Source organism: Kitasatospora aureofaciens (assembly GCF_001188955.3).
Classification (GTDB): domain Bacteria; phylum Actinomycetota; class Actinomycetes; order Streptomycetales; family Streptomycetaceae; genus Kitasatospora; species Kitasatospora aureofaciens.
The window spans coordinates 114,644-156,934 of record NZ_JPRF03000022.1 but is presented as its reverse complement, the minus strand read 5'-3'; the positions used below and the strand labels follow the sequence as shown (position 1 = coordinate 156,934).

Annotated in this window: 28 protein-coding genes and 1 pseudogene (1 of these 29 running past the window's edge); 1 reads left to right on the top strand and 28 read right to left on the bottom strand. The window is 71.9% G+C overall.

Going from position 1 to position 42,291, the window contains the following annotated elements; genetic code table 11:
- Positions 1-360 precede the first annotated feature (360 nt).
- The 27 genes and pseudogenes from HS99_RS44935 to HS99_RS15940 form a co-directional block, all read right to left on the bottom strand.
- Positions 361-522 (bottom strand): hypothetical protein, encoded by a 162-nt coding sequence (locus HS99_RS44935; RefSeq protein ID WP_167344945.1) that lies wholly within the window; start codon positions 520-522, stop codon positions 361-363.
- Between the two features lie 288 nt (positions 523-810).
- Complete coding sequence (gene serA / locus HS99_RS16060) at positions 811-2,391, bottom strand: phosphoglycerate dehydrogenase (protein ID WP_030286965.1); 1,581 nt, start codon at positions 2,389-2,391, stop codon at positions 811-813.
- Positions 2,392-2,633: 242 nt separating this feature from the next.
- Positions 2,634-3,632, bottom strand: a complete 999-nt coding sequence (gene ilvC, locus HS99_RS16055; RefSeq protein WP_030286967.1) for a ketol-acid reductoisomerase — start codon at positions 3,630-3,632, stop codon at positions 2,634-2,636.
- Positions 3,633-3,703: 71 nt separating this feature from the next.
- The gene (ilvN, locus tag HS99_RS16050) at positions 3,704-4,228 is read right to left on the bottom strand and encodes an acetolactate synthase small subunit (RefSeq protein WP_030286969.1); all 525 of its coding nucleotides are present in this window, start codon (positions 4,226-4,228) and stop codon (positions 3,704-3,706) included.
- Between the two features lie 34 nt (positions 4,229-4,262).
- Positions 4,263-6,116, bottom strand: a complete 1,854-nt coding sequence (locus HS99_RS16045; protein WP_030286971.1) for an acetolactate synthase large subunit — start codon at positions 6,114-6,116, stop codon at positions 4,263-4,265.
- 329 nt (positions 6,117-6,445) lie between these two features.
- On the bottom strand, positions 6,446-9,382 hold the full coding sequence (locus tag HS99_RS16040) for a putative bifunctional diguanylate cyclase/phosphodiesterase (protein WP_030553720.1): 2,937 nt from the start codon (positions 9,380-9,382) through the stop codon (positions 6,446-6,448).
- A 477-nt stretch (positions 9,383-9,859) separates the two neighbouring features.
- Entirely contained in the window at positions 9,860-12,907 is a 3,048-nt protein-coding gene (locus tag HS99_RS16035) for a helix-turn-helix transcriptional regulator (protein WP_223885968.1), read from the bottom strand.
- A gap of 134 nt (positions 12,908-13,041) precedes the next feature.
- Complete coding sequence (locus HS99_RS44930; protein ID WP_157846589.1) at positions 13,042-13,200, bottom strand: hypothetical protein; 159 nt, start codon at positions 13,198-13,200, stop codon at positions 13,042-13,044.
- Positions 13,201-13,489: 289 nt separating this feature from the next.
- On the bottom strand, positions 13,490-15,001 hold the full coding sequence (gene gatB, locus HS99_RS16030; RefSeq protein ID WP_030286977.1) for an Asp-tRNA(Asn)/Glu-tRNA(Gln) amidotransferase subunit GatB: 1,512 nt from the start codon (positions 14,999-15,001) through the stop codon (positions 13,490-13,492).
- An 86-nt stretch (positions 15,002-15,087) separates the two neighbouring features.
- Positions 15,088-15,348, bottom strand: coding sequence for a hypothetical protein (locus tag HS99_RS16025; RefSeq protein WP_078656666.1), 261 nt, complete (start codon positions 15,346-15,348; stop codon positions 15,088-15,090).
- Positions 15,345-16,838: an Asp-tRNA(Asn)/Glu-tRNA(Gln) amidotransferase subunit GatA gene (gene gatA / locus HS99_RS16020; RefSeq protein ID WP_030286981.1), complete on the bottom strand. Its 1,494-nt coding sequence runs from the start codon at positions 16,836-16,838 to the stop codon at positions 15,345-15,347. The genes HS99_RS16025 and gatA overlap by 4 nt, the downstream gene beginning before the upstream one ends.
- A 5-nt stretch (positions 16,839-16,843) precedes the next feature.
- On the bottom strand, positions 16,844-17,140 hold the full coding sequence (gene gatC, locus HS99_RS16015) for an Asp-tRNA(Asn)/Glu-tRNA(Gln) amidotransferase subunit GatC (protein WP_030057414.1): 297 nt from the start codon (positions 17,138-17,140) through the stop codon (positions 16,844-16,846).
- 409 nt (positions 17,141-17,549) lie between these two features.
- Positions 17,550-19,055 (bottom strand): annotated as a pseudogene (locus tag HS99_RS16010) (putative bifunctional diguanylate cyclase/phosphodiesterase); the annotation flags it as partial.
- Between the two features lie 385 nt (positions 19,056-19,440).
- The gene (ligA, locus tag HS99_RS16005; RefSeq protein WP_030286985.1) at positions 19,441-21,729 is read right to left on the bottom strand and encodes an NAD-dependent DNA ligase LigA; all 2,289 of its coding nucleotides are present in this window, start codon (positions 21,727-21,729) and stop codon (positions 19,441-19,443) included.
- Between the two features lie 19 nt (positions 21,730-21,748).
- Complete coding sequence (locus HS99_RS16000; RefSeq protein WP_046386616.1) at positions 21,749-22,768, bottom strand: methionine synthase; 1,020 nt, start codon at positions 22,766-22,768, stop codon at positions 21,749-21,751.
- 185 nt (positions 22,769-22,953) lie between these two features.
- On the bottom strand, positions 22,954-24,291 hold the full coding sequence (locus tag HS99_RS15995) for an MFS transporter (RefSeq protein WP_078867470.1): 1,338 nt from the start codon (positions 24,289-24,291) through the stop codon (positions 22,954-22,956).
- A 58-nt stretch (positions 24,292-24,349) separates the two neighbouring features.
- A complete protein-coding gene (locus tag HS99_RS15990) occupies positions 24,350-29,398 on the bottom strand; it encodes a non-ribosomal peptide synthetase (protein WP_050366566.1) in 5,049 nt (1,682 codons plus the stop codon).
- Positions 29,395-29,640, bottom strand: a complete 246-nt coding sequence (locus HS99_RS15985) for an MbtH family protein (RefSeq protein ID WP_046386617.1) — start codon at positions 29,638-29,640, stop codon at positions 29,395-29,397. Before HS99_RS15985 ends, HS99_RS15990 begins: the two co-directional genes overlap by 4 nt.
- The gene (locus HS99_RS15980) at positions 29,637-30,872 is read right to left on the bottom strand and encodes an aminotransferase class V-fold PLP-dependent enzyme (protein ID WP_030286995.1); all 1,236 of its coding nucleotides are present in this window, start codon (positions 30,870-30,872) and stop codon (positions 29,637-29,639) included. Before HS99_RS15980 ends, HS99_RS15985 begins: the two co-directional genes overlap by 4 nt.
- Positions 30,869-32,155 carry a phenylacetate--CoA ligase family protein gene (locus HS99_RS15975; RefSeq protein WP_050366567.1) on the bottom strand — a complete coding sequence of 429 codons (1,287 nt, stop codon included), beginning with the start codon at positions 32,153-32,155 and terminating at the stop codon, positions 30,869-30,871. The genes HS99_RS15980 and HS99_RS15975 overlap by 4 nt, the downstream gene beginning before the upstream one ends.
- Positions 32,152-33,162, bottom strand: coding sequence for a TauD/TfdA family dioxygenase (locus tag HS99_RS15970; RefSeq protein WP_078867471.1), 1,011 nt, complete (start codon positions 33,160-33,162; stop codon positions 32,152-32,154). The genes HS99_RS15975 and HS99_RS15970 overlap by 4 nt, the downstream gene beginning before the upstream one ends.
- Positions 33,162-36,269, bottom strand: coding sequence for a non-ribosomal peptide synthetase (locus HS99_RS15965; protein WP_198429376.1), 3,108 nt, complete (start codon positions 36,267-36,269; stop codon positions 33,162-33,164). The genes HS99_RS15970 and HS99_RS15965 overlap by 1 nt, the downstream gene beginning before the upstream one ends.
- Complete coding sequence (locus HS99_RS15960; RefSeq protein WP_030287003.1) at positions 36,269-36,868, bottom strand: DUF6817 domain-containing protein; 600 nt, start codon at positions 36,866-36,868, stop codon at positions 36,269-36,271. Before HS99_RS15960 ends, HS99_RS15965 begins: the two co-directional genes overlap by 1 nt.
- A 249-nt stretch (positions 36,869-37,117) precedes the next feature.
- A complete protein-coding gene (locus HS99_RS15955) occupies positions 37,118-37,924 on the bottom strand; it encodes a phytanoyl-CoA dioxygenase family protein (RefSeq protein WP_037830416.1) in 807 nt (268 codons plus the stop codon).
- A gap of 39 nt (positions 37,925-37,963) precedes the next feature.
- Positions 37,964-39,352 carry a condensation domain-containing protein gene (locus tag HS99_RS15950; RefSeq protein ID WP_030553727.1) on the bottom strand — a complete coding sequence of 463 codons (1,389 nt, stop codon included), beginning with the start codon at positions 39,350-39,352 and terminating at the stop codon, positions 37,964-37,966.
- A gap of 591 nt (positions 39,353-39,943) precedes the next feature.
- Positions 39,944-40,642, bottom strand: a complete 699-nt coding sequence (locus HS99_RS15945) for an SDR family oxidoreductase (RefSeq protein ID WP_030287010.1) — start codon at positions 40,640-40,642, stop codon at positions 39,944-39,946.
- A gap of 13 nt (positions 40,643-40,655) precedes the next feature.
- Positions 40,656-41,180 (bottom strand): LOG family protein, encoded by a 525-nt coding sequence (locus tag HS99_RS15940; RefSeq protein WP_030287012.1) that lies wholly within the window; start codon positions 41,178-41,180, stop codon positions 40,656-40,658.
- Positions 41,181-41,265: 85 nt separating this feature from the next.
- Here HS99_RS15940 and HS99_RS46705 point away from each other — a divergent pair, with 85 nt between their 5' ends.
- Positions 41,266-42,060: a class I SAM-dependent methyltransferase gene (locus HS99_RS46705; RefSeq protein WP_046387365.1), complete on the top strand. Its 795-nt coding sequence runs from the start codon at positions 41,266-41,268 to the stop codon at positions 42,058-42,060.
- An 87-nt stretch (positions 42,061-42,147) separates the two neighbouring features.
- Here the strand turns inward: HS99_RS46705 and HS99_RS15925 are convergent, their stop codons facing one another.
- Positions 42,148-42,291, bottom strand: the end of a protein-coding gene (locus tag HS99_RS15925; protein ID WP_030553729.1) for an alpha/beta hydrolase family protein. The gene runs 1,038 nt beyond the window's last position; only the last 144 of its 1,182 coding nucleotides appear in the window; its start codon lies beyond the right edge, outside the window; its stop codon occupies positions 42,148-42,150.

The following is a 42,291-nucleotide window of genomic DNA, read 5'->3' as shown; positions in this document are numbered from 1 at the left end:
GTGCTCTTCCGATCTCCGCGGCCGGGGTGGCGGCGAGCGCCGCACCCCCGGCCAGCAGCGTCAGGGTGAGGCCGATCCGGGCGAGCGGTCGGCGGACGGGTGGCAGGCGCACGAGGGACCCTCTCCCCCGGCAGGGGGGAATGATCCGCACACCGAGGAGGTCGCTGGCGCCCGCCCACACGGACGTCGATCACCCTTCCGGGGGCCCCAAATTAGGATGATCGCGCCACCCTGGGCGAGCAACTTCCCTCGGTCGGGCCTCAGTTGCACTCTACGGGGTGACTCGGCGCCAACCCGATCGGCCCAGTTGCCCGATGAACGCCACCCGGCGGCACCACTCGGCCGCGGCCGTGGCCGCGCTCAGTGGTGGCCGGTGGCGCCGCCGTTGTCCCGGCGGTCCAGCGAACGCTGCAGCGCGGCGGCGGCGAAGGGGTTCCGCTCGGCGGCCCGGCGGCGGCGCGGGGCGCGGACGGGGGTGGCGGCGGGGGCGGGGGTGGCGTGGCGGTCGGCGGTGGTGGGCATACCGGGCTCCTTGGAAGCGGCGCTGCGCGACAGCAGCGCGATGAGGGGAGATGGGTACGCGCGGGGCAGGGATCGCCTGCCCGTTGGGGCGCACGCACAGACGGGCCGCATGCCCTGGCTACAGGGGCGGCACACCGTATGGCCCTTCCACGGTACGACCCCGCTCCGGCCGTGTCTGCACGAATACTTGGATTTCCTAGTATCTGAGACGGGTGCCACCCGGGGGAACGCAGCAGGGTCCGGACCACCGTTCCCACGGCGGTCCGGACCCTGTGGGGCGCGCGGGACTCAGCCCAGGTCGACCGAGCGCGCGAAGCGGGCGCCGATCTCGGCGGCGATCACCGTCAGCACGTCCTGCGGGATCTCGCTGTCCACCGTGATGGAGGCCAGCGCGCTGCCGCCGTCCCGGGCGACCTGCATGCCCGCGATGTTGATGCCCGCGTCGCCGAGGTGGCGGCCGAGCACGCCGACCACGCCGGGGCGGTCCTCGTACTTGAAGAAGGCCATGTGGTCGGTGAGCGCCACGTCGACATCGAAGGTGTCCACGCCGACGATCTTCTGGGTCTGCTTCGGGCCGGCCAGCGTGCCGGAAATGGCGATCTCCTCGCCGTTCGCCAGCGTGCCGCGCACGGTGATCACGTTGCGGTGCTCGGGGCTCTCGCTGGAGGTGGTCAGGCGGACCTCGACGCCGCGCTCCTGGGCGAACAGCGGGGCGTTGACGTAGGACACCGTCTCGGCCACCACGTCCTCGAAAACGCCCTTCAGCGCGGACAGTTCGAGCACCTTCACGTCGTGCTGGGTGATCTCGCCGCGGACCTCGACGTCCAGGCGGACGGCCACCTCGCCGGCCAGCGCGGTGAAGATCCGGCCGAGCTTCTCGGCCAGCGGCAGGCCCGGGCGCACGTCCTCGGCGATCACGCCGCCCTGGACGTTCACGGCGTCCGGCACCAGCTCGCCGGCCAGCGCCAGGCGCACCGACCTGGCGACCGCGATGCCGGCCTTCTCCTGCGCCTCGTCGGTGGAGGCGCCCAGGTGCGGGGTGGCGACCACGTTGTCGAAGGCGAACAGCGGGGAGTCGGTGCACGGCTCCTTGGCGTACACGTCCAGGCCCGCGCCGGCCACCCGGCCCTCGCGCAGGGCGGCGGCGAGCGCCTCCTCGTCCACGATGCCGCCGCGGGCGGCGTTGACGATGCGCACGCTCGGCTTGACCTTGTGCAGCGCCTCCTCGCCGATCAGGCCGATCGTCTCGGGGGTCTTGGGGAGGTGGACGGTGATGAAGTCCGAGACCTCCAGCAGCTCCTCCAGCGAGACCAGCTTGACGCCCATCTGCGCGGCGCGGGCGGCCTGGATGTAGGGGTCGTACGCGACGATCTTCATCCCGAACGCGGACATCCGCTGGGCGACCAGGACGCCGATCCGGCCGAGGCCGACCACGCCGAGGGTCTTCTCGCTCAGCTCGACGCCGGTGTACTTGTTGCGCTTCCACTCGCCCTGCTTGAGCGCCGCGTTGGCCGGGGCGATGTTGCGGGCGACGGAGATCAGCAGGCCGCAGGCGAGTTCGGCGGCGGTGACGATGTTGGAGGTCGGCGCGTTGACGACCATGACGCCGGCCTTGGTGGCGGCGGCGACGTCCACGTTGTCCAGGCCGACGCCGGCCCGGGCGACCACCTTGAGCTTGCGGGCGGCGGCCAGCGCCTCGGCGTCGACCTTGGTGGCGGAGCGGATCAGGATCGCGTCGACGTCGGCGATCGCGGTGAGCAGCTCGGTGCGGTCGGCGCCGTTGCAGTGGCGGATCTCGAAGTCGGGGCCGAGGGCGTCGACGGTGGCGGGCGAAAGCTCTTCGGCGATCAGTACTACGCCAGTTTTCACAGTTGTGGCAGCGCTCACGACAGTGGGTCCTTAACTGTCCGGTTCCCCCGGGCACGTAGGTGGCGTGACGGGCGGGGGAAGGTGGCATGGCCGCGTAGGTAGACGCACGACGCTGTGGGCCTGACGCGCACTCGGGAGTGTATCGGCGGGCAGGGTACGGGGCTGCTCCCGTCCGGCGAAATCACCCGGACGGGAGCAGCCTACTTGTACAAGGGAATTGCGGAATTCCGGGGCGGGAAGGCTCAGGCCTTCTCGTTGACCCAGCTCATCAGCGAGCGCAGCTTCTTGCCGGTGGTCTCCAGCAGGTGGTCCTCGTCGGCCTTCTTGTACTCGTTGTACTTGGGCAGGCCGGCCTTGTACTCGGCGATCCAGGTCTTGGCGAAGGTGCCGTCCTGGATCTCGGCGAGGACCTTCTTCATCTCGGCCTTGGTGGCGTCGGTGATGATGCGCGGGCCGGTGACGTAGTCGCCCCACTCGGCGGTCTCGGAGACCGACCAGCGCATCTTCTCCAGGCCGCCCTCGTACATCAGGTCGACGATCAGCTTCAGCTCGTGCAGGCACTCGAAGTAGGCGATCTCCGGCTGGTAGCCGGCCTCGACCAGGGTCTCGAAACCGGCCTTCACCAGGGCGGCGGTGCCACCGCAGAGGACGGCCTGCTCGCCGAACAGGTCGGTCTCGGTCTCCTCGGTGAAGGTGGTCTTGATGACGCCGGCCTTGGTGGCGCCCAGGCCCTTGGCGTACGACAGGGCCAGCTCGAAGGCCTTGCCCGAGGCGTTCTGCTCGACCGCGACGATCGCCGGGACGCCGCGGCCCTCCTCGTACTGGCGGCGGACCAGGTGGCCCGGGCCCTTCGGGGCGACCATGCAGACGTCGACGTCCGCCGGGGGCTTGATGAAGCCGTAGCGGATGTTCAGGCCGTGGCCGAAGAACAGGGCGTCGCCGGCCTTCAGGTGCGGGGCGATGTCGGCCTCGTAGACATCGGCCTGGATCGGGTCCGGCACCAGGATCATGATGACGTCGGCCTCGGCCGCGGCCTCGGCCGGGGTGACCACGCGCAGTCCGGCCTCCTCGGCCTTGGCACGGGACTTGGACTCCGGCTTCAGGCCGACCCGGACGTCGGCGCCGGAGTCGCGCAGGGACAGCGCGTGGGCGTGGCCCTGGCTGCCGTAGCCGATGACCGCGACCTTGCGGCCCTGGATGATGGACAGGTCGGCGTCGTCTTCGTAGAACAGCTCGGCCACGGGGGCACATCTCCTTGCGTGATGGGTGCCGGGGGTCGCCCCCGGCGGGTTGGGTCTTTGCTACGGCGAAGTCAGGCGCTGCGGTCGAGGGCGCGCAGCGAGCGGTCCGTGATGGAACGCGCGCCGCGGCCGATGGCGACCAGGCCGGACTGGACCAACTCCTTGATGCCGTACGGCTCCAGCATCCGGAGCATGGCCTCCAGCTTGTCCGAACTTCCGGTGGCCTCGATGGTCACCGCTTCGGGTGACACGTCGACGGTCTTGGCACGGAACAGCTGGACGATCTCGACGATCTGCGACCGGGTCTCGTTGTCGGCGCGGACCTTCACCAGGACCAGTTCCCGCTGGATCGCAGCGGACTGGTCGAGTTCGACGATCTTTATCACGTTCACGAGCTTGTTGAGCTGCTTGGTGACCTGTTCCAGCGGGAGGTCCTCGACGTTGACCACGATCGTCATCCGGGACACGTCCGGGTGCTCGGTCGGGCCGACGGCGAGGGAGTCGATGTTGAAGCCCCGACGGGAGAACAGCGCGGCGATGCGGGCGAGCACGCCGGGCTTGTTCTCGACCAGGACGGAGAGGGTGTGCTTGGACATGTGGTTCCTCAGTCGTTCTGGGTTGGCAGGGCCGTCAGTCGAGATCGTCGCCGAAGTCGGGGCGGACGCCCTTGGCGAACTGGATCTCGTCGTTGCTGGTGCCGGCCGCGACCATCGGCCACACCATCGCGTCCTGGTGGACGATGAAGTCGATGACCACCGGGCGGTCGTTGATCTCCATCGCCTGCTTGATGACCGCGTCCAGGTCCTCGGGGCGCTCACAGCGCAGGCCGACGCAGCCCATCGCCTCGGACAGCAGGACGAAGTCGGGGATGCGGGTGCCCTGGGCCGGCGGCTCGATGCCGTCGTGGCCGGGGCCGGAGTGCAGCACGGTGTTGGAGTAGCGCTGGTTGTAGAAGAGCGTCTGCCACTGCCGGACCATGCCCAGCGACCCGTTGTTGATGACCGCGACCTTGATCGGGATGTCGTTCAGGGCGCAGGTGACCAGCTCCTGGTTGGTCATCTGGAAGCAGCCGTCGCCGTCGATGGCCCAGACCGCCGCCTCCGGGCGGCCCGCCTTGGCGCCCATCGCCGCCGGGACGGCGTAGCCCATGGTGCCGGCGCCACCGGAGTTGAGCCAGGTGCCGGGCTTCTCGAAGCGGATGTACTGCGAGCTCCACATCTGGTGCTGGCCGACGCCGGCAGCGTAGATCGCGTCCGGCCCGACCAGCCGGCCGATCCGCTCGATGACCTGCTGCGGGGAGAGCTGGCCGTTCGGGGCCGGCTCGAAGCCCAGCGGGTAGGTCCGCTTCCACTCGTCGAGCTTCTCCCACCATTCCGCGTAGTCGCCCTTGTGTCCGGCGTCGAACTCGGCCTGGACGGCGACGATCAGGTCGGCCAGCACCTCGCGGGCGTCGCCGACGATCGGGACGTCCGCCGGGCGGTTCTTGCCGATCTCGGCCGGGTCGATGTCGGCGTGCACGATCTTGGCGTACGGGGCGAAGCCGTCCAGCTTGCCGGTGACCCGGTCGTCGAAGCGGGCGCCGAGGGTGAACAGCAGGTCCGACTTCTGCAGCGCGGTGACGGCCGGGACGGAGCCGTGCATGCCGGGCATGCCCAGGTGCTGCGGGTGGCTGTCCGGGAAGGCGCCGAGCGCCATCAGGGTGGTGACGACCGGGGCGCCGGTCAGCTCGGCGAGGATCCGCAGCTCGGCGGTGGCCTGGGCCTTGATCACGCCGCCGCCGACGTAGAGGACCGGGCGCTTGCTGCTGACCAGCATCTTCGCGGCCTCGCGGATCTGCTTGGCGTGCGGCTTGGTGACCGGCCGGTAGCCCGGCAGCGCGGTCTCGACCGGCCACCGGAAGGTGGTGGTGGCCTGCAGCGCGTCCTTGGCGATGTCGACCAGGACCGGGCCGGGTCGGCCGGTGGCGGCGATGTGGAAGGCCTCGGCGATCACCCGGGGGATCTCGGCCGGGTCGGTCACCAGGTAGTTGTGCTTGGTGATCGGCATCGTGATGCCGCAGATGTCCGCCTCCTGGAAGGCGTCGGTGCCGATCGCCTTGGAGGAGACCTGGCCGGTGATCGCGACCACCGGCACGGAGTCCATGTAGGCGTCGGCGATCGGGGTGACCAGGTTGGTCGCGCCGGGGCCGGAGGTGGCCATGCAGACCCCGACCTTGCCGGTGGCCTGGGCGTAGCCGGTGGCGGCGTGGCCGGCGCCCTGCTCGTGGCGGACCAGGATGTGGCGCACCTTGACCGAGTCCATCAGCGGGTCGTACGCGGGAAGGATGGCCCCGCCCGGGATGCCGAAGACGGTGTCCGCGCCCACGGCTTCGAGCGAGCGGATGAGCGACTGGGCTCCGGTCATGGTCTCGGCGACGTGCTGGGGAGCGGGAGCGTGGGCGGCCGGGTTGTCCCCGCGGCGGGGGGATGCGGCGTGCTCGGTCATCTGCCTGTCTCTTCTCGGGTTTTGCCGGTCCGGTGCTGCGGGCCCCGGTGGTGCGAGGGTGGGGTCCCGGGCCGGGCCGATCGCCGGCTCTGCCTCAATCGTCCCGCTCGATCCGACGAGTCGGACCCTCCGGGGCGGTCGGGGCCAGGGGTCTTGCGGTGGGAACAGCGTCAGTGCAACAAAAAACCCCTCGTGCCCAAGGGCATGCGAGGGGTGGCGCGTCGGTCTGTCACGAGCGGGGCGTGCGAGCCCACTCAGCCGACGCGCCCGCCAAGTACGAGAATTCGGGTGCGCATGGCAACGACCTTCCTCCCGTCCGGGGTGGCGTGTCAAGCAGGTGGGATGACCGTCTCGCCATGCGGACCGGCTGCCGGACCGGCGGCGGCCGGGCGTTCGGGCAGGTCGGAGGCCCCGCGGTGATGTACGACACGCCCTCCCGCGGGGTCCGCACGGCCACTCGTACGGGGGTCTGCGGCCAGCTGGGCGCGGCGGGCGGACAGCGAGCCGAGCGGCTTGGGCAGCGGGTAGCCGCGGCGGGCCAGCGCCCGGCGCAGCCGGGTCTCGTCCAGCGGCGGCGCGAAGGCCGAGCCCTGGGCCAGCCGGCAGCCCAGCTCCTGCAGCGCGGCGACCTGCCGCGGGAGGTCCACCCCCTCGGCGGCGGTGGCCATCCCGAGGTCCCGGCCGAGTCGCAGGGCGTGCCCGGCCAGGGTGTGGCTGAGCGCGGACTCGCCGAGACCCTGGACCAGCGTGCGGTCCAGCTTGAGCCCGTCCAGCGGCAGCCGCGCGAGCGCCCCCAGGGAGCCGCTGCCGGCGCCGTATCCGGCCAGCCAGGTGGAGACGCCGAGTCCGCGCAGCGCGGTCAGCCGACGGCCGAGCTCGTCGGCGAGCTGGTCCGGACCCGTCCGGGCCACCTCGATCACCAGGTCGCCGGCCGGCAGCCCGGTGTCGCGCAGCGCCGCGGCCACCGTCTCGTACAGGCCGGGTGAGCAGAGCCGCTCGGCGGAGAGCCGGACGGCCACCGGGACGGGCACCGGCACGCCGCCGCGGGCCCGGCCGGACTGCGCGCGCCGGTCGGCGGCGGCCGTGACCGCCTCCTGCACCAGCCAGCGGGAGAACCGGGTCGCCGCGTCGCCGTGTTCGGCGGAGCGCAGGAACTCGGCCGGGGTGAGCAGCAGGCCGCCCGCCGAGCGCCAGCGGGCCTGGGCCTCGATGCCGGTCACCGCGCCGCTCCCGAGGTCCACCACGGGCTGGTGGAGCAGGGTGAAGCCGCCCTCCCGGACGGCCACCCGCAGCCGTTCCTCCAGCTCGGTGCGGCGCTCCAGGTCGGCCCGCATCGCGGGGGCGTAGAGCACCACCCGGCCCTTGCCCTCGGACTTGGCCCGGTACATCGCGAGGTCGGCGTTGCGCATCAGCTCGTCGGCGGCGGCTCTCGGGTCGGCGGCCGGGCCGCGTTCGGGGGTGCCGAAGGCGATGCCGATGCTGGCGGCGACGCCGAGTTCGACGCCGCCGATCCAGTACGGCTCGGAGAGCGCGATCCGCAGCCGCTCGGCCAGCTCCTGGACCTGCAGCCTGCCGAGCGGGCCGCAGACCAGCGCGGCGAACTCGTCGCCGCCGAACCGGGCGACGGTGTCTCCGCAGCGGACGGCGCCCTGCAGCCGGCGGGCGGCCTGCACCAGCAGTTCGTCGCCGACCTGGTGGCCGGCGGTGTCGTTGACCGCCTTGAAGCCGTCCAGGTCGAGGAAGAGCACGGCGATGCCGGCGCCCGTCCCGCCCTGCTGGCCGCGGGTGCCGAGGGCGGCGCGCAGCCGCTGGGCGAACAGCGCGCGGTTGGGCAGGTCGGTGAGCGGGTCGTGGAAGGCGTTGTGCTGCAACTGGGCCTGGAGCATGACCCGTTCGGTGACGTCCCGGCTGTTGAGCAGCAGGCCGTCGCGGTGCCGGCTGACCGTCGACTCGACGTGCAGCCACTCGCCGATGCCGGAGCTGATCCGGCACTCCACCCGGGCCGAGGCCTCCACGGTGCCCGGGGTGCGGTGGGCGGCCAGCCTGACCCGCGCCAGGTAGCGGCGGACCTCGGAGAGCACCCGGCCGACGTCCTCGGGGTGGACCAGGTCCAGCAGGTTGCCACCGACCAGTTCCTCCGGGTCCCGCCCGTAGACGCCGAGCGCCGCCGGGGAGACGTACGAGAGCACGCCGTTGGCCCCGGCGATCATGATGACGTCACTGGAGCCCTGCACCAGGGAGCGGAAGTGCGCCTCCTTGTGGGCGAGTTCCTGGGCCAGTGAGAGATTGTCGAGCAGCATGACGCCTTGCCTGAGGATCAGCGCCAGCCCGACGGTGCATGCAGCCGCGGCCACCACGCGGTCCAACTGGCGCCCGCCGAGGGCGTTGTAGAGGATTCCGGCGGTGCAGACCGCGGCGGCCGCGTACGGGGTGAGCGCGCTGAAGGTGGTGGCCACCCGGCGGCGCGGCAGCCCGCCGGCCGAGGGGTGCTCGCGCAGCGGGCGACGCCAGCGCTGGGACCACGGCGCCCAGGCGAGCAGCAGACTGCCGGTGAACCAGCCCGCGTCCAGCAGGTCGCCGGAGTGGTAGCTGCTGTGCAGCTGCGGGGAGGTGAACAGGGCGTCGCAGATCACCGTGACGGCGAGCGCGAGCATCGCGGTGTGCACCGCCGCCCGGTTGCCGTCCCGGCCGCTGAAGCGCAGCCCCACCACCAGGCTGACCAGCAGGATGTCCAGCACCGGGTAGGCGAGGTTGAGGGCCAGCCGCAGCGGGGAGCAGCCCTCGCCGGCCGCGATCCGGCCGAGCGCCAGGCTCCAGCTGAGGGTGAACAGCGAGCCGGCGATCAGCCAGCCGTCGAGCAGCAGGCACAGCCAGCCGGCCGCCGAGCGGGGGTGCTGGGCGAGCACCAGGACACCGGTGATGGCGAGCGGGGCGAACAGCAGGAAGGCGCAGTCGGCGAGCGAGTCCCGCGGCGGCTGGGTGCGCACGATCAGTTCGTACCAGCCCCAGGTGCCGTTGCCGAGGGAGACCACGAACGAGGAGAGGCCGAACAGTAGCCAGGCCGGGCGGGCGTGGCCGCCGACCGTGCAGCCGTACACCAGGCAGGACAGCGCGGCCGCGAGGGCGGCCGCGGCCAGCCCGAAATCACCCATGAAGATGGCCAGTTGGTGCGATCCCCAGCCGGTGGCGGCGCCCAGCGCGTAGGCCGCGCAGAGCCCGCCGAGGGCGAGGCCGGGCAGCGCGCGGCTCTCCCGGAGCCGACGCAGCGGGCCGCGCCCGGCGGGTGCCGGCGGCTCGGCGGCGGACGTGTCGGTGGGCGGTGCGCCCGGTCGTCCGGGCCCGGGCAGCACCGTATCGGTGGAGCTCACTCGGCCTCTCCCCCTCCGGCCCGGGGCCTGGCGCCCCGGCCACGGGCCACCGGCCGCGCGCCTCTCGGCCGTACGCAGTGGCCTGGCGCCCCGTCAGGACGGCGGCCCAGGGGGCGGGCGGCCTTCCGGTCGCCGCACCGCACCGATGCTCCCGATCGGGACCCTACACCAATTCCGTCACTCAATGACACGCACACTCAACTTAGAGTAATGGCGACAGAGCGGGGAACTGCACTCGATTCCGACCAATCGGCCCGGTTGGCGGCGGCGCGCGGGCAGGGGCTCACGCGGCGCGCACGGGAGCACGCAACGGCGCTCGCCCCTCGCGGCCGCCCTGGCCGCCGACCGTACGGGTACGGTCGGCGGCCTGCGGATTCACCGGCCCGCGGGGGCCAGGTCGTCGGGGAACAGCCGCAACCGGTGGGCCAGCGCGGCCGCCTCGCCCCGGCCGCCGACCTCGAGCTTGCCGAGGATGTTGGACACGTGCACGCTCGCGGTCTTCGGAGAGATGTACAGCTCCTCGGCGATCTGCCGGTTGGTCCACCCCCGCGCGAGCAACCGGAGCACGTCCCGCTCACGGGGGGTGAGCCCGAAGGAGTCGCCGACGGCCTGTACCGGGGCGGCCGCGGCGGCCGGTCGCGCGGCCGGGGTCAGGGTGAGTCCGGCCCGCTCGGCCAGGGCGGCGATCTGCGCCCCGAGCGGCCGATCGCCCCGCGCGGCCGCCAGTTCGGCCGCCTCCCGCAGCAGTTCGGCCGCGGACTCCCGCCGACCGGCCCGGACCTCCGCCTCGGCGGCCCGCAGCAGCGCGAGGGCCAGCGGGTACGGCAGGCCGGTCGGCCGCAGTTCGGTGACCGCCCGCGCCCACTGCTCCGGCGTGTCCGCGGCCCTGGCGCGGGCCAGTTCGGCCTCCAGCAGCCGGGCCCAGCCGTGGTGCAGCGGCGACTGGGGTCGCAGGTCGGCGCCCGCCGCGGCGATCGCGGCCAGCACCTCGGCCCGGCCCGCCTCGGCCTCCGGCAGGCCCAGGCTGTCCGCCTCCACCCCGGCGGCCTCCACCAGCAGCGGGTAGACGTCGGCCTCGTAGCCGAGCCGCCCCTCCTCGGCGAGCGCGGCGAGCAGTTCGGCCCGGGCCTCCAGCGGCCGCCCGCCGTACGCGGCGAGCCGCACGGCCAGCCGGCTGATCGGCACGCTGTGCTGCGCCTGGCCGACCCGGTTCGCCGCCCGGGCCTGCGCCAGCAGGGTCGCCGCGGTGGCGAAGTCCCCCCGCAGGACGGCGAGGTCGCCGCCCATCCGGTCCAGGAACTCGGCGTGGGAGCCGGGCAGGCCGACCAGCTCGCTGGCGGCGAGCAGTTCCTGGGCCTCCCGGACCTGCCCGAGGTCGGCCAGCGCCTCGACCAGGTTGCCGGTCAGGATGTTGCCGATGTTGCGCTGCAGCCCGTTGCCGTCCGCGTACTCCAGGCCCTCCCGGGCCAGCCGCACGGCCTCCTCGGCCCGGCCCAGTCCGCGCTGCATGCTGGCCAGGTTGTTGATGCCGCGCAGCAGGAGGTCCGGCACGCCCAGCTGCCGGGCCCGCTCGACCGCCGCGGTCAGCTCGGCCAGTCCGCCCTCGGCGTCGCCCAGGAGGTCGTAGCGCAGGCTGCCGAGGGTCATCCGGGCGTGCACCTCGACCGAGTGAGCGCCGACCTGTTCGGCGATCCGGATCGCCCGCTGGGCCAGTTCCAGGTGTTCGAGGCGGGGCGATCTGACCACGGCCACCCCGGCCGCCAGGGCGAACACCTCGGCCTGCACGGCGGACGGCGGCAGGCCGTCCACCAGCCGGTACGCGCGGGCGATCTCCTCGTCGTCCCCCGAGCGGCGCAGATTGCCCAGCATCCGGGCCCGGTTGATCCGGAACCACGCCGAGCGCACCGGGTGCTCCGCCTCGTCGACGAGCCGGAGACCGCGCTTGGCCAGGCTCAGGCCGCGCTCGCGGTCGCCGCAGCGCCTGGCCGCGACCACCGCCTCAGCCAGCACGTCGACCAGCTGGATCCGGTCGCAGTCGGCGTCGGCCGGGCTGTGGTCGCAGGAGCCGGGCGGGTAGGTCTCGGCCCAGTCGTACGGGCGCAGGGTGTGCGTCAGCACCTCCTCGGAGACCTGGTCCCACAGCTCCAGGGCGCGTTCCAGCATGCCGAGTTGCTCGGCGAAGGCGTTGCGGCGCCGGGCCGCGCGGGCGGCGTCCAGGGCCGTCGGCAGGGCGCGCGCCGGATCGTGCGCGTGGTACCAGTAGTTGGCCAGCCGGGCGGGCAGCGCGTCGCAGGGGACGAGCTGCGGCTGGGCCTCCACGGCGAGCGCGAACTTGCGGTTGATCCGGTGCCGTTCGCCGGGCAGCAGGTCGTCCGAGACCGCCTCCCGGACCAGCGCGTGCCGGAAGCGGTAGCCCTCGCCCTCGCTGTCCGGGCGCAGGATGTTGGCGCCGACGGCCGCCCGCAGCGCCTCGATCAGCGCCTCCTCGTCGTCGTCCAGGACGGCGGCCAGCAGGGCGTGTTCGACGTGCGAGCCGCCCTCGGCGGCGATCCGCACCACCCGCTGGGCCTCCTCGTCCAGCCCCTCGACCCGGACCAGCAGGATGTCCCGCAGCGAGTCGGTCAGCCCGGCGCCGCAGCCGTCCTCGAAGGCGGTGGCCAGTTCCTCGACGAAGAACGGGTTGCCCTCCGAGCGGCGGAGGATGCGGTCCACCAGCTGGTGGTCGGGGGCGCCGGTGCCGAGGATGCCGGCCAGCTGGGCCGCGACCTCGCGGCGGCCGAACCGCGCCAGCTCCAGCCGCTGGACGGTGCGCAGCCGTTCGAGCTCGGCGAGGAAGGGGCGCAGCGGGTGGCGGCGGTGCAGGTCGTCGGTGCGGTAGGTGGCGACCAGCAACACCCGCGAGCGGTGCAGGGTGCGCACCAGGAAGGCGAGCAGTTCCCGGGTGGAGCGGTCGGACCAGTGCAGGTCCTCGACGGCGAGCACGAGGGTACGTTCCGCGCCGAACCGTTCGAACAGCCTCGCGGTGTGCTCGAACAGCCGGGCCCGGCCGTACTCGTCGTTGGGTTCGCCGTCCGCCTCGCCGAACTCGGAGAGCAGCCGGGCCAGGTGGCCCTCGCTGCCGGCGGCCGCGGCCTCGAACTCGGCGCCCAGCGAGCGGTGCAGCCGGCGCAGCGCGGTGGCCAGCGGCGCGTACGGCAGGCCCTCGGCGCCGACCTCCAGACAGCTGCCGAGCGTGGTGACCGCTCCCCCGTCGCAGGCCCGCTGCAGGAACTCCTCCAGCAGCCGGGTCTTGCCGATGCCGGCCTCGCCGCCGATCAGCACGGCCTGCGGGCTGCCGGTGCCCGCGCGGCGCAGCGCGTCGGTCAGTTCGGTGATCTCGCTGCCGCGGCCGACGAAGACGGGACTGACCGATATCTGCTGCATGGAGGCGAGCATGCCATAGCCGGAGCCGCCGGTGAGAGGGGTTATCTCGCCCGGCGAACGCCCGGAGGGGGAGGCGCTCTCCCGTGGCGCCTCCCCCTCCAGAACTCCTCCGGCACCGCCATGGTGCCGCACCGTCAGCACTCCGGCTGACGCACGGGGCGCCGCTGGAAGCGGGCGGCCACCGGACGGCGGCGGAGGCGGCCGGTCCGCCTGGCCTCGCGGACCAGACGCTCGTGCTCGGCACGGAGTTCGAGCTCGTGGGCCTGCTGCTGGATGAGCTGGTACTCGATCACTTCGGTTCCCCTTCGGGTTTCACCTTCGTTTCCCTGACGAGTAAGAGCTTCCTCCCCCAGTGGGGGGTGCCACATCGGGAGCGTGCCCCATCTTCCGAAGGCCGGATGCCTTAGATGGGGCGCCGAAAAAGGCTTAAGGCCCTGTCTCACCTAGATACATAGGTGAGACAGGGCCTTAGGCCTTACTTAGAGGGCCTTAGACGCCTTAGACGCCTTAGGAAGGTGGCCTCAACGGCTCAGGCGACCATGGATGACTCAGGCGGAGACGCCCGGCTTCTCCAGAGCGTGCCTACTGTCCTTCCGCGCCGAGCCGCTCCAGGATCAGATCCTTGACGCGCGCCGCGTCCGCCTGGCCGCGGGTGGCCTTCATGACCGCACCGACCAGCGCGCCCACGGCCGCGACCTTGCCGTCGCGGATCTTGGCGGCGACGGCCTCGTTCTCGGCGATGGCCTGGTCGACGGCCGCACCCAGGGCGGAGTCGTCCGAGACCACGGCCAGGCCGCGCTTCTCGACGACCTCGTCCGGCTCGCCCTCGCCGGCCAGCACGGCCTCGATGACCTGACGGGCCAGCTTGTCGTTCAGCTTGCCCTCGGCGACCAGCGCGGTGACCCGGGCGACCTGCGCCGGGGTGATCGGCTGCTCGGCCAGCTCGGTGCCGGTCTCGTTGGCGCGGCGGGCCAGCTCGCCCATCCACCACTTGCGGGCCTGGTCGGCCGGGGCGCCGGCCGCGATGGTCTCCTGGATCGGCTCGACCGCACCGGCGTTGAGCACGGACTGCATGTCCTTGTCGGACAGGCCCCACTCGGCCTGCAGCCGGGCGCGACGCACCCGCGGCAGCTCCGGCAGCGCGGCGCGCAGCTCCTCGACCCACTCGCGGGAGGGGGCCACCGGCACCAGGTCCGGCTCCGGGAAGTAGCGGTAGTCCTCGGCGTTGTCCTTGATCCGGCCCGAGGTGGTGGTGCCGTCGTCCTCGTGGAAGTGGCGGGTCTCCTGGACGATGGTGCCGCCGTCGGTCAGCACGGTGGCGTGGCGCTGGATCTCGAACCGGGCGGCCCGCTCCACGCTGCGCAGCGAGTTGACGTTCTTGGTCTCGGAACGGGTGCCGAAGGTCTCGGTGCCGTGCGGGCGCAGCGACAGGTTGACGTCGCAGCGCATCTGGCCCTTGTCCATCCGGGCCTCGGAGACGCCCAGGGACTTGATCAGCTCGCGCAGCTCGGCGACGTACGCCTTGGCGACCTCGGGGGCGCGCTCGCCCGCGCCGACGATCGGCTTGGTGACGATCTCGATCAGCGGGATGCCGGCCCGGTTGTAGTCGAGCAGCGAGTGGGTGGCCCCGTGGATGCGGCCGGTGGCGCCGCCGACGTGGCTGGACTTGCCGGTGTCCTCCTCCATGTGGGCGCGCTCGATCTCCACGCGGAAGGTCGAGCCGTCCTCCAGCTGCACGTCGAGGTAGCCGTTGAAGGCGATCGGCTCGTCGTACTGCGAGGTCTGGAAGTTCTTGGGCATGTCCGGGTAGAAGTAGTTCTTCCGCGCGAACCGGCACCACTCGGCGATCTCGCAGTTCAGCGCCAGGCCGATCTTGACCGCCGACTCCACGCCCACCGCGTTGACCACCGGCAGCGAGCCCGGCAGGCCCAGGCAGGTCGGGCAGGTCTGGCTGTTCGGCTCGGCGCCCAGCTCGGTCGAGCAACCGCAGAACATCTTGGTCTTGGTACCGAGCTCGACGTGGACCTCAAGGCCCATCACCGGGTCGTACGACGCGAGAGCGTCCTCGTAGGAGACCAGGTTCATGACGCTCACAGCGTCCCTTCTCAATTCTGAAGACTCGGGAGGTACGGGCCCGGCCGCCGCGTGGCGCGGGGCCGGGCCGGGGCACTCGGCTCGGCTCAGCCCAGCAGCACGTCGTCGGAGCCCAGCTGACGGAGCTCCCGCACCAGCAGGGCGGTGCCGGTGATCAGCGCGGCGGCGCCGACCAGGGCGTTGACCAGCTTGAGGGTGTCGTTCTCCTCGCGGGCCTTGCGGGCGTCCTTGACGATGGAGATCGCGCCGAAGGCGCTGGTGCCGATGGACAGCCAGAGACCGGGCTTGCTGTGCTTGAAGCCCTTGAGCGAAGCGGACTGGGCCTTGGCCTTCTCGATCTTGCTCACAGTGCCGGTACCTCCTCCAGCAGGGTGTGCCCCCACTTGTCGTTGAGTGCGGCCTCGACGGCGCCGCCCACTCGGTACAGGCGGTCGTCCGCCATCGCGGGAGCGATGATCTGCAGGCCGACCGGGAGATTGTCCTCCGGAGCCAGGCCGACCGGCAGCGACATGGCCGCGTTGCCCGCCAGGTTCGACGGAATCGTGCACAGGTCGGCCAGGTACATCGCCATCGGGTCGTCGGCGCGCTCGCCGATCGGGAAGGCGGTGGTCGGCGTGGTCGGCGAGACCAGGACGTCCACGCCGGCGAAGGCGGAGTCGAAGTCGCGCGAGATCAGCGTGCGCACCTTCTGGGCCGAGCCGTAGTAGGCGTCGTAGTAGCCCGAGGAGAGGGCGTAGGTGCCCAGGATGATGCGGCGCTTGACCTCGTCGCCGAAGCCGGCCTCGCGGGTCAGCGCGGTGACCTCCTCGGCCGAGCGCGAGCCGTCGTCGCCGACCCGCAGGCCGTACCGCATGGCGTCGAAGCGGGCCAGGTTGGAGGAGCACTCCGACGGGGCGATCAGGTAGTACGCCGGCAGCGCCAGGGTGAAGGACGGGCAGGACACCTCGACGACCTCGGCGCCCAGCTCGCGCAGCAGTTCCACCGACTCGTCGAAGCGCTGCATCACGCCGGTCTGGTAGCCCTCGCCGGCGAACTCCTTGACGACGCCGATCCGCATGCCGCGGACGTCGCGCATCTTCGCCGCCTCGACCACGGCCGGGACGGGCGCGTCGATCGAGGTGGAGTCCAGCGGGTCGTGCCCGGCGATGGCCTCGTGCAGCAGCGCCGCGTCCAGCACCGTGCGGGCGCACGGGCCGCCCTGGTCCAGGCTGCTGGAGAAGGCGACCAGGCCGTAGCGGGACACCGAGCCGTAGGTCGGCTTGACGCCGACGGTGCCGGTGACGGCGCCGGGCTGGCGGATCGAGCCGCCGGTGTCGGTGCCGATCGCCAGGGGGGCCTCGAAGGCGGCCAGCGCGGCGGCCGAACCGCCGCCGGAGCCGCCGGGGATGCGGGTGAGGTCCCACGGGTTGCCGGTCGGGCCGTAGGCGGAGTTCTCGGTGGAGGAGCCCATCGCGAACTCGTCCATGTTGGTCTTGCCGAGGATGACCACACCGGCGTCCTTGAGACGGGTGGTCAGGGTGGCGTCGTAGGGCGGGATCCAGCCCTCCAGCATCTTCGACCCGCAGGTGGTCGGGATGCCCTTGGTGGTGAAGACGTCCTTGAGCGCGAGCGGGACGCCGGCCAGCGGGCCCAGCTCCTCGCCCTTGGCGCGCTTCTCGTCGACGGCCCGGGCGGCGGCCAGCGCGCCCTCGGTGTCGACGTGCAGGAAGGCGTTGACCTTCTTGTCGACGGCCTCGATGCGGTCCAGGTGCGCCTGGGCGACCTCGACGGCGGACACCTCGCCCTTGGCGATGGCGCCGGCGGTCTCAGCAGCGGTGAAGCGGATCAGCTCGGTCATCTCGGTCAGTCCTCCCCGAGGATCTGCGGCACACGGAAACGCTGCTCCTCGGCGGCGGGGGCGCCGGACAGCGCCTGCTCCGGGGTGAGCGACGGCCGCACCTCGTCCGCGCGCATGACGTTGGTCAGCGGCAGCGGGTGGGAGGTCGGCGGTACGTCCTGTCCGGCGACCTCGGAAACGCGGGCGACCGCGCCGATGATCACGTCGAGCTGCTCGGCGAAGTGGTCCAGCTCTTCGGGCTTCAGCTCAAGACGCGACAGCCGGGCGAGGTGGGCGACCTCCTCGCGCGTGATGCCAGGCATGCAGCGATCCTCAGGGTGAGTTCTGGTGAGACCCGGCGACGCCTTCGGCGGTACCGGGCCCGGGCAGGAGCAGCCGGGTTCGGCGCTCCGTCCTCGTGGTCTTTGGACCCCATCCTATGGGGCCCGGCCCGGCCACCGGCCAACGAGTAACCGCGCAGCCGCGTCACTGGGGCCTGGTACGGGCCCAACCCTGGGTGCCGGGCGCCGTGATGCCCAGCTGCGCGGCCGGGAGCGCCTGGCTGCGCTGCACGGCCTGGACGGCCGGCGGCAGCACCGGTGGGAGGGTCGGCGGCAGCACCGGGGGCCGCGCGGCGGGCTGGACCGCCGGCTTGATCGCGGAGGGCGGGCCGACCGGCTTGATGATCGACGGGAGCTGCGGCGGCACGGCGAGCCGCTCCACGGTCGGGGCGCCCGCGGTGCGGTGCACCCGCAGCCAGGCGGTGGCCTGTTCGGCGGGCAGCGCGGCCGACACCAGCCAGCCCTGGACGGCGTCCACGCCCATGCAGTGCAGCCGCTCCCAGGTCTCGTCGTCCTCGACGCCCTCGGCGACCACGGTCAGGCCGAGCGAGTGTGCCAGCTCCACCGAGCAGCGGACCACCGCCGCGTCGTGGTCGTCGGCGACCATCCGGGAGACGAAGGAGCGGTCGATCTTCAGCTCGCCGACCGGCAGGCTGCGCAGCCGCACCAGCGAGGAGTGGCCGGTGCCGAAGTCGTCCAGGGACATCCCGACGCCGTAGCCGCGCAGCTCGGCCAGGGTGTCGGCGGCGCGCCGGGAGTCGTCCAGCAGCAGCCGCTCGGTGATCTCCAGCTGGAGCGCGTGGGCCGGCACCTGGTGGCGGACCAGGTGCCCGGCGACGCGCTGGGCGAAGCCGGGGTTCAGCACGTCGCGCGGGGAGACGTTGACCGCGACCTGCACCTGGAGGCCCTGGTCGCGCCAGTAGGCCAGCTGGCCCACCGCCGCCTCCAGCACGTAGTCGGTGAGCCGGGGCATCAGCCCGCTGGACTCGGCGAGCCCGACGAACTCGTCCGGCGAGACCTTCCCCTGCCCGGGCCGCTCCCAGCGCAGCAGGGCCTCCAGGCCGACCACCCGGCCGTCGAAGGCCACCTTCGGCTGGTAGTGCAGCTGCACCTCGCCGGTCTCCAGGGCCCGGCGCAGGTCCCCGAGCAGGCCGATCCGGTAGGGGGTGTCGGCGTCCTGGGTCTCGTCGTACTGGGCCACCCCGCTGCACTCGCGCTGGGCGTGGCCCATCGCCACGTCGGCGCGGCGCAGCAGTGACTCGGCGTCCTGGGCGCCCTGCGGGTAGACGCAGACGCCGGCGCTGGCCTCCAGCACCAGCAGCAGGCCGTCCAGCCGGATCGGTGCGGCGAGCTCGGCGATCAGCGCCTTGGCCACTCGTTCCAGGCTGTCGGGGCAGTTGATGCCGGGCATCAGGACGGCGAACTCGTCGCCGCCCATCCGGGCCACCATCGGGCGGCCGCGACGGTAGTGCCGGGGCAGGCCGGCGAAGACGTCGTCGATGGACTCCCGGGTTTCGCTGCCGGCCGGGCCGCCGGAGCGCAGCGCCCGATGGAGTCGGCGGGCGATGTGAACCAGCAGCCGGTCACCTGCCGTATGTCCAAGTGTGTCATTGAGTGATCGGAATCGATCGAGGTCGAGCAGGATGAGACCTACGCTGTAGCCCTCCTCGCGCTCGACTATCGCCTCCTGGGCGGCCAGGAGTAAGGCCTGACGGTTGGGCAGGTCCGTCAGCGGGTCGGTCAGCTGGTCGCGGGCGCGGTCCCGGGCGATCCGCCAGGCCGCCACCAGGACGGCCAGCGGCACCGCGAACAGCGGCAGCAGTTCGGGTTCGTACCGGTAGACCAGGACGGCCAGCGGGATGAGCGGCGCAGCTCCGGCCAGCAGCACGCCGAGCAGCAGGACCGCACCTGCCACCCCCTGCGGCGGGCGTGTGGGCGCGCCGCCGGTCGTACGATCCATAAGCCCTGTCCTCCGTCGGGCCCGCCCCGTCAGGCCGCCTTACGGTGAGGCACCGCGCTGGTACCGACAGCTGCCGGGCATGGAGCGACCCCGAGGAGCACCGGCTCAGCCGGTGCCCCCACCCCTGCTGACACTCTGTTGCGCTCCAGGGTATGCCGGGGTCCACCCGGTGGGCAGACTTTCGGACAACCGGAAACGCACCACCGCGCCCGAGTGTCACACAGTGACACAATGCCCGCTTTCACTGCACGGCACCCGGTGACGTTGCATCAGGACGATAACAACACGGATCCGGCCACCGGCGGATCGGGTCCGCTCCGGATCAGCCCTCGGCGGGGGTCCCGGCGGGCCCGGCGGCCTCCTCGGGCTCCGGAAGTCCCAGGTGGGCACGGGCGGCCGACGGTCCGTCGGACAGCAGCACGGCGAAGCCCGCGTCATCCAGGACCGGCAGTCCGAGCTGAACGGCCTTGTCGTACTTGGATCCTGGGTTGTCGCCAGCGACCACAAAATCGGTCTTTTTCGAAACCGAACCGGTCACCTTCGCTCCGCGCGAGGTCAGCGCCTCCTTGGCGCCGTCCCGGGTGTGGCCGGACAGCGTGCCCGTCACGACCACCGTCAGCCCCTCCAGCGGGCGCTCCGCCGCCTCCTCGTCCACGAACTCCTCGGTGAAGCGGACGCCCGCGGCGCGCCACTTCTCCAGGATGTCCCGGTGCCACTCCTCCTCGAACCACTCCTTGATCGAGCGGGCGATGGTCGGCCCGACCCCCTCGACCGCGGCCAGCTCCTCCTCGGTGGCCGAGAAGATCCGGTCCAGGTCACGGAACTCCCGCGCCAGCTCCTGGGCCGCGACCGGGCCGACGTGCCGGATCGACAGGCCGTTGAGGAAGCGCCAGAGCGGGCGCTCCTTCGCCCCCTCCAGGTTGTCCAGCAGCGCCCGGAGCGACTTCTTCGGCTCGCCCTTGGTGGTCGCGAAGAAGAACACCTCCTTCTCCTTGCCGGTCCGGTCGTCCAGCTTGGGCATGCCGGTCTTCTGGTCGCGCACCAGCACCTTGATGGGCAGCAGCTGCTCCTCGGTCAGGCCGAAGACGTCGCCCTCGTTGCGCACCGGCGCCTCGGCCGGCTCCAGCGGCTGGGTCAGCGCGGTGGCCGCGACGTACCCGAGGCCCTCGACGTCCAGGCAGGACCGCCCGCCGAGGAAGGCGATCCGCTCCCGGATCTGCGCCGGGCAGTGCTGGGCGTTGGGGCAGCGCAGGTCGATGTCCCCCTCGGACATGGGGCGCAGCTCCGTGCCGCACTCCGGGCAATGCGAGGGCATCACGAAAGCCTGCTCGGTGCCGTCCCGCAGGTCGTAGACCGGGCCGAGGATCTCCGGGATGACGTCACCGGCCTTGCGCAGCACCACGGTGTCGCCCAGCAGCACGTCCTTGGCCTTGACGATCTCCTGGTTGTGCAGCGTCGCGTACTGCACCATCGAGCCGGCCACCTTCACCGGCTCGGCCAGCACCGCGTACGGGGTGGCCCGGCCGGTGCGGCCGATGCCGACCTTGATCTCGGCGAGCTTGCCGGTGACCTCCTCCGGCGGGTACTTCCAGGCGATCGCCCAGCGCGGGGACTTGGAGGTGGCGCCGAGCCGGCCCTGCAGAGCGATCTCGTCCACCTTGACCACGACGCCGTCGATCTCGTGCTCGACCGAGTGCCGTTGCTCGCCGAAGTGCTTGATGAAGGCCCGGACTTCGGCCAGCGTGCCGACGACCTTGTTGTGCCGGGCGGTGGGCAGGCCCCAGTCGTGCAGCAGCTGGTAGGCGTGCGACTGGTTGTCGATGTCGAAGCCGACCCGGGCACCGATGCCGTGCACCACCATGTGCAGCGGCCGGGAGGCGGTGACGTGCGGGTCCTTCTGGCGCAGCGAACCGGCGGCCGCGTTGCGGGGGTTCATGAACAGCCGGATCATCGCCCGGGGCCGCTTGCCCTCCTTGGCGCGCTCCTCGTTCTCCTGCCGGCGGCGCTCGTTCTCCTCCGAGAAGGAGGCGTTGAGCGCGAGGAACTCCTCGGTCGGGAAGTAGACCTCGCCGCGGATCTCCACCAGCTCCGGGACGTTGTCGCCCCTGAGCCGGTGCGGGATCTCCTTGATGGTGCGGATGTTGGCGGTGATGTCCTCGCCGACCCGGCCGTCGCCACGGGTCGCCGCCTGCACCAACTGGCCGTTCTCGTAGGTGAGGTTGACGGCCAGGCCGTCCACCTTGAGCTCGCACAGGTAGTGGTAGTCGATGCCGTGCAGCTCGGTGGCGACCCGGTCCGCCCAGGCGCCCAACTCCTCGTCGTCCATCGCGTTGTCGAGACTGAGCAGGCGCTCGCGGTGCTCGACCGCCGCGAACAGCGCGGTGGGGGCGCCGCCGACCCGCTGGGTCGGCGACTCCGGCGTCACCAGGGCCGGGTGCTCGGCCTCCATCGCCTCCAGCTCGCGCATCAGCGCGTCGAACTCGGCGTCGCTGACGACCGGTGCGTCCTGCTCGTAGTACCGGGCACGGTGGTCGGTGATCTCCTGCGCCAGCTCGGCGTGCCGTCGGCGCACCTCCGCCGGAACGTCCTCCCAGCCCTCGACAGCCGTCACCGCAAGCCCTCCTACGTTCTCATTCCGGGTTGTCCACCAGGCTCTGCGCCGCCCGCGCCGCGAGCGACAGCGCCCTGCGCGCGTACGCCGGGGAGGCCCCGGCCAGCCCACAGGTCGGCGTCACCAGCACGCGGCGGCCCAACAGCTCCGGAGCGAACCCGAGCCTGCGCCACAAGGTCCTGACTCCCTGGACACTACCGGCCGGGTCGGACACCGCCTGGTCAGTGGCCGGGACGACACCAGCGAGGATCACCGTGCCGCCCTCCACCGCCTCGCCCAGGTCGTCGTCCTGGCGCTCGGTGAGGAGCGAGAAGTCCAGCGAGATCCCGGCCACCCCGGCCCGGCGCAGCAGCGGCACCGGGACGTCCGGGGCGCAGGAGTGCACGACGACGGGCGCGTCCAGCCCTCGGATCAGCTCCCGCAGCACCTCCTCGGCGACCTGCCGGTCCACGGCGCGCAGCCGCTGGAAGCCGCTGGCGGTCTTCACCGCACCCGCGAGGACGGCGGGCAGCGAGGGCTCGTCCAGCTGGAGCAGCACCTCCGCGCCCGGCACCCGCTTGCGGACCTCCGCGAGGTGGCGGCGCAGGCCCTCGGTGAGCGAGCCGGCGATGTCCCGGCAGGCGCCCGGGTCGGCGAGCGCCTTCTCGCCGTGCTTGAGCTCGATGTTCGCCGCCAGCGTCCACGGCCCGACGGCCTGGACCTTCAGCGCGCCCTGGTGGCCCTGGGTGAACTCCTCCAGGGCGTCCAGGTCCTCGCCGAGCCAGGAGTGGGCGCGGCGGGTGTCCCGGCCGGGGCGGTCGGTGAACCGCCAGCCGCTGGGCTCGGTCTGTGCGAACAGCTCGACCAGCAGGCCGGCGCTGCGGCCGATCATGTCGGCGCCCGGGCCGCGCGCGGGCAGCTCGGGCAGGAACGGCAGGTGCTCCAGCGCGCCGGTGGCGGTCCTGGCGGCCTCCCGGGCGTCGGTGCCGGGCAGCGAGCCGACGCCGGTGGCGGCGCCGCGCAGGTCGGGGAAGGATGTGGGGACGGTGGGCGGCTTCATCAATGGTCCACAGTGTGATGTCGGGCGTTTCGGGATGTCGGTGGTCGCTGTTGCGGTCCCCATGATTCCTGATCCGGTGGGACGGCGCGTTCGATGCGAGGCGCACCGGGCACACCGCACGGGTGCACCCGGCGGGACCGTCCTCCGCCGAGTGCACCCGTCGTGGTTCGCGGCCGGTACCGTGCCTACGGCTGCTTGAGCAGGTTGTCGAGGTCCGCCTCCACCGCGGCGGTGAAGACGCGGGCCAGCGGGAGGAAGGCGAGCAGGCAGGCGATCGCGAAGGCGGCCATGGCGGTGGGGGCGGAGAACCACTCCGCCAGGGCGCCCGCGACGCCGGCGCCGACCGGCCCCGAGCCGAAGGCGAAGAGCCGGAAGACGGCACCGAAGCGGCCCATCATGGTCGAGGGGACGAGCGTCTGCATGACCGTGCGGACGTTGACGGTCCAGAGGGTTCCGCCCATGCCGCCGAGGAGGGCGGCGCAGCCGACCGCCCACCGGTCGGTGGACAACGCGGGGGCGGCCATCATCGCGCCGGTCAGGAAGATGTTGATCATCATGGCCCAGCGGCGCCCGAACAGCCGGTTGAACCAGCCGACGACGAGCGAGCCGGCGACGCCGCCGATGCCGAGGGCGCCGACGAGCAGGCCGTAGTCGGCCGACGTCAGCCCCATGGCGCCGGTCGCGTACAGCGGCATCAGGGCGAACCAGGCTCCCCAGCAGGAGCCCAGCACCGTCACCACGGCGGCCAGCATGCGCAGCAGCCGGTGCCGGAAGAGGAAGCCCAGGCCCTCACCGATCTGCGCGCGGACGGACGGGGCCGCCGCCGCCCCACCGCTCGCCGTCGCGGGCCGGTACCGGTAGACCAGCAGCACCAGCACGGCGGCGGTCAGCACGTAGCCGACCAGGGTCGCACCGAGCGCGAAGGACACTCCCACGCCGACGAGCAGGCCGCCGACGAAGGGGCCGACGAACTCCAGGCACACCGTTTCGGCGCCCGCCACCAGGGCGTTCGCCCGTTCCCGGCCGGAGACCGCCACGACGTCCGGGACGAGCGCCGCGGCGGACGTCCCGGCGATCACCTCGGCGATGCCGAGAGCCGCCCCGCAGGCGTAGATGACCGGCAGGTTCAGCAGGTCCGTGACGGCCAGCGCGAGCAGCGCGCCGCCCACGAGGACCTGGATCCCGTTGGCCAGCCACACCAGTTTGCGCCGGTCGACGCGGTCCACCAGGACCCCGATGTGCAGCGCGCTGAGCAGCCAGGGCAGCGACAGCGACATCGCCACGCCCGAGATGAGCGCCGGAGACTCGGTGAGTGAGGTGGCCACCAGCGGGAGGGCGATCTTCATGACGCCGTCCGCGAGGTTGGTGACGGTGGTGAACGCGACCAGCACCGCGGTGTTCCGCCGACTCGCACCGGTCGTGTCCACCGCGTCCACCGTGTCCACCTCGTCCACAGGCCCGGCCGCGACGTGGTGATCGGACGACGGCGTCGGCCGCTCCGTCGCCTTCGCGCCTTCAGTCATCAGAACTCCGTTCACTGGGGCCGGGATTCGAGGAACTGGCGGTGTGCTCCGCGCTGCGTCACATCGTGGCACCCGTGCGACGGCGCAGAACAGGTCGGGCCGGCCCGGTGGACACCGGCCGGGCTCCGATCGCGGCTACGGTCGGTGATTCGAACAGGTCGCGCACCGTCAGATCGAGGCCGGTGGCCGCCTGGATGCGGTTCACCAGCCTGGCGGCGAGCAGCGAGTGCCCACCGAGGTCGAAGAAGCTGTCGTGGATGCCCACGACGGGGACCTTGAGCACCTCCGCGAAGACCTCGCAGAGCGCGCGCTCGCGGGCGTCCCGAGGCGGAGTCCGGGTGCCCTCGGTGCCGACTTCCGGAAGCTCCAGCTTCCGGCGGTCGAGCTTCCCGTTCGCGGTCAGCGGCAGCGCGTCCAGCACCACGAAGGCCGCGGGCACCATGTACACCGGCAGCTTCGACGCGGCGAATCCGCGCAGCGAGGCGGGAGTCGGCCGCTCGTCCCCGGTCGGTGACGGCGTCACGAACGCCACCAGCCGCTGCTCGCCCGAAGGCATCCGGTCCGCCAGGACGGCCGCCTGCCCGACGCCGGGACAGCCGAGCAGCACGTTGACGATCTCGTCGAGCTCGATCCGCACGCCGCGGATCTTCACCTGGTCGTCGACCCGGCCGAGGAACTCGATGGCGCCGTCGGCCCGGAATCGCGCCCGGTCGCCCGAGCGGTACATGCGGGTGCCGGGTGGACCGAAGGGGTCGGCCACGAAGCGGCCGGCGGTCAGGTCGGGCCGGTTGAGATAGCCCCGTCCCACGTTCTCGCCGGCCAGGTACAACTCCCCGACGACTCCGGGCGGGACCGGTCGCAGGGTGTCGTCGAGGATGTGCACCCGGCAGTTCCCGATCGGTCGGCCGATCGGGGCCGTGGCCGGCCACTCGTCCACGTCCTCGGGCAGTGTGGCCGCGGTGATGACATGGGTCTCCGACGGTCCGTACTCGTTGTGCAGCGTGACGTGCGGCCGTTCCCGGAAGAACCGGACCACCTGCTCCGTCAGCCGCAGCGCCTCGCCCGCCTGCCGGATGTGCCGCAGGTCCGCCAGCTTCAGCCCCAGGTCGTTGGCCGCCTCACAGACCGCGTTCACCACCAGGTCGGGCGCGAAGAGCTCGGTGGCGCCCTCCCGGTCCAGCCAGCGGGCCAGCGCCACCGGGTCGAGCCGGGTCTCCTCCGTGGGAACGAGCAGCGCCTTGCCGTGCAGGAAGGCGGCGAGGAACTCGTGGATCGACGCGTCGAAACTGAGCGAACTGAAGTGCGCAACCCGGCAGTTCTCGCCGCCCGGGTACACGGTGCGCCCCCAGGCCAGCAGGTTTACCATCACCCGGGACTGGACGACGACGCCCTTGGGCTTGCCCGTCGACCCCGAGGTGTAGATGACGAAGGAGGCGTTCTCGGGTCCGGCGACGCCGAGGACCTCGTCCGGAGCCAGGTTCGTCCCGTCGTACGCCGCGACGATCCCGGCCCAGCCCGCCTCGTCCAGGCGCACCGAGGGGACGCCGGGCAGCAGGTCGTCGTCCAGCGTCAGCGCCAGTGCGGGCCGCGCGTCACCGGCAATGTAGGCGCGGCGGTCGGCCGGATACTGCGGATCGACGGGCACGTAGACCGCGCCCGCCTTGAGGATCGCCACGTACGCGAGCACCAGGTCGATGGAGCGCGGCAACGACACCGCGACCCGGACCTCCGGGCCGACGCCCCGGCTGACCAGGAGTCTGGCCAGGCGGTTGGCGCGCTCGTTCATCTGGGCATAGGTGAGCCGCGTACGGTCGTCGGCGAGGGCCAGGCTGTCGGGGGCCTCGGCCACGCGCTGTTCGATCTGCGCGGCGAGGGAGGTCCCCGGCAGCGGCATCGCGGTCGCGTTCCACTCCCGGAGCAGCCCGCGCTCCCGGGGGCTGATCAGGTCGATCGTCTCGATCCGCCGGTCCGGGCTCGACACCACCGCCCGCAGCAGCCGTTCGAGGCGTTCGACCATGGCCTCCACGGTGGAGCGGTCGAACAGGCTGGTGGCGAACTCGACGCTGCCCGCCACCCCGCCGTGCCCGCCCTGGTCGTCGAAGTGCTCGGCCAGGTTGAACAGCAGGTCGAACTTGGCCGTGTCGGTGCCCAGCGTCTCGACGCGGTCGGCGAGGGCGGGGGCCTCGAAGCGGTCACCGTTGACGTCCTCGAAGACGAGCATGGTCTGGAACAGCGGGTGCCGGGCGGGGGAACGCACCGGGTTGACCGCCTCGACCACCGCCTCGAACGGCACGTCCTGGTGGGCGAGCGCGGCCAGGGTCCGGGTGCGCACGCGGTCCAGCAGGTCGCGGAAGGTCGGCCGGTCGCTGAGGTCCGTGCGCAGCACGACGGTGTTCACGAAGAATCCGACCAGGTCGTCCAGGGCCTCGTCGGTGCGCCCGGCGATCGCGGAACCCAACGGGATGTCGTCGCCGCCGCCCAGCCGGTGGACCAGGGCGGCCAGCGCGGCCTGCACGGCCATGAACACCGTGCAGCCGTTCGCCCGCGCGACCGCGGCGAGCTCGCGGTGCAGGCCGGCGTCCAGACGGATGGCGATCCGGCCGCCCCGGTGGTCGGCGACGGCCGGGCGGGACCGGTCGTAGGGCAGCGCCAGCTCCTCCGGCAGGCCGCTCAGCGTGTCCCGCCAGTACCGGACCTGCCGGGTGAACCGGCTTTCCGGATCGGCCGGATCGCCGAGCAGCAGCCGCTGCCAGAGGGTGTAGTCGGCGTACTGGACCGGCAACGGGGCGAAGTCGGGCGCGCGGCCCTGCGAGCGGGCTAGGTACGCGGCGTCCAGGTCGCGGCCGAGCGGCACGTCGGACCAGCCGTCGGTGGCGATGTGATGCACGGTCAGCAGCAGCAGGCGCCGGCCGTCGGTGACGTCGAGGACCTTCGCGCGCAGCGGAGGCTGCGAGGTCAGGTCGAACGGCTGGGCCGTCTCGGCTCCGACGGCCGCGTCGAGCCCGTCGGCCGAAACCGTCGCCCGCGACAGCGCCGGGACCGCCGCGGGCCCCTCCAGGACGTGCTGGTAGGGCTCGCCGTCGGACTCCGGGAAGACGGTGCGCAGGCTCTCGTGCCGTCGCATCACGTCGGCGAGCGAGTCCCGCAGGACGTCCAGCTCGACGTCATCGCGCAGGGCCAGGCCGACCGTGGTGTTGTACGTGGCCGAGGGGCCTTCGAGCCGGTCGAGGAACCACACCCGTTGCTGCGCGTACGACAGCGGGACGCGTTCCGGGCGGGCACGGGACGCCAGCGTCGGTGGCGCGGGCTCCGAGCCCGCCAGCCGCTCGGCCAGCAGGGTGGCGGTCGGCGCCTCGAACACCGCCTGCACGTCGACCGCCGCGTCCAGGGCCGACCGGATGCGGCTGGCCAGCCGGGCCGCGGCCAGCGAGTGCCCGCCGAACGCGAAGAAGTCGTCGTCCGGGCCGATCCCCGGCAGCCCGAGCACCTGGGCGAACAGGTCGCACAACAGCCGCAGTCGCGGGTCCCGGACGTCGGGGTGGGCGGCCGGCGTCGCGAACCGCGGCTCGGGCAACGCGGCCCGGTCGACCTTTCCGCTCGCGCCGGTGGGCAACGCGTCGAGCTCCGTGATCACCTCCGGCACCAGGTACTCCGGCAGTTGCTCCCGCATCCGGGCGAGGACGCGTTCGGCGGAGAAGTCGCCGCCGGCGGCCGGCACCGCGTAGGCCACCAGGTGCTTCTCGCCCGCGCCGTCCGGGCGGACGACCGCGACGGCCTGCGCCACGCCCGAGACCCGGCGTAGGACGGCCTCCACCTCGCCGAGTTCGATGCGGTGTCCGCGGATCTTGACCTGGTCGTCCGTCCGGCCCAGGAAGAGCAGTGTGCCCTCCGGTGTCAGGTTCACCCGGTCGCCGGTGCGGTACATGCGTGCGCCCGGCTCGTCGGTGAACGGGCACGCGACGAACCGCGACGCGGTGAGGCCGGGCCTGCGGAGGTAGCCGTCGGCCAGGGCCTCCCCCGCGATGTAGAGTTCGCCCACTCCGCCCTCCGGCACGGGCCGCAGCCGGCCGTCGAGCACGAAGTACCGGAAGCCGGGGTTGGCCCGGCCGATCGTGACGGGCGCGCCGGACACCACCTCGACGCCCGACGTGTCGACCGTGCACTCCGTGGGACCGTACGTGTTGTGCGCGACCACCCCGGGGGCCCCGGCGAGCCGCTCCCACAGCGGCTCCGGCAGCGCCTCTCCGCCGAGGACGCACAGCAGCGGACGCCGGGCGGCCCGCGCCAGCAGTCCGTCCTCGACGAGCGCCTCGAAGTAGGTGGGCGTGCCGTCGAGGTAGTCGATCCCTGCCTCGTCCACGTACCGGACCACCTCGGCCGGATCCCGGCGCGTGCGCTCGTCCAGGAAGTGCAGCTCGTGTCCGGCGAACATCAGCAGCAGGGCCTGCAAGGACGCGTCGAAGGACATGGACGTCGTGTGCGCGATCTTGAACACGGTCCCGGCGGGCCGACCGGTCGCCCCGGCGAATCCGACGACCTTCCGCCGGTACTCGGCGGCCAGCCCGGCCACGCCGGTGTGCGGGACCACGACGCCCTTGGGCGTGCCGGTCGACCCCGAGGTGTAGATGACCCACGCGGGGTGGCCCAGGTGCAGCGGTCGCAGCCGGTGGGCGTCGGTCGGGTTGCCCGCATCCGTCTCCGCCCACCCGGACGGCAGCTCCGCGCCGAGCACCAGGACCGCCGCGTGCTCACCGTACCGCCCGGCCCCTTCGGTCGAGTCGGTGACGATCAGACCGGGCCGGGCGTCGGCCACCATCAGGGCCAGCCGGGCCGCCGGGTACGCCGGGTCGAGCGGGAGGGAGGCCGCGCCGGCCTTCGCCACGGCGATGGTCGCCACGACGGTGCGCAGGTCGCGCGGGAGGGCGAGGCCGACCAGGTCGCCCGGACCGAGGCCCCGCCGGATCAGCTCGTGCGCCAGCCCGTTGGCGAGCCGGTTGAGGCGGTCGAAGGTGAGGGTGGTCGCACCGGCCGTCAGCGCGGGTGCGCCGGGCGAGGCTGCCACCCGCTCCTCGAAGAGGGCGGCCAGGGTGCGCGGTACCGGACTCATCGGTTCGCCGCCCCCTCGGCCGTCACGGTGCCGGAACGCTCCGGCGAGCCCACGCTCCTGGGCCGGATGTCGGTCCAGGAGGTCTCGACGTACTCCAGGGCGGAACCCCGGGAGCCGGGGCCGAAGACGGACTGCCAACCGGCGGGCACCGCGGCGAAGGCCGGCCACAGGGAGTGCTGCCCCTCCTCGTTGACCAGCACGTGGAACTCACCCGCGTCGTTGTCGAAAGGGTTCGCGGTCATGCCAGTTTCCCCTCCATCGCGGCCGTCGGCGCGATCCAGCTCACCAACTCGTCCAGCGCCTGGTAGAAGCCCTCGATCTCCGAGACGTCGTTGTAGAGGTACGCCGCCACGCGGAGGACCTCGCCCCCGGCCATCCCGCTGACCAGCGGCTGCGCGCACATGTGCCCGCTGCGCACCATGTAGCCGTACGAGTCGCTCAGCAGGCGGGCGACCTCGCCGGTCGGGATGCTGTCGTCGAGCCGCAGGCTCACCAGCGCGATCCGGTCGGTGGAGTCGGGAGGACCGATCAGGCGGACCCCGGGACGGGCGACGGCCCCGCCGATCAGGGCAGCACCGAGCTCCTGCGCGTGCCGGTGCCGCTCCGGCGTGTCCTGCGCCTCCAAGTAGCGGATCGCCGCCGCGCTGCCGATGATCGAGGCGATCGCCGGTGTGCCCGCCTCGAACCGGTAGGGGATGCGCCGGTCGACGCTGCCGTCGAGGTCGACCCAGTCGACCATGCCCCCGCCGACGGACGCGGGGCGCAACCGCGCCAGCCGCTCGCTGCGGCCGAACAGCACGCCGACGCCGGTGGGGCCCAGCATCTTGTGCATCGAGAACGCCATGAAGTCGACGTCCAGCTCCTGCACGTCGATGCGCTGGTGCGGCAGTGACTGCGCGGCGTCGAGGACGATGACCGCGTCGCAGGCGGCACGGATCTCGGCGACGAGTTCCGCGACCGGGTGGACGACACCCGTGACGTTGGAGCAGTGGGTGAGCGCCACCACATGGGGACGGCCGCGCAGCAGCGTCCGGAAGTGGTCGCGGTCGAGTCGGCCGTGCTCGTCCAGCCTGGTCAGTTCGAGCTGCCCCACCCGGCGCCACGGCAGCAGCTGGGAGTGGTGAGCGTCCAGGCAGCCGACCACGCGCGCGTCCGGGGGCAGGTCCAGGCCGCCGGCGACCAGGTTGAGCGCCTCGGTGGTGTTGCGCAGCAGCACGACCTCGTTCGCGGCCGCGCCGAGGTGCCGGGCGATCACCACCCGCGCGCCCTCGTACGCGTCGGAGGCCTCCTCGGAGAGCCGGTGCTTCCCGCGGTGGATGTTGGCCCCGTTGGTCTCGTAGTACTCGGTGATGGCCCGGATGACCGGGCGGGGCTTGAGGGTCGTCGCCGCGTTGTCGAGGTAGGAGATCGACTGACCGTCGAACTCCCTCCGCAGTACCGGGAAGTCGTCCCGGACGGCGTTGCGTGCGGTCATCGGGCACCTTCCGCGGAGAGGTGGGAAACACACGACTGGAACTTCCCGCTGCGTTCGCAGGAGACGTAGCCCACGGACTCCAGGCGGACCCGGTTCGGCGCCAGCGTCTCGGCGAGACGGGCTTCGAGCGCGGCCTCGTCACCGGGCCGCGCCGTGTCGTTGGGGAGGTAGCGGAACGTGCAGTCGCCGTCCTCGCCCTGCTCCAGCTTGTAGAGGTCGAGCCAGGGCGCGTCGCCGACCACGGCGTCCACGGCACCGGGGGTGACGACCCGCCCGTCACGCAGCCGCACCATGTGGGTGCCGCGGCCCTCGATCCGCACCACCGGCAGATCGGAGCCGCACGGGCAGGCCTCACCCGTCGGCGTGAACCAGTCGCCGGTGGCGTAGCGGATGCGCGGGATCAGCCCGTCGTCGATCGTGGTGACGTACAGCTCGCCCATCTCGCCGTTCTCGACGGGCCGGTCGTCACGGACGAACTCCGGGTAGAACTCACGGTCGTTGATGTGACGCTGCCCGAGGTGGCACTGGAATCCCAGGTAGCCGAGCTCGGACATCCCGATCATGTCGCCGATCGGCACCTCCGGCCCCATGAACTCCTCGATCTGGCGCCGCGCGACGCGGGTCATGAGGGTGTACCCGCACACCATGTGCAGTTTGCGCGGCGAGGTGATCTTCCGCCCGAGCCGGCGCGCCCAGCGGGTCAGGAAGGCGAAGTGCGTCGGGTCCACCACCAGCAGGTCGGGCTGGTACTGCTCGATCTCGTCGAGCGCCTTGACGATCTGCCATTCCGGCGTCGCCAGCAGGTCGTGGGCGACCGTCAGGACCAGGGTGCCGTCCGCGAGGATGCGGTCCTCCATGGTGGAGAACCCGGTGGCGCACTCGACGTCCGAACAGTTCGGCGGGGCGAACCGGCAGAGCCGGGGCCGGCTTCCGGGCTGCCACAGACCGTCGAACCCCCGGTGGACGCCGAACCCGGTGGCCTGCCGACGCGCCAGGTCATAGGACATGATGGCGCTGTTCAGGCGCTCACCGGAGGTGCCGGAGCTCTGGAAGCGCATGACGTTCGGCGAGGTGAGGGTGTACCCCTTGGCGAGCACGCCGGCCGGGAAGCCGCGGCGGTAGTGCCCCTTGGAGGTGGGCGGGATCCGCCGGAAGTCCGCCAGGCTCCGGATGTCCTCCGGCCGCAGGCCGTTGGCCTCCATGTGCTTGCGGAAGAACGCAGTGTTCTCGAAGGCGTACGCGATCTCCTCGCGGACCGCGTCGAAGAGGAGGGAGTCGGTCATGCCATCGCCACCAGCGTCGACCGGGTGCCGGAGTAGGGCCTGCGCCCGTGCGCGAACTGCTCGTTGTCGATGATCACGATGTCACCGCTCTGCCAGGGGAACGCGATCTCCTCGGCCGCGTACGCCGCGCGGATCCCGGCCAGGTCGGCCGGGTCGAGCGGACTGCCGTCCCCGTACAGGGCGTTGCGCGGCAACTCGTCCTCGGCGAAGCTCTCGCGCAGCACCTTCTCGACACCGCCGGGAAGCGAGCTGACGTGGAACAGGTGGGCCTGGTTGAACCAGACCTTCCGCCCGGTCGTCCGGGACACCGTGGTCGCCTGGACCACGTGCCGGGTGCGGAGCCGATCGCCGCCCAGCCACTCGGTCTGCATGCCGTGCTCGCGGCAGTAGGCGTCGACCTCGTCGCGGTCCTCGGACTGGAACGCCTCCTGCCAGCTCAGGTCCACGCCGTGGCCGAAGTTGCGCACGTACATGACCCCGTGCCGCTCGAAGCGCTCCCTGATCCCGGCCGGCACCCGGTCGTACACCCGGGCGCTGTCGGCGAACGGCGTCTCGCCGCCCTCCTCGGCCGGGACCACGCAGGCGAAGAACAGCGTGTCCGGCCACGCGTCCGTGTACGACATCTCGTTGTGCAGCGGGATGGTCTGGTCGGCCGGGTACTCGGTCGAGGTGAACACGTTGCCGCTGACCCGAGTCCGCGGGGTGGAACGGTTGTTGTAGTCGAGCAGGCCCCCCGACATCGCCGTGGCGAGCTCTCCGAGCCCGTCCGCGTCCAGCGGGCTGAATCCCCGGAGCAGGACGGCGCCGTGCTCATCGCGCAGCCGCCGGAGCATGGTGCCCGAACCGGCCAGCCATTCCCGCGCGTCGAGCAGGGCGACCGTCGGGGTACAGGAGACCATCCGGGTTCCTTCGAACAGTGGCTCCACCGCGACCAGGGCCTCGGCACGGGCCGAGACGGGCTTGCGGGTGCGGCGCGTGCCGGCGAGCGGCGACGTCTTCTGGCTCATCATTCCCCCGCCTTCTGCTCGAGGAGCTGGTCGATGAACTCGGCCAGCTCCGACACGACGGGCCGCTCGAAGAGGGCCCGCAGCTTCAGGTTCACCTTGAACTCGTCGCGCAGCCTGAAGATCAGCTGGGTGGCCAGCAGCGAGTGGCCGCCGATCTCGAAGAAATCCTGGTCGGCACCGACGTCGTTGAGCAGCAGCAGCTGGGCGATGACGTCGGCGACCTTCTTCTCGGTCGGAGTCCGCGGCGCGACGCCCGAGGCCGATGCCGCGTTGTAGCTGGAGGGCGCGGGAAGCATCGAGGAGTCGATCTTCCCGGTGCCGGTCATCGGGAAGGCGTCGAGGGCCACGAAGTGCGTGGGGATCATGAACTCCGGCAGGCTCTCGGCCAGGAACGGGCGCAGCCACTCCGCCTGGCCCCGGCTGCCCTCGGCGTCGGTCAGGTACGCGACCAGGTGCATGGCCGTGCTCTCACCGGTCACCACCACCAGGCTGCCCGTGACGCGCGGGTGCCGACGCATGACCGCCTCGATCTCGCCCAGCTCCACCCGGAACCCGCGGACCTTGATCTGGCGGTCGACCCGGCCGAGGAACTCGAGGCTGTGGTCCGGGAGCAGGCGCACCTTGTCGCCGGAGCGGTACATCCGGGCCCCGGGCAGCTCGGCGAACGGGTCTTCGACGAATCGTTCCTGCTGCTCGGCGGTCCCGGCGAGATAGCCCTGCGACACCGACGAACCACCGATCCAGAGCTCTCCCGGAACGCCGACGGGCACCGGCCTGCGCTGCGGGTCCAGGACGTAGGTGCGCGCGTGGCGCATCGGCGTGCCCAGCGGCACGGTCGAGGTCAGCCCGGCGAACTCGTTCGAGGTGACCTGGCCGCACAGCACGCCGACGGTCGTCTCGCTCGGCCCGTAGTGGTTGTAGAGCCGGCAGTCGCCGAGGAATCCCTTGAGCATGTTGTACGTGCCCCAGCCCAGCGGCTCCCCGCCCAGGACCAGAGCCTCGCGGGGCAGCAGCTTCGCCGGGTCCTCGGCTACCGTGATGACGGCTTCCAGGTGCGTGGGCGTGATCTTGACGAGGTCGTAGCTCTCCGCGGCCAGCAGCTCCGCGAGCGCCTGGGCGTCCGAGGAGACGTCCGCGGCGACGATCCGGAGCCGGCCGCCGGTCATGAGCGGCGGGAACAGCGCCGTGTTGCCCAGGTCCGTGCCCAGGGTGCTCAGGGCCACCGAATCGATCGCGCCGGTGAGCCCCAGGCGGTCCATCGCGCCGTCGAGGTAGGCCGCGAGCTGCCCGTGGCCCACCAGCACGCCCTTGGGGGTGCCGGTGGAGCCCGAAGTGAACAGCACGTACGCCGGGGAGTCGTCGCGCGTCTCCACGTCCGGACGCTCGCTGTCGCGACCGGCGCAGACCCACAGGTCCGGGTCGACCACGACGACCTCGCAGTCCACCGGCATGTCCGGCACCTTCTCGGTGGTCGCCACGACGTGCCGCAAGCCCACGGCGGTCGCGATGGCGGAACGGCGCCGCGCGGGCAGCTGCGGGTCGACCGGCACGTAGCCGGCCCCGGCCTTGGCGATGGCCAGCATGGTCACGACGGCCAGGTCGGAGCGCTCCAGACACAGTCCGACCAGGCTCCCGGCGCGCACGCCGCGGGCGGTGAGCTCATGGGCCAGGCGGTTGGCGGCCCGGTCCAGTTCCCGGTAGCTCCAGTCGCGGACGTCCGTGCTGAGCGCCACGGCGTCCGGGGTGCGCTCGGCGGTCCCCTCGACCTGCCGGTGCCAGTGCATCGGCGCGGCGCTCGACGCACGCGCGGGCTGCGTGGCCGAGACGAGTGCCCGGGCCTCGTCCTCGTCGAGCAGGGCGAGCTCCGGTACGGCGGCCGAGCGGTCGCCGCCCAGCGCCGTCAGGGTGGCCCGCAGACAGGCCAGGACCGCTTCTGCGCCGCCCTCGGCCATGCCATTGGCCTGGTGGCGCAGCGTCACCCGGATCTCCTCGCCCGCGCCGCGCACCTGGAGGCCGATCTTGCGGCCGTCGTCCGACGGCTCGATCCACAGGCCGGAGAAGGCGGGGGCACCGACCGCCGTGAAGTCCGCGACGTCGCTGAAGCCGAACCCCGGCAGGGCGGCACCGTGGTGCCTGGGCGGCAGCACGGAGCCCTCGTCGGCCCGCTCCAGGGCCGAGAGCTGCTGGTCCACGGCGCGCAGCAGGTCCGCCAGCGTCGTCCCGTCGGAGATGTCCGCGAAGACCGGCATCGGCAGCTCGAAGAGCCCGATCGCGGATTCCAGTTCGCCCATGGCGCGCCGGGAGAGCGTCGCGTCGACGGCGAGGCTCGCCGGTCGGCCGGTGGCGTGCCAGAGCGCGGCGAGCCAGCCGGTCAGCATGACGCCCCGAAGGCCGCTGTCGTACGCGCCGCCGAGGGCACGCAACTCACGTGCCAGGGACGCCGGAACCGTCCAGTCCAGGGCCTCGTGAGCGGTCTCCGCGGAGCGGACTTCGAGCGGGAGGTGCCGGGGCGGCAGGTCCGCCAGGCGCGTCTGGCGGTCGGCGGCGGCCTCCTTGTCCTCCCGCGTTGGCATCGCCTCCTCGAACTGCCACTGCGCGTAGTCGGCGTACTGGACCTCGATGTCGCGGTCCCACCGCGCACCGTCCTGCCGTGCGGCGTAGGCCTGTTGCAGGTCACGGAGGAAGACCTCGACGGAGCGGCCGTCCATGCTCAGCCGCGGCGCGGACAGGAGGAGCGACCGGCTCCCGTCGGCGTGGCCGAACAGCGCGAGCCGTACGACGCGGTCCTCGGGGTCCGCGTCGCGGAGCTCGTCGGCGACGGCCGCCAGGGTCGCGCCGTCCCCCGTGTGCTCCGTCACCCGGATCCGCGGCTCGTCCTCGATCACCATCAGCACGGTGCTGTTCTCGCCGAGGACCTTGCGGTAGGCGGTGCGCAGGCTCTCGTGCACGGACGCCACGTCGTGGGCGGCCCGCTCGAGCACCTCCCGGTCGACCGGCCCGGACAGCCGCACGCCGGAGACCGTACGACTCGCCGGCCCGCCGGCGACGCGGCCGAGCAGGTGCTCCTGCTGCCGCGACAAACGGAAACCTTCCCAGGACTCGTTCATCAGATCTCCTCCGGGTCGATCCACAGTTGCCCTCCGGTGATGCTCGTGGTCTTGTTCCAGGTGCTGATCGCGTCGGGGCCCAGCCATTCGGCGGCGGTCTTCCAGAAACCCGCGTACTCCGTCGGCACGTCGAGGACGGTGTGGCCGACCTGCTGGGGAAGGTGCGCCAGGACATCGCCCAGCTTCATGCGCAGGAGGTCCAGGAACTGCTCCCGCTCCAGCGGGATGTCCTCGCCGGTGCGCCGGTCCTTGAGCTCCGGGACGCCCTTCGGGCGCATCACGTTGCGGAAGCTCTTCCCCAGCGACGCGTAGCTCATGACGGAGAAATTGAAGATCATCTGCTCGATCTCGGGGCCGATGACCCTCCGGACCTCGGCGCGCCTGTGGTCCGGAATGGACTCGACGTCGTCGTTGTGCAGTCCCTCCGTGCCGTAGACGCCATGGAACAGCCCGGCGACGCAGACCTGCTCCTTCGCCTTCATGTCCTGCAGGATGGAGCAGACTCGGAACATGTGATCGATCAGGCTCTCGTCCTGGTGCGCGATCTTGTGCAGGCCCAACCGGACCAGATCGTCGCGGTACACCTCGGCGTCAAGCATGTGACTTTCACTCCTTCCTCTGGCTTGGTTCGCCGCAGGGCGCGCGGATTCCGACCCGGCTCCGGGCACGGCGGAAGCAGCACCGTGAGGCTGCTCACCGATGTCGGGAATCCGGGCCGATCGGAATCGGTACGCGGGAACGCGCGGCGTTGACGGTGTGTCGGAACGCGGGAAGTGCGCGGGGGACGGGCGCGCCGCCGGAAGGGAGCACGCGCGACGGCGGTCGGACGCTGCCGCGCCCATCGCCGGTCAGAGGGTGTTCGCCGCCACCGGGGTCAGTGGGGTGGTGTCCCTGCTCACGAGGAACTCGGGCCGGCTCAGCCGCTCGGGGGCGTTGCTGACGGCGTTGTACGTCACCAGGAGCAGGGCCCGGCGGTCGTCCGAGAGGTTGTCGGTGGACGAGTGGACCAGCGTCGGATGGAAGGCGTAGATCGCCCCCTTCGGGCCGGTGGCGTGCATGAGGCCGTACTCGCCCACGAGGTCGTCGGCGACCTGGTCGGGAACCGTGTACTCCAGGTCCGCCGAGACGTGGTTGCGCCAGTCGCCCCCGCCCCCGCTCGGCTCCTTGTCGAGCAGGCCCAGGTGATGGGTGCGCGGCACGATCTGCAGCGGACCGTTCTTCGCGTGCACCTCGTCGAGGTGGATCGCGATGTTGACCGCCTTGTCGGCGACCATTCCGTCCTCGTGGTGCCAGAAGGAGTAGTCCTGGTGCCAGGGCCAGGCGACGCCCTCCCTCGGCTGCTTCATGTTGACCTTGAACTGGTACACGTACACCGGCTCACCGAGCAGTTCCTCGGCGAGTCCGAGCAGCGCGGGCAGCCGCACGAGCCGCCGGCAGAGGTCGTCGAACAGATGACAGCCGTGGATGGCCCGTAAGGTGCGGGTGCCCTTCTCGTACACCGCCTCGGGCCGCTCCTGCGCGCTCAGTTCCTCGATGCGGGCGGTGATGCCCGCGACGAGTTCCGCGTCCAGGGTGTGCGGCGCCAGTAGCCAGCCCTCCCGCTCGTAGACGCTCTTGGCGGTCTCTGGCGTCGCGGCTTCCGGAACCCTTGTCACGTCGATCACGATGGTTTTCCCCCGGGGATCGGTGGTGGACTACGTTGTCGGCTGGAGTTTGACCGGTTTCCTCTGAACGGCTCTGAGCTTTCGCGGGGAGTTCATCGACGTCAGCCGGAGCTCCGGCTCGGCCGCGGCGGCCCGCAACAGCGCGAGGAACTTCTCCACGAGGTTCTGCATGGTGGCGCGATCGAAGAGGTCGGTGCTGTACAGCAGTTCTCCGACGACTCCTCGGCACTCCCCGTCCGGACCCTTCAGCTCGGTCAGACCGAGCCACATGTCGAAGCGCACGACGGGGAATTCGACGGGTTGGTCCAGGCATTCCACACCCGGCAGGCGGAGGGTGGAGTCACCCTTCTCGGTCACGTCGAGCACGACCTGGAAGAAGGCCTGCCGGGACAGTGAGCGACGCGGGTTCAGCTCCTCGACCAGCCGGTCGAACGGCACGTCCTGATGGCTGAAGGCCCCCAGGGCGGCGTCCCGGACCCGGGTCAGCAACTCCTCGAAGGTCGGGTCGCCGGAGGTGTCCGCTCTCACCACGAGCGTGTTGATGAAGAATCCGACCAGGTCGTCCAGGGCCTCGTCGACGCGGCCGGCGGTGGGGACCGCGATGGGAATGTCGTGTCCGGCGCCGAGGCGGGTCAGCGTCGCCGCCAGGGCGGCGTGGAACACCATGAAGGGGCTGGCACCGGCCCGCTTGGCCATCGCGGCCAACGACTCGTGCAGCTCCGCGTCCAGGTGCAGAGGGACGACGGCGCCGTGGCGCGAGGGGACCGCCGGACGCCGGCGGTCGAAAGGCAGGGGGATCTCGTCCGGAATTCCGGCGAGCGACCCTTTCCAGTACAGGAGTTGGCGGCTGATGAGACTATTCGGGTCCGACGCCTGCCCGAGCAGTTCGCGCTGCCATTCCGCGTAGTCGGTGTACTCGACCGGGAGGGGTTCCCACAAGGGCTCCCGCCCCTCGATCGCGGCGCGATAAGCGGCCGACATGTCGCGGAAGAGCGGCCCCAGGGACCATCCGTCCATCGCGATGTGGTGCATTACCAGGAGCAGGACGTGATCCTGTGGCCCGAGAATGAAGAGCCGTGCGCGTAAGGGGAGTTCCTCGGCCAGATGGAAACCGCGAAGGGACTCGGCGGTCAGCCGCTCGGCCAACTCGGAACGGGTGGCCGGCGCCGTGAGAATCTCCAGCGGGACGTGCACCTCGCTCGGCTCCAGGATCCGCTGCCAGGGAACGCCACCCACGTCGACGAACACCGTCCGCAGCGTGCTCTGCCGGATGACCGTTCTCCGTAAGGCCGTTGTCAGCGCATCGTGGTCCACGGGACCGCGCAGCCGCACCGCGACGGGGACGTTCCAGGTGCCATTGGATTCTTCCAACTGATTTAGGAACCACAATCGCTGCTGGGTCAGCGATGCCTGGATCACGCGACTACTCCCAACGGGCTTGCCAAACGAAGAGGGATCGCTGGTTCTGAAGGGAAACGAGGGCCCTCACTGATCCGGTCGGCCCGAAAAGCGGGAAAGGGGACGACGCGGAATCGCATCGCGACGGTGCCCCTCCGTCGCCCTGTCGGGGACCTGACCATCTTCGCCCGTCCCAGGGCACCGCGCAAGCCCCTTTGACCACCATCCGTCACAACCGGGAGCTAAGCTCGCGTTCCCCGCCCTGTCGAATTTCAAACTCTGAACTTTGCCTTTAGTGACCATAATTGATGCTTATTCAGAGATGCATGGGAACGTCGGTCACGGTCCCTCGGCGGCCGCTGCTCTCGTGATCGACTTGGCGCTTCGCCCGAAATACTCCCGTAACGGAGGAGGGGGTTGAGCGGGGCGAGCGGGATGAGCGGTGGTGTCCCGAGATGATGCAGCCGATCAGGGCGAGGCGGCCGGGGTGGGCCCGCTACCGGGCCCACCCCCCACGAGAACGGGTTTTGGACCCGGTCTTCGCGGACCTTCATGTGCACGCGGTCGATGGAGATCACCGGGTGGACGGAGTCGAGGGGTCGGTTCTGCCCCTCACCGCGCGCCGGGCCCCGGGCGGACGGTGATCTCCGTGATCTCGGCGTCCCGGGAGGCGTCCAGGGCGGCGATGATCGCCTTGGCCACGGATGCCGGCTCGATCCAGCGGCTGGCGTCGTACTCCTTGCCCTCCTGCTGGTGCACCTTGGCCTGCATGGCGGTGGCGGTGCGGCCCGGGTAGACCGAGGTGACCCGCACGCCGTTCGCGTGCTCCTCCTGGCGCAGCGCGTCGGCGAGCGCCTTCAGACCGTGCTTGCTGGCCGCGTACGCCGACCACTCGGCGTGGGCGGTGAGGCCGGCGCCGGAGTTGACGAACACCACGTGGCCCTTGGACTGCCGCAGCGAGGGCAGCAGCAGACGGGTCAGTTCGGCGGGCGCGAGCAGGTTGACGTTCAGCGTCTCCTGCCAGGCCTTCACCGGCAGGTCGCCGACCGGCCCCAGCTCGACCGTGCCCGCGACGTGCAGCAGCGAGTCGAGGGTGACGGGCAGCGCCTGGTGCCCGAACGCCCAGGACAGCTTGCCCGGGTCGCCGAGGTCCCCGACCAGGGTGTTGGCGCCCGGGAAGCGGTCGCGCAGTTCGGCGGCCCGGCGGGCGTCACGGGCGAGCAGCCAGAGCTCGTCCCCGCGCTCGGCGAGCTTCTCGGTCAGGGCGGCGCCGATGCCGGAACCGGCGCCGGTGATCAGATGTGCAGCCATGGATCCGATCCTCTCAGGCCTTGAGCTGCGCGAACACCTCGGCGGGCGTGTCGGCGAAGGTGATCAGCTCGGTGAGCGGGCGCGGCAGGAAGCCCTCGGCGTCCATCCGCTCCAGCTGGGTGCGCAGCCCCGAGTAGAAGCCCTCGGTGTCCAGGACGACGACCGGCTTGTCGAACATCCCGTGCTTCTTGAGCTCCACCACCTCGGTGACCTCGTCCATGGTGCCCATCCCGCCGACCAGGACGACGATGGCGTCCGCGCGGGCCGCCAGCTCCGCCTTCCGCTCGGCGAGGTCGCGGGTCACCACCAGCTCGTCGGCGCCGACGTACCCCTTGTGCTTCAGCATCTCGACCATCACCCCGACGAGCCGCCCGCCCGCCGCCTTCACCTCGTCGGCGAGCAGACCCATCAGTCCGGCGTTCGAGCCTCCCCACACCAGGGTGTGGCCACCCTCGCCGAGGAGCCGGGCGAACTCGGCGGCGGGGGCGGAGTAACGGTCGTCGAGCGAGTACGCGGAGCAGAAGACGCAGATATTCATAGTGCCGTCTGGTCTATCACGCCCGCCCGCCCCCGCTCACCGGCATTACGCCCCGCCCCCGTAGCCGTCCCCTAAAGTGCACCGCGTGCGTCACCTCGAGATATCCGACCTGATCACGGCCGTGGAGCCGCGCAACGGCCGGCGGCTCCCGGTCCGGCGCGCCGATGTCGTCCGGCAACTGCGCGCGAGCGGGGACGAACGCGCGGCCCGGATCGTCGGCGGACTGCCCGTCGACGGGGACGGCGTACTCGACCCCGACGCCGTGGACGGCCTGCTGATCAGCGTGCACACCGAACTCCAGCAGCTGAGCGAGGAACTCCGCATCGGCGAACGCCTGGTCCACGTACTCGGCCCGCTCTTCACCGCGATCCGGACGGCCACCGGACAGCCCGGGCCGTACCGCCTGGTCGACATCGGATGCGGCCTCGGCTACCTGGTCCGCTGGCTGGCCGCCACCGGCAAGCACCGGCCTGCCGTCCGGGCCGCCCTGCGCGGGACGGCCGTCGGAGCCCTGCTGCTGCTCGCCTCCGCGCTGACCGCCGTCATGCTCCTGCTGACGGCCCCCGACCACGCCCGGACCTACGCCACCCTGGCCGCCGGTGGCAACGGATTCCTGCTCCCGCTCATCCCCTACGCCGCCGCCGTACTCCTCTCCCTCGCCGCCTACTTCACCCTGCCGTTCCGCGCCGGCACACTCGCGATGGTCATCGGCCTCGGCCCGCTGACCCTGCTGCGCCCCCTCGCGGTCGCCGCCGGCTGTCTCGGCGCGGTGCTCAACGGCGGCGGCGCGTCCGGCCTGCTGGTCGGCGCGGTCGCGGGCGGCGCCGTGCTGTGCGTGGAGCCGCTGGTGCACCGGCGGTGGTACCGCCGGGTGCAGTGAGGGATGTGTTCGCCCGGCGGCCCGCTCGCCGAGCAGGCCACCGGGTCACAGCAGGTGTCGCCCGTCATGGCTTCGGATGCGAGACGATCACGGGTGTTGGAAGAGCACCTCCGGGTTCGCCGCCGACGGGCCGTCGAGCAAGGGCTGGTGGATTCCCTTCAGGGACTGGTCGAAGAAGGCTCCGACGTACTCCCGGGTCAGCTGCATCCCGCGCTCCGGCGAGGTGGTCGT

Excerpts from the sequence above, each read along its gene's own strand:
- HS99_RS15960 (WP_030287003.1), bottom strand. The coding sequence starts at position 36,868 with ATGCTTGACGCCGAGGTGTACCGCGACGATCTGGTCCGGTTGGGCCTG.
- HS99_RS15980 (WP_030286995.1), bottom strand. The coding sequence starts at position 30,872 with ATGACCGCACGCAACGCCGTCCGGGACGACTTCCCGGTACTGCGGAGG.
- HS99_RS15970 (WP_078867471.1), bottom strand. The coding sequence starts at position 33,162 with ATGAGCCAGAAGACGTCGCCGCTCGCCGGCACGCGCCGCACCCGCAAG.
- HS99_RS16000 (WP_046386616.1), bottom strand. The coding sequence starts at position 22,768 with ATGAAGCCGCCCACCGTCCCCACATCCTTCCCCGACCTGCGCGGCGCC.
- HS99_RS15990 (WP_050366566.1), bottom strand. The coding sequence starts at position 29,398 with ATGAGTCCGGTACCGCGCACCCTGGCCGCCCTCTTCGAGGAGCGGGTG.
- HS99_RS15940 (WP_030287012.1), bottom strand. The coding sequence starts at position 41,180 with ATGAATATCTGCGTCTTCTGCTCCGCGTACTCGCTCGACGACCGTTAC.
- HS99_RS15995 (WP_078867470.1), bottom strand. The coding sequence starts at position 24,291 with ATGACTGAAGGCGCGAAGGCGACGGAGCGGCCGACGCCGTCGTCCGAT.
- ilvN (WP_030286969.1), bottom strand. The coding sequence starts at position 4,228 with ATGTCCAAGCACACCCTCTCCGTCCTGGTCGAGAACAAGCCCGGCGTG.
- gatC (WP_030057414.1), bottom strand. The coding sequence starts at position 17,140 with ATGCCTGGCATCACGCGCGAGGAGGTCGCCCACCTCGCCCGGCTGTCG.
- HS99_RS15975 (WP_050366567.1), bottom strand. The coding sequence starts at position 32,155 with ATGACCGACTCCCTCCTCTTCGACGCGGTCCGCGAGGAGATCGCGTAC.
- HS99_RS44935 (WP_167344945.1), bottom strand. The coding sequence starts at position 522 with ATGCCCACCACCGCCGACCGCCACGCCACCCCCGCCCCCGCCGCCACC.
- HS99_RS15945 (WP_030287010.1), bottom strand. The coding sequence starts at position 40,642 with ATGGCTGCACATCTGATCACCGGCGCCGGTTCCGGCATCGGCGCCGCC.
- HS99_RS16035 (WP_223885968.1), bottom strand. The coding sequence starts at position 12,907 with ATGCAGCAGATATCGGTCAGTCCCGTCTTCGTCGGCCGCGGCAGCGAG.
- HS99_RS15965 (WP_198429376.1), bottom strand. The coding sequence starts at position 36,269 with ATGAACGAGTCCTGGGAAGGTTTCCGTTTGTCGCGGCAGCAGGAGCAC.
- gatA (WP_030286981.1), bottom strand. The coding sequence starts at position 16,838 with ATGACCGAGCTGATCCGCTTCACCGCTGCTGAGACCGCCGGCGCCATC.
- HS99_RS16045 (WP_030286971.1), bottom strand. The coding sequence starts at position 6,116 with ATGACCGAGCACGCCGCATCCCCCCGCCGCGGGGACAACCCGGCCGCC.
- HS99_RS15985 (WP_046386617.1), bottom strand. The coding sequence starts at position 29,640 with ATGACCGCGAACCCTTTCGACAACGACGCGGGTGAGTTCCACGTGCTG.